56 protein-coding genes (2 of these 56 only partly in view) are annotated in these 55,767 nt (G+C 63.1%); 31 read left to right on the plus strand and 25 right to left on the minus strand.

What is annotated here, in order from left to right; translation table 11 throughout:
- A protein-coding gene (locus tag RHP72_RS08030) for an NAD(P)-dependent alcohol dehydrogenase (RefSeq protein WP_311094550.1) crosses the window boundary here: on the plus strand, positions 1–477 show its final stretch. The gene continues 564 nt to the left of window position 1, outside the view; the window shows 477 of its 1,041 coding nt (coding positions 565–1,041); its start codon lies off the left edge, out of view; the stop codon is at positions 475–477.
- A gap of 37 nt (positions 478–514) precedes the next feature.
- Here RHP72_RS08030 and RHP72_RS08035 read toward each other — a convergent pair whose 3' ends face one another.
- Positions 515–1,309 carry an RNA polymerase sigma factor SigF gene (locus RHP72_RS08035; protein ID WP_003941515.1) on the minus strand — a complete coding sequence of 265 codons (795 nt, stop codon included), beginning with the start codon at positions 1,307–1,309 and terminating at the stop codon, positions 515–517.
- A complete protein-coding gene (locus RHP72_RS08040; protein ID WP_003941553.1) occupies positions 1,306–1,737 on the minus strand; it encodes an ATP-binding protein in 432 nt (143 codons plus the stop codon). The genes RHP72_RS08035 and RHP72_RS08040 overlap by 4 nt, the downstream gene beginning before the upstream one ends.
- A gap of 391 nt (positions 1,738–2,128) precedes the next feature.
- Here RHP72_RS08040 and RHP72_RS08045 point away from each other — a divergent pair, with 391 nt between their 5' ends.
- On the plus strand, positions 2,129–2,572 hold the full coding sequence (locus RHP72_RS08045; RefSeq protein ID WP_007735372.1) for an STAS domain-containing protein: 444 nt from the start codon (positions 2,129–2,131) through the stop codon (positions 2,570–2,572).
- Positions 2,573–2,640: 68 nt separating this feature from the next.
- Here the strand turns inward: RHP72_RS08045 and RHP72_RS08050 are convergent, their stop codons facing one another.
- Positions 2,641–3,909: a glycosyltransferase gene (locus tag RHP72_RS08050; RefSeq protein WP_003941555.1), complete on the minus strand. Its 1,269-nt coding sequence runs from the start codon at positions 3,907–3,909 to the stop codon at positions 2,641–2,643.
- A 120-nt stretch (positions 3,910–4,029) separates the two neighbouring features.
- On the opposite strand from RHP72_RS08050, the gene RHP72_RS08055 reads away from it, so the two are divergent.
- Positions 4,030–4,443 carry a DUF6292 family protein gene (locus tag RHP72_RS08055; RefSeq protein ID WP_003941464.1) on the plus strand — a complete coding sequence of 138 codons (414 nt, stop codon included), beginning with the start codon at positions 4,030–4,032 and terminating at the stop codon, positions 4,441–4,443.
- Positions 4,444–4,465: 22 nt separating this feature from the next.
- Here the strand turns inward: RHP72_RS08055 and RHP72_RS08060 are convergent, their stop codons facing one another.
- Positions 4,466–5,035 (minus strand): DUF2231 domain-containing protein, encoded by a 570-nt coding sequence (locus tag RHP72_RS08060; RefSeq protein ID WP_003941554.1) that lies wholly within the window; start codon positions 5,033–5,035, stop codon positions 4,466–4,468.
- Positions 5,036–5,149: 114 nt separating this feature from the next.
- Between RHP72_RS08060 and RHP72_RS08065 the strand changes: the two genes are divergently transcribed.
- Complete coding sequence (locus RHP72_RS08065; protein WP_039973486.1) at positions 5,150–5,371, plus strand: hypothetical protein; 222 nt, start codon at positions 5,150–5,152, stop codon at positions 5,369–5,371.
- 16 nt (positions 5,372–5,387) lie between these two features.
- Here the strand turns inward: RHP72_RS08065 and RHP72_RS08070 are convergent, their stop codons facing one another.
- Complete coding sequence (locus tag RHP72_RS08070; RefSeq protein WP_054827968.1) at positions 5,388–6,242, minus strand: polyphosphate kinase 2 family protein; 855 nt, start codon at positions 6,240–6,242, stop codon at positions 5,388–5,390.
- Positions 6,243–6,299: 57 nt separating this feature from the next.
- On the minus strand, positions 6,300–7,034 hold the full coding sequence (locus tag RHP72_RS08075) for a TetR/AcrR family transcriptional regulator (RefSeq protein WP_003941527.1): 735 nt from the start codon (positions 7,032–7,034) through the stop codon (positions 6,300–6,302).
- A 170-nt stretch (positions 7,035–7,204) separates the two neighbouring features.
- Between RHP72_RS08075 and RHP72_RS08080 the strand changes: the two genes are divergently transcribed.
- The 5 genes from RHP72_RS08080 to RHP72_RS08100 all read left to right on the plus strand — a co-directional run bounded on the left by RHP72_RS08080 (position 7,205) and on the right by RHP72_RS08100 (position 11,501).
- Complete coding sequence (locus RHP72_RS08080) at positions 7,205–8,485, plus strand: DUF445 domain-containing protein (RefSeq protein WP_020968906.1); 1,281 nt, start codon at positions 7,205–7,207, stop codon at positions 8,483–8,485.
- A gap of 103 nt (positions 8,486–8,588) precedes the next feature.
- The gene (locus RHP72_RS08085) at positions 8,589–9,095 is read left to right on the plus strand and encodes a helix-turn-helix domain-containing protein (protein ID WP_003941483.1); all 507 of its coding nucleotides are present in this window, start codon (positions 8,589–8,591) and stop codon (positions 9,093–9,095) included.
- On the plus strand, positions 9,088–9,909 hold the full coding sequence (locus tag RHP72_RS08090) for a heparin-binding hemagglutinin (protein WP_311094551.1): 822 nt from the start codon (positions 9,088–9,090) through the stop codon (positions 9,907–9,909). The genes RHP72_RS08085 and RHP72_RS08090 overlap by 8 nt, the downstream gene beginning before the upstream one ends.
- 95 nt (positions 9,910–10,004) lie before the next feature.
- Positions 10,005–10,301 (plus strand): DUF2516 family protein, encoded by a 297-nt coding sequence (locus RHP72_RS08095; protein ID WP_003941505.1) that lies wholly within the window; start codon positions 10,005–10,007, stop codon positions 10,299–10,301.
- A 168-nt stretch (positions 10,302–10,469) separates the two neighbouring features.
- Positions 10,470–11,501 (plus strand): alpha/beta fold hydrolase, encoded by a 1,032-nt coding sequence (locus RHP72_RS08100; protein ID WP_021333908.1) that lies wholly within the window; start codon positions 10,470–10,472, stop codon positions 11,499–11,501.
- Here the strand turns inward: RHP72_RS08100 and RHP72_RS08105 are convergent.
- From RHP72_RS08105 to RHP72_RS08115, 3 genes are read right to left on the minus strand one after another with little or no spacing between them, the layout of a single operon-like run.
- Positions 11,498–12,295: a carbon-nitrogen hydrolase family protein gene (locus RHP72_RS08105; RefSeq protein WP_270009182.1), complete on the minus strand. Its 798-nt coding sequence runs from the start codon at positions 12,293–12,295 to the stop codon at positions 11,498–11,500. The two genes, RHP72_RS08100 and RHP72_RS08105, sit on opposite strands and share 4 nt — an antisense overlap.
- The gene (locus RHP72_RS08110; protein WP_162114625.1) at positions 12,283–13,647 is read right to left on the minus strand and encodes an MFS transporter; all 1,365 of its coding nucleotides are present in this window, start codon (positions 13,645–13,647) and stop codon (positions 12,283–12,285) included. Before RHP72_RS08110 ends, RHP72_RS08105 begins: the two co-directional genes overlap by 13 nt.
- On the minus strand, positions 13,644–14,396 hold the full coding sequence (locus RHP72_RS08115; protein ID WP_162114626.1) for an HpcH/HpaI aldolase/citrate lyase family protein: 753 nt from the start codon (positions 14,394–14,396) through the stop codon (positions 13,644–13,646). Before RHP72_RS08115 ends, RHP72_RS08110 begins: the two co-directional genes overlap by 4 nt.
- Before the next feature lie 173 nt (positions 14,397–14,569).
- Here RHP72_RS08115 and RHP72_RS08120 point away from each other — a divergent pair, with 173 nt between their 5' ends.
- A complete protein-coding gene (locus RHP72_RS08120) occupies positions 14,570–15,247 on the plus strand; it encodes a GntR family transcriptional regulator (RefSeq protein ID WP_050793986.1) in 678 nt (225 codons plus the stop codon).
- Here RHP72_RS08120 and purU read toward each other — a convergent pair.
- A complete protein-coding gene (purU, locus tag RHP72_RS08125) occupies positions 15,244–16,131 on the minus strand; it encodes a formyltetrahydrofolate deformylase (RefSeq protein ID WP_003941509.1) in 888 nt (295 codons plus the stop codon). The genes RHP72_RS08120 and purU overlap by 4 nt on opposite strands.
- Positions 16,132–16,195: 64 nt before the next feature.
- On the opposite strand from purU, the gene deoC reads away from it, so the two are divergent.
- The gene (deoC, locus tag RHP72_RS08130; RefSeq protein WP_047268935.1) at positions 16,196–16,861 is read left to right on the plus strand and encodes a deoxyribose-phosphate aldolase; all 666 of its coding nucleotides are present in this window, start codon (positions 16,196–16,198) and stop codon (positions 16,859–16,861) included.
- Here the strand turns inward: deoC and RHP72_RS08135 are convergent.
- A complete protein-coding gene (locus RHP72_RS08135; protein WP_007735358.1) occupies positions 16,858–17,628 on the minus strand; it encodes a DUF2993 domain-containing protein in 771 nt (256 codons plus the stop codon). The genes deoC and RHP72_RS08135 overlap by 4 nt on opposite strands.
- Before the next feature lie 127 nt (positions 17,629–17,755).
- On the opposite strand from RHP72_RS08135, the gene RHP72_RS08140 reads away from it, so the two are divergent.
- The 3 genes from RHP72_RS08140 to RHP72_RS08150 all read left to right on the plus strand — a co-directional run bounded on the left by RHP72_RS08140 (position 17,756) and on the right by RHP72_RS08150 (position 22,205).
- Entirely contained in the window at positions 17,756–18,334 is a 579-nt protein-coding gene (locus RHP72_RS08140; RefSeq protein WP_003941523.1) for a hypothetical protein, read from the plus strand.
- A 310-nt stretch (positions 18,335–18,644) separates the two neighbouring features.
- Positions 18,645–20,081 (plus strand): Ig-like domain-containing protein, encoded by a 1,437-nt coding sequence (locus tag RHP72_RS08145; RefSeq protein WP_042923274.1) that lies wholly within the window; start codon positions 18,645–18,647, stop codon positions 20,079–20,081.
- Positions 20,082–20,162: 81 nt separating this feature from the next.
- On the plus strand, positions 20,163–22,205 hold the full coding sequence (locus tag RHP72_RS08150) for an Ig-like domain-containing protein (RefSeq protein WP_311094552.1): 2,043 nt from the start codon (positions 20,163–20,165) through the stop codon (positions 22,203–22,205).
- 69 nt (positions 22,206–22,274) lie between these two features.
- Here the strand turns inward: RHP72_RS08150 and RHP72_RS08155 are convergent, their stop codons facing one another.
- The 3 genes from RHP72_RS08155 to RHP72_RS08165 form a co-directional block, all read right to left on the minus strand.
- On the minus strand, positions 22,275–23,063 hold the full coding sequence (locus tag RHP72_RS08155) for a class I SAM-dependent methyltransferase (protein WP_311094553.1): 789 nt from the start codon (positions 23,061–23,063) through the stop codon (positions 22,275–22,277).
- 7 nt (positions 23,064–23,070) lie between these two features.
- Positions 23,071–23,571 carry a DUF2505 domain-containing protein gene (locus RHP72_RS08160; protein WP_007735352.1) on the minus strand — a complete coding sequence of 167 codons (501 nt, stop codon included), beginning with the start codon at positions 23,569–23,571 and terminating at the stop codon, positions 23,071–23,073.
- A 76-nt stretch (positions 23,572–23,647) separates the two neighbouring features.
- Entirely contained in the window at positions 23,648–24,145 is a 498-nt protein-coding gene (locus RHP72_RS08165) for a DUF2505 domain-containing protein (RefSeq protein ID WP_003942023.1), read from the minus strand.
- Positions 24,146–24,219: 74 nt separating this feature from the next.
- On the opposite strand from RHP72_RS08165, the gene RHP72_RS08170 reads away from it, so the two are divergent.
- The 4 genes from RHP72_RS08170 to RHP72_RS08185 all read left to right on the plus strand — a co-directional run bounded on the left by RHP72_RS08170 (position 24,220) and on the right by RHP72_RS08185 (position 28,906).
- Positions 24,220–25,263: a UDP-N-acetylmuramate dehydrogenase gene (locus tag RHP72_RS08170; RefSeq protein ID WP_047268936.1), complete on the plus strand. Its 1,044-nt coding sequence runs from the start codon at positions 24,220–24,222 to the stop codon at positions 25,261–25,263.
- 32 nt (positions 25,264–25,295) lie between these two features.
- On the plus strand, positions 25,296–26,492 hold the full coding sequence (locus RHP72_RS08175; protein ID WP_042452959.1) for an Ig-like domain-containing protein: 1,197 nt from the start codon (positions 25,296–25,298) through the stop codon (positions 26,490–26,492).
- A gap of 120 nt (positions 26,493–26,612) precedes the next feature.
- Entirely contained in the window at positions 26,613–28,151 is a 1,539-nt protein-coding gene (locus tag RHP72_RS08180) for a hypothetical protein (RefSeq protein WP_311094554.1), read from the plus strand.
- Positions 28,148–28,906 (plus strand): ESX secretion-associated protein EspG, encoded by a 759-nt coding sequence (locus tag RHP72_RS08185; RefSeq protein ID WP_054187843.1) that lies wholly within the window; start codon positions 28,148–28,150, stop codon positions 28,904–28,906. The genes RHP72_RS08180 and RHP72_RS08185 overlap by 4 nt, the downstream gene beginning before the upstream one ends.
- 15 nt (positions 28,907–28,921) lie before the next feature.
- On the opposite strand, the gene RHP72_RS08190 is transcribed toward RHP72_RS08185, so the two are convergent.
- The 3 genes from RHP72_RS08190 to RHP72_RS08200 are packed head-to-tail and all read right to left on the minus strand — an operon-like array spanning position 28,922 to position 32,982.
- On the minus strand, positions 28,922–29,671 hold the full coding sequence (locus RHP72_RS08190; protein ID WP_003942076.1) for an SDR family NAD(P)-dependent oxidoreductase: 750 nt from the start codon (positions 29,669–29,671) through the stop codon (positions 28,922–28,924).
- Between the two features lie 15 nt (positions 29,672–29,686).
- Positions 29,687–32,008 carry an arylsulfatase gene (locus RHP72_RS08195; RefSeq protein ID WP_054187842.1) on the minus strand — a complete coding sequence of 774 codons (2,322 nt, stop codon included), beginning with the start codon at positions 32,006–32,008 and terminating at the stop codon, positions 29,687–29,689.
- On the minus strand, positions 32,005–32,982 hold the full coding sequence (locus RHP72_RS08200) for a TauD/TfdA family dioxygenase (RefSeq protein WP_042452972.1): 978 nt from the start codon (positions 32,980–32,982) through the stop codon (positions 32,005–32,007). Before RHP72_RS08200 ends, RHP72_RS08195 begins: the two co-directional genes overlap by 4 nt.
- 342 nt (positions 32,983–33,324) lie before the next feature.
- Between RHP72_RS08200 and RHP72_RS08205 the strand changes: the two genes are divergently transcribed.
- Complete coding sequence (locus tag RHP72_RS08205) at positions 33,325–34,596, plus strand: ROK family transcriptional regulator (protein WP_074447122.1); 1,272 nt, start codon at positions 33,325–33,327, stop codon at positions 34,594–34,596.
- A 15-nt stretch (positions 34,597–34,611) separates the two neighbouring features.
- Here the strand turns inward: RHP72_RS08205 and RHP72_RS08210 are convergent, their stop codons facing one another.
- Complete coding sequence (locus RHP72_RS08210; protein ID WP_054187841.1) at positions 34,612–34,971, minus strand: nuclear transport factor 2 family protein; 360 nt, start codon at positions 34,969–34,971, stop codon at positions 34,612–34,614.
- Between the two features lie 70 nt (positions 34,972–35,041).
- Between RHP72_RS08210 and RHP72_RS08215 the strand changes: the two genes are divergently transcribed.
- Positions 35,042–35,911 (plus strand): LysR family transcriptional regulator, encoded by an 870-nt coding sequence (locus tag RHP72_RS08215; protein ID WP_063314780.1) that lies wholly within the window; start codon positions 35,042–35,044, stop codon positions 35,909–35,911.
- Here RHP72_RS08215 and RHP72_RS08220 read toward each other — a convergent pair.
- The 3 genes from RHP72_RS08220 to RHP72_RS08230 form a co-directional block, all read right to left on the minus strand.
- Positions 35,877–36,881 carry a tocopherol cyclase family protein gene (locus tag RHP72_RS08220; RefSeq protein ID WP_007735336.1) on the minus strand — a complete coding sequence of 335 codons (1,005 nt, stop codon included), beginning with the start codon at positions 36,879–36,881 and terminating at the stop codon, positions 35,877–35,879. The genes RHP72_RS08215 and RHP72_RS08220 overlap by 35 nt on opposite strands.
- Entirely contained in the window at positions 36,878–37,270 is a 393-nt protein-coding gene (locus RHP72_RS08225) for a PaaI family thioesterase (protein ID WP_058227471.1), read from the minus strand. The genes RHP72_RS08220 and RHP72_RS08225 overlap by 4 nt, the downstream gene beginning before the upstream one ends.
- 64 nt (positions 37,271–37,334) lie before the next feature.
- On the minus strand, positions 37,335–38,108 hold the full coding sequence (locus tag RHP72_RS08230; protein WP_003942001.1) for a PIG-L family deacetylase: 774 nt from the start codon (positions 38,106–38,108) through the stop codon (positions 37,335–37,337).
- Between the two features lie 111 nt (positions 38,109–38,219).
- On the opposite strand from RHP72_RS08230, the gene RHP72_RS08235 reads away from it, so the two are divergent.
- The 8 genes from RHP72_RS08235 to RHP72_RS08270 all read left to right on the plus strand — a co-directional run bounded on the left by RHP72_RS08235 (position 38,220) and on the right by RHP72_RS08270 (position 46,711).
- Complete coding sequence (locus RHP72_RS08235; RefSeq protein WP_003942019.1) at positions 38,220–39,446, plus strand: MFS transporter; 1,227 nt, start codon at positions 38,220–38,222, stop codon at positions 39,444–39,446.
- Positions 39,392–40,219, plus strand: a complete 828-nt coding sequence (locus tag RHP72_RS08240; protein ID WP_256931865.1) for an alpha/beta fold hydrolase — start codon at positions 39,392–39,394, stop codon at positions 40,217–40,219. Before RHP72_RS08235 ends, RHP72_RS08240 begins: the two co-directional genes overlap by 55 nt.
- Before the next feature lie 42 nt (positions 40,220–40,261).
- On the plus strand, positions 40,262–41,590 hold the full coding sequence (gene mshA, locus RHP72_RS08245) for a D-inositol-3-phosphate glycosyltransferase (protein ID WP_003941843.1): 1,329 nt from the start codon (positions 40,262–40,264) through the stop codon (positions 41,588–41,590).
- Positions 41,587–42,084 carry a YbjN domain-containing protein gene (locus RHP72_RS08250; RefSeq protein ID WP_047268888.1) on the plus strand — a complete coding sequence of 166 codons (498 nt, stop codon included), beginning with the start codon at positions 41,587–41,589 and terminating at the stop codon, positions 42,082–42,084. The genes mshA and RHP72_RS08250 overlap by 4 nt, the downstream gene beginning before the upstream one ends.
- A gap of 139 nt (positions 42,085–42,223) precedes the next feature.
- Entirely contained in the window at positions 42,224–43,825 is a 1,602-nt protein-coding gene (locus tag RHP72_RS08255; RefSeq protein ID WP_311094555.1) for an AMP-binding protein, read from the plus strand.
- A 46-nt stretch (positions 43,826–43,871) separates the two neighbouring features.
- Positions 43,872–44,627, plus strand: a complete 756-nt coding sequence (locus RHP72_RS08260; RefSeq protein ID WP_003941992.1) for a phosphoglyceromutase — start codon at positions 43,872–43,874, stop codon at positions 44,625–44,627.
- Positions 44,628–44,789: 162 nt separating this feature from the next.
- Complete coding sequence (locus tag RHP72_RS08265; protein ID WP_003941938.1) at positions 44,790–46,025, plus strand: cell wall metabolism sensor histidine kinase WalK; 1,236 nt, start codon at positions 44,790–44,792, stop codon at positions 46,023–46,025.
- Positions 46,022–46,711, plus strand: coding sequence for a response regulator transcription factor (locus tag RHP72_RS08270; RefSeq protein ID WP_003942020.1), 690 nt, complete (start codon positions 46,022–46,024; stop codon positions 46,709–46,711). Before RHP72_RS08265 ends, RHP72_RS08270 begins: the two co-directional genes overlap by 4 nt.
- Positions 46,712–46,798: 87 nt before the next feature.
- Here RHP72_RS08270 and RHP72_RS08275 read toward each other — a convergent pair whose 3' ends face one another.
- Positions 46,799–47,584 (minus strand): hypothetical protein, encoded by a 786-nt coding sequence (locus RHP72_RS08275; RefSeq protein ID WP_003941928.1) that lies wholly within the window; start codon positions 47,582–47,584, stop codon positions 46,799–46,801.
- A 66-nt stretch (positions 47,585–47,650) separates the two neighbouring features.
- Here RHP72_RS08275 and RHP72_RS08280 point away from each other — a divergent pair, with 66 nt between their 5' ends.
- From RHP72_RS08280 to RHP72_RS08290, 3 genes are read left to right on the plus strand one after another with little or no spacing between them, the layout of a single operon-like run.
- Positions 47,651–48,601 (plus strand): Ppx/GppA phosphatase family protein, encoded by a 951-nt coding sequence (locus RHP72_RS08280; protein WP_003941975.1) that lies wholly within the window; start codon positions 47,651–47,653, stop codon positions 48,599–48,601.
- A complete protein-coding gene (locus RHP72_RS08285) occupies positions 48,601–49,719 on the plus strand; it encodes a hypothetical protein (RefSeq protein ID WP_064688318.1) in 1,119 nt (372 codons plus the stop codon). Before RHP72_RS08280 ends, RHP72_RS08285 begins: the two co-directional genes overlap by 1 nt.
- Before the next feature lie 7 nt (positions 49,720–49,726).
- Complete coding sequence (locus RHP72_RS08290; RefSeq protein ID WP_042923251.1) at positions 49,727–50,611, plus strand: sugar phosphate isomerase/epimerase; 885 nt, start codon at positions 49,727–49,729, stop codon at positions 50,609–50,611.
- Here the strand turns inward: RHP72_RS08290 and RHP72_RS08295 are convergent.
- The 3 genes in view from RHP72_RS08295 to RHP72_RS08305 are tightly spaced (at most 3 nt apart) and all read right to left on the minus strand, a layout consistent with a single transcriptional unit that may run on beyond the window.
- On the minus strand, positions 50,591–52,024 hold the full coding sequence (locus tag RHP72_RS08295) for an HAD-IB family hydrolase (RefSeq protein WP_003941905.1): 1,434 nt from the start codon (positions 52,022–52,024) through the stop codon (positions 50,591–50,593). The genes RHP72_RS08290 and RHP72_RS08295 overlap by 21 nt on opposite strands.
- Positions 52,021–54,357: a glycerol-3-phosphate 1-O-acyltransferase gene (locus tag RHP72_RS08300; RefSeq protein WP_075832635.1), complete on the minus strand. Its 2,337-nt coding sequence runs from the start codon at positions 54,355–54,357 to the stop codon at positions 52,021–52,023. Before RHP72_RS08300 ends, RHP72_RS08295 begins: the two co-directional genes overlap by 4 nt.
- Positions 54,358–54,360: 3 nt before the next feature.
- Positions 54,361–55,767: the 3' portion of a wax ester/triacylglycerol synthase domain-containing protein gene (locus RHP72_RS08305; protein WP_007735322.1), read on the minus strand. Its footprint extends 60 nt past the window's final position; only the last 1,407 of its 1,467 coding nucleotides appear in the window; the start codon falls outside the window, past its right edge; its stop codon occupies positions 54,361–54,363.

Here is a 55,767-nt window from a genome sequence, read left to right on the forward strand (position 1 = left end):
GTCGGTGTGAAGATCGCCAAGGCGCTCGGCGCGGAAGTCACCGTCCTGAGCCAGACGCTCGGCAAGAAGGAAGACGGCCTTCGTCTCGGTGCCGATCACTACTACGCGACCAACGACCGTGAGACGTTCAAGGCTCTTCGTGGCGAGTTCGACCTGATCCTCAACACGGTCTCGGTCAACCTCGACATCGACGCCTACATGTCCTTGCTCACCATCAACGGCACTCTCGTCGAACTCGGCCTGCCCGAGAAGCCGATCGAAGTTCGAGCATTCTCGCTCGCCGCAAACCGTCGTAGCCTCGCCGGCTCCATGGTCGGCGGTATCCCGCAGACACAGGAGATGCTCGACTTCTGCGCCGAGCACGGCATCGGCGCAGAAATCGAACTGATCCCGGCGAGCGACATCAACGACGCTTACGAGCGCGTGATCAAGAGCGACGTCCGATACCGATTCGTGATCGACACCGCAACGATCTGACCCGCTCGGTCCTGCTCAGTCGAATTGTTCGCGGAGCTCAGTCGAGTTGCTCGCGAAGATTACTCAATGTCTTCGCGAGCAACCTCGACACGTGCATCTGGGACACACCGACTTTCTCGGCGATCTGTGTCTGCGTCAGATTTCCGAAGAATCTGAGCATCAACACCGTCCGCTCTCGCTCGGGCAGCTTGTCGAGAAGCGGACGCAACGCCTCGTGATTCTCGACGTTCTCGAGTGCTGCGTCGTAGTCACCGAGTGTTTCCACGAGCGGGAGATCGTCGGTGTGATTGGACGCGGCACCGTCGACCGAGACCGTCTGATACGCGTTGCCGGCGATCAAGGCCTGGGCAACTTCTTCGCGTTCGATCCCCAACGTCTCGGCCAACTCGTCGACGGTCGGCGCGTGCCCGAGCTGTTGTGACAGCTCGCTGATGGCCTGCCCGAGTTGGAAGTGCAACTCCTTCATCCGGCGGGGAACCCGCAATGCCCAACCGGTGTCGCGGAAGTGTCGTCGAACCTCGCCCATGACGGTGGGAACTGCGAACGAGACGAAATCGGATCCGCGCGTGGAATCGAAACGGTCGACGGCGTTGACCAGACCGAGACGCGCCACCTGAACCAGATCGTCGTGTGCCTCGCCACGACCGTCGAATCGTCTGGCGATGTGCTCGGCCAACGGTAGGCATCTGGTGATGAGTGCAGTGCGCACTCGTTCGTACTCCGGGCTGTGGGGCTCGAGGGTCCGCAGTTCCTCGAAAACTGGTATTACGTCCCGATATTCGTCGGTGGACCGCCGACGCGGGCGTGACGGGCCGTCTGCGGAAGCGGTCACAGGCGCCCGCTGAGGGCCTTGGTGAACTTCATGGTGGTGATGTAGCCGACGCCGCCGAGGTTCTCTTCCTGGTCGAGCGAAATCGAATCGGTGAGTTCGGTGAGGATGTGCCACCCGAACGAACGCTGACTGCTGTCCTCGTACTCCGTGGTCGTCGTGGACACGGACACGTGCAATTGCGGGGGCGTGAAGACGAACCGACACACCAGAACCGAATCAGGCGCAGCGCGAACGATCAGATGCGTACAAATTTCGTCCATGGCCAGTTTGATGTCGGCGATGGCGTCGAGGTCGAAGTTTTCCTGAATGGCAACGGTGGCGGCCAGTGCACGCAAAATCGACAGCTGATCGAGAGTCGCTTGAATCCTCAACTCCACAACTGGCTGAGTCTGATCCTGATCGGGCTCGAGTGCGCTGAGGTGTGCCATAAGTTCTCCGGATCGTCGTACCAGGGGTCGCGGTGAAGTCTGGTGCCGAGAACGATACCCATCCCGACCTTCACAGTGACCCCCGAACACGAAATTTGGTCGATGGTGGTGCCGGGGTAAACGACACGATTCTGCTCACGACCGTTGGCGATCGCAACATCGGATTACCTCGCGGAACCGCAGACCAAACCACATTTTTGTTCGGAACACCGAAACGAATGGTCGCAACGCACTTGTGACGTCCGTCATGCTGGCGTACTGTTTCAAACCGAGGTTGAGCACACAGCCGATGAGGGATTTATCCGTATTTCTGGAGACCCGTTCATCGTGCGTCTCCTTCGGAGGTCCCTTCTCTTTTGCAGAGTGTAAACCGTTGCGGGATGGGAGAACCATGACTGTTGTTCCAGGATCATCTATTTCAGGCTTTACGAACGCGGCGAAGGGATCGGTAGACTACGGACCTCCCGCGACCGGGACAGCGACCGCATCGTTTCACGCGCACCGCATCAGTGCACACACCGCTGTGATCAAAGTTCGTGGTGAGATCGATCTGATGAGCGCCAATGCTTTTCGTGACTTCTTGACGTACCACGTGGCCGCGGACCGGACGCTGGTCGTCGATCTATCCGAACTCGAATTCATGGGGACGTGCGGCTTGTCCGTACTGTCGGTCCTGTCGACGCGATCACGCGACGTGGGCGGCACACTCGCGCTCGTCTGCGCCCGCCCGGTGCAAAGGTTGCTCAAAGCAGCTGGTCAGGAGTCGATGTTTGCCTGCTACGAGTCGCTCGATCATGCAATCGGACTCGAAGAGACCCGACGTTTCCCCGCTTGATCACGCAGTTTCAGTCCAAGCTACGTGAAATCACCTTCGTGAATTCAGTTTCGTAGAGCCCGTCAGCGTCAGTGCACTTCACTTCGGTGAGTGCCCTTGTGTTGGCGGGCTCTCGGCGGTGCTGTGACGCAGCGGCCGTAGGTGCGGACCACTTCGGTGGCGACGTGATCCCACGAATACGATTCGCACGCTCGGGCCCGGCTCTGCCGTGCAAACGCCGCGCCTTCGTCCTCGTCGTCGAGAAGATGGCGGACTGCGCGCGCGGTTTCCACCGGGTTGTTGACCGGGACCCGACGCCCGGTGAGTCCGTCGATCACCGTATCCCGCAGTCCGCCAACAGGAGTCGCGACTACGGGAACTCCGCACGCCATTGCTTCCAGTGCCGCGATTCCGAACGGTTCGTATCGAGGGGTGCACACGAGGGCGTCGGCCGATCGCATCAGTTTCGGTAGTTGGCGGTGCGGAACCCGTCCCAACAATTGGACGCGATCTGCGACGCCGAGGCGCTCGGCGAGCTTGACCAAGCGGATCGCCACTTCGTCGGTGCTCAGTTGCGCGACGGGTGGCCCGCCGATCACCACCAACTCCGTATCCGGCAGCGAAGCCAGCGCGGCGACGGCAACATCGAAGCCCTTCTGCTCCACCAGTCTTCCGACGCAGATCAATCGATGCGGTGCGGTTTTCTTCGCGGCGGGTCCCTCCGGGGTGAATGCTTCGGTGTCCACGCCCGAGGGCACCATCGTGGTCCGTGATCGTGGTGATCCCTGCCGGACCAGATCGAAGATTTCGTCCGAACTGGTCGCGATGACATGGGTTGCGCCCCTGGCGATCAACGGTTCCAGATGAGTCCGCTCCGAGGGGCTGTCGTCGGCTGCTCCGAGGTGGCGGTGCGCCGCAGATCCCAGGGAATGGAATGTCTGAAGTACGGGGATGCCGAGCGATCGGGTCGCGAGTTCCGTTGCCACACCGGACATCCAGAAGTGCGAGTGCACCACATCGGGTCGGTCGGTACTCCACTGAGCGCGCAGAATGCTGGCAAAGGTTCCCAGGTGAGGGAGGATGTCGGCATCCGGAAGAGCCTGCGTCGGGCCGGCCTCGAGATAGTCGACGGAGTACCCGGCGCGGGCGCGAACGCGGTCCGGCCCACCGACGTGGGCACGCCTGGTGAAGACGGTGACGTCGTGTCCGGCACGAACCAAGGCGGCAGACAGTTCGTCGACGTGCAGGTTCTGTGCACCGGCTGCCGAGCAGCCCACCGGTGCGAGTGGATCGGCGTTCACCGACACCATGGAGATCTTCAGCATTCGTCCGGGAGCCATAGCGGGCGAGTACTTCATCGGGTCCCCTCTCCACTTGATCGGTTCGTCTGGGGATACCCGGAGTCCGTGATCTGAACCGGGTTTCGACGCGGTCAGCGCTGGGCACATTCCAAACACGATGGCGAGGAGTGAGGTTCGATGACAGAACAAATGCTGGTCGACGCAACCGTCGGACTCGGGTTCGAGCGGTACGTACAACGGGTGGCGGTCGGTGTGGGGGCCGGCATCGAGCAGTGGTGTTGCAGGCGCGAGCACCCTCTGGAGGCTTACATCGCATTGGACCGAACTGTGCCGCGTTTCCCCGGGCGCGAGGTGGCTTTGCTGTGGGAGGAGACGTGCGGTTGGGCCCTGGCCGTGGAGACCAGATCAGGGGAGGACCTCATCGTTCTCGGATATCTGGGCGAACACGCAGTGCCGACCCCGGACGCCGTCGCCGATTTTGCCGCGACACTGGGTACGCGCAGCCCACACTGGGTCATGAACAGACCATTGGCGGATTCGGACGAGACCGCGCGAGAACTGCGGAGCTACTCCGGAAGTGCTTACGCCTGAACAGTATCGAGGTCCGATCGGCTCAGTTGACTACATCCAGGATGGGATCGAGAACCGGAGTCGCTGCAGCCTCGACGGCCGGATCGTCCATGAGCTTGAAAACGATGTGACCACCGAGCGCGCCACCGACACCGACCGCGGTGAGCCCCAGCACCGACAGCACTCGCGCCAGTGCGAGTGAGTCCTTTCCGCGTAGCCTGTACGACGCCGCAAAAGACCAGATCCCCACTGCATTCGACGCCGCGTGCACCAGCCCCACTCGGCGTGCGACGTCGCCACGTTCGGACCAGTCCAGCCATCCCGTCAGCAAAGCCGGCGGAGTCGAAACCAATCCGAGCCCGATCAGCCGTCGTGCAGTCTGCGGATCGCCTAGAACATCGAAGACCAACGAAGCCGTCCACGCGCCCGCGGGAATGGTCACGAGGGCAGGATGGATGGGATGCCCGACGGCGGCGCCGCGGAGAAGTGCGGCGACAGTGCGCGATCGGTCGGATCGCTCCGTGATCTCGAGGATTCTGCGCCTGAGGCCAGTGGACGGACCGTCCAGTCCGCGAGCGGATTCGATTCCGCGATAAAGAGTTCCGATGTCCATGTAATTCGGCTACCCGGCGTAGACGTCGGGAAACCTCGCGACGGCGGTGTCTTGTCGACCGTCATGCTCCGGCGTACGGTCGAAACGAAAGAGATCCGACCGGAGGAGCGAACGATGAAGCTCAATCTCTTTGCAGCGTGGGCGTCGTATTTCCTGGTGCTGGCCACAGTGGTCTGCCTCGGCAGTTTTCTGGTGGCGGCAGGTTCAGGCCAGGGTGGTTGGGCATTGATCGCCGGCCTCGCCGGCGTCGCGTGCATCGGCCTCGCGGTAGCCCTGTACGCCAGTACTGTGCGTCACGACCACAAAGTGCACCGCGAATCCCCACACCTGTTCTGATCGGGCCTGCTTCTGATCAAGACTGTGCGAGTCGTGCCTTCTCCGCCTCGATGTCGAAGTCGGCAGGGGGCCAGTCGAGATCGAGCTTTTCCAGAGCGTCGATCAGTAGCTCCGTGACCGCAATGCGGCTGTACCACTTCCGATCACACGGCACGACGTACCACGGCGCGTGCTCGGTCGACGTCTTGTCGAGCATTGCCTGATACGCCTGTTGATATGCAGGCCACAAACCGCGTTCGGTCACGTCGCCGGGGTTGTACTTCCAATACTTGTCCGGGCGGTCGAGACGTTCTTCGAGTCGCTTCTTCTGCTCGTCGAGCGAGACGAACATCGCGACTTTCACGATAGTGGTTCCGGCGTCGACGAGTTCCTTTTCGAACTGGTTGATCTCGTCGTAGCGCTTGCTCCAGACATCCTCCGGGACAAGATCGTGGACGCGCACTACCAGGACGTCCTCGTAGTGGGAGCGATCGAACACACCGAGATAGCCGCCGCGGGGGAGTTCCTTCTTGATCCGCCAAAGGTAGTGATGTTGCTTTTCCTCTTCGGTCGGGACGCCGAAGGCCGCGTGCTGAACTCCCGAAGGATCCACGTGACCGATCACGTGTCGGACCATGCCGCCCTTGCCTGCGGTGTCCATTCCTTGCAGAACCAGCAGGACTGAACGACTGTCCCCTGACCGGCCGTTGGCGTACAGCAACTCCTGCAGGTCGGACAGAACCGCGCCGCGCTCCTCGAGCAGACGTTCGCCGTCAGCTTTGTTTCCGGTGAATCCCGGAGTGCTGTTGCGATCGAGTTGATCGAGTTCGAACCCGGGCTCCGCCCGCAGGGTCTTGGCGGCCGGTGTTTCCCACAGCGAGTCTTGTGCCATGCCGAAAGAGTGCCACAGGATCGCGCCCGGCGGCTCGAAAGTTCGGTCTCGGGCGAGTCAGTCCTCGGCAGGCTTGACGAGGGGATGCGGAACCGACTTGAACTTGGCCGGTGATCCGTTGACCGCCGCTATGCCGGTGATGCCGCCCCACGTCATCATCGTGAGGTAGTCGATCAGCGATTCCGCGGACATCGACTTGTTGGAGATCCACCAGTGCGTCGCGAGCTGAATTCCGCCGACGATCCCGAACGCCCACGGCAGCGAACCGCCGGAATCCATCTCCATCTCGCGAAGACGATTGCCCAACACCGTGGAGAGCAATTCGGCGATCATGCGCTCGGAATCGGCAACGACGTCGCGGTTGGCGCCGGCGCCGTTTGCCATGACGTAGAGGTAGATGTCGGGGTCGGATGCCACCGTCTCGACGTATGCGGTGATGCTCGCCTGGGTGAGTTCGAAATCGTCGAGATCGCCACTGATCGCTTCGTAGATACGCGGCGACAGGATGGTCTCGACGTACCGCATCATCGTGGCGGTCGTGAGGTCGCTCTTGTCGGCGAAGTATCGGTAGAGCACGGTCTTGGAGACACCGATCTCGGACGCGATCTCGTCCATGCCGATCTCACGGCCGCGCGCGCGGATGGCGGCGATGGTGCCGTCGACGAGTTCCTCGCGGCGAGCGATCTTGTGCTCACGCCAACGACGCTTACGACCGTCGGATTTCTCGGGCTTCGCATCAGCAACGACTGGGCCGTCTACCTGCTCGTTGTCCTGCACGGCATTCTTGGCCACGAGTCATCTCATATCTGTGGTGCGAGCCACGTCCGATCGGTCTACTTTCCGGTCCAGCTTAATGTCCGCGCCTTTATCTCGGGCACTCACATCCGCAGTTCGGGGGATTAGGTCCTGCAGAATCGGACTTCGTGTCGCTCGCGCTACGCCGCGTCACACCTTTCGGCACAATGGCGAGGGTGCAGCAACTGAGCCTCTCCGCCTTCGACGACGCCGCCAAGCGTCGGGACCTTCGCAAGATGAAGGTCTTCGCTACTGGCCTTCTGGGCTTCGCGACGGTGGTCTACATCTTCTGCCGGTGGCAGGAATCCCGCGGCGCCGGAGAGTGGGTCGGGTACGTCCGGGCCGCGTCCGAGGCAGGCATGGTCGGCGCGCTTGCCGACTGGTTTGCCGTCACCGCGCTCTTCCGTCATCCGATGGGCCTTCCCATCCCGCACACTGCGATCATCAAGCGTAAGAAAGACCAGCTCGGAGCCAGCCTGAGCTCATTCGTCGGTCAAAACTTCCTGGCTCCCGAGGTTGTGTCGGCCAAGGTGCAGCAGGCGCAGATTCCGCTGCGGCTCGGCACGTGGATGGCCGAACCTGCCAACGCCGCTCGCGTCGCCGCCGAGACGTCGACGGTCTTGCGCGGCATGGTCGAGGTTCTTCGCGACGAGGACATCGCCCAGATCATCGACAACACGATCGTGAAGCGTCTGGCCGAGCCCATGTGGGGACCGCCGATCGGCCGAGTGCTCGGTGAACTTCTCAAGGACAACAAGCAACTGCCGATCATCGAATTGCTTGCCGAGCGGGCACATCAGTGGGCTCTCGGCAGCCAGGAGACGATCGATCGTGTGATCGTTCGCGATTCGCCCGCGTGGTCGCCGAAGTTCGTCGACGCCATGCTGGGGGAGAAGATATACAAGGAACTCGTCGAGTTCACCTGGAAGGTCCGTTCCAACCCCGAACACGAGGTACGCCTCGCCGCCAACCGCTTCCTGATCGACTTCGCCGATGATCTGCAGAACGACCCGGAGACCATCAAGAAGGCCGAGGGGATCAAGGCCGAGATCATGGGTCGCGAGGAAGTGACGGGTCTGGCGTCGTCGACATGGCAGGTTGCCAAGCGGCTCATCATGGAGTCCGTCGACGATCCGAACAGCACCCTGCGGACCAAGGTCGCCGAGAACGTCGCCGGCTTCGGAGTCAGGCTGCGTGACGACGAGTCCATGCGTGAGAAGGTCGACGGCTGGCTGGTGCAGGGCACCAAGTACATCGCGGAGAACTACACCGACGAGATCACTGGAGTCATCAGTGACACCGTCGAGCGGTGGGACGCCGACGAAGCGAGCCAGAAGATCGAGTTGCAGGTCGGTCGAGATCTTCAGTTCATCCGTATCAACGGCACCGTTGTGGGCTCGATCGCCGGACTGCTGATCTACACGATTTCGACGCTCATCTTCGGCTGAGCTGTCCAGTATGTGACGTCCACCACGAGTGCTAGCAGTAGTGCTTGCAATAGTTAGCACCCTCTCCTATCCTGGGAAATGTCCACTGGAAAGGGAGGACGCAATGCCAGCGAAGTCGACGAACTCCGATGACGGAGATCGTGAATCATCCGGTGCCGCAGCCGGAGCAAGCGACTTGGCAGCTCGCGTCGTCAGCTCTGCGGCACACGACATCGGGGGGTTCATTCGTGCACAGCGGGAAGCCGCCCAAGTTTCGATGCGCCAACTCGCTCAACTCGCCGGCGTCAGCAATCCGTATCTGAGTCAGATCGAACGCGGATTGCGCAAACCGTCGGCGGACGTACTGGCGCAAATCGCCAAGGGCCTTCGAGTCTCATCAGAAGTGCTGTACGTCCAAGCGGGATATCTCGAGCAACGCCCGCACAGTCCCATCAGGGACGCGGTGTTGGCCGAGACGGCCATCAACGAACGGCAGAAGCAAGTACTGCTCGAAATCTACGACTCGTTCTGTCGCGAGAACGAGTCGTCAAGACCAGCCGCAGCGCCCGATTTCGCTGAATCGGCCGCAATTCCAGACACCGAGACTTCACTAGGAGAACAAGATGACTGACAAGAACGCCATCGACAGCGTCAAGACCTCGCTCTACGCCGCCGTCGGCGCAGGCGACCTGGTTGTCCAGGCCGTGGCCGATGTAGTTGCTCAGGTTCGTGAGCGCGCCGAGAACACCCAGGGCGATGTCAACGGCCGTGTCGACGGTGCTCGCGAGAAGCTCGCTTCCGTCCAGGGTGACGTTGCCGAGAGCGTCGATGCGCTGCGCGAGCGTCTCGCCGGCCTGCCGTCCGAGCTGCCCGAAGAGCTTGCCGAGCTGCGCGAGAAGTTCTCACCCGAGGAACTCCGCAAGGTCGCCGAGGCATACCTCAAGGTTGCCGGAGATCTGTACAACTCCCTCGCAGAACGTGGCGAAGACGCAGTCGAGCGCATCCGCAAGCAGCCCGCAGTCGAAGAAGGCATCGCTGCTGCAGAGTCGGCACTCGGCGACGCCGTCGAGCTGACCGAAGACGCACTCGGAACCGTTGCTCGTCAGACGCGCGCCGTGGGCGAGCAGGCTGCCAAGCTGGCCGGCCGCGCTGCCGGACGCATCTCCGACACCGCAGAAGAGGTCGGCGAGAAGATCTCTGACGCCGGTGAGAAGATCGCCGACGCAGGCGACGAGGCTGCACTGAAGGTCCTCGACCTCGGTGACCAGGCTGACGAGGCTTCCAAGGAAGCTGCCGCTCGCGTGACCGCTGCTGCTTCCGACGTCCAGGAGCGCGCGACCACCGCCGCGAAGAAGGCCGCTCCGGCCAAGGCTGCACCCGCCAAGGCTGCTCCGGCCACCGCACCGGCTCCGGCCAAGAAGGCTGCTCCGGCCAAGAAGGCCTGATTTGCCCAGCTCCACCTGACGAAGGCTCCCGCGCTCAGCCGAGTGTGGGAGCCTTCGTGTTCGTCGGGAACCGGATGAGAACTTAGGATGTAGTTGTGACTCAAGTCGATGGGCTAGTCGGTCTGATCTTTCTCGCACTCAAAGTGCTCGCATTGGTGGGTGCTGTCTACGCGATCGTTCATGCCGTCAGGCAGCGTCCTGACGCTTTCACCGCGGTCAACAAATTGACCAAGCCGATCTGGCTGGGAATTCTGATCGTCGCGGCGTTGATCCTCTTGGCGACGTCCCCTGTCGGGCTCCTGGGCATCATCGCGGTCGTTGCAGTGTGCGTGTATCTCGTCGACGTTCGCCCGCGGGTGGACGACATTCAGCACGGCGGTTCTCGCTGGTAGTTTGCCGCACTCCCGCTCATTCCGAGCCGTGGTTCCCGGCTCATGGTGTGCTGCCCCACTCTTCTCTCCAACGCTGACAACGGGCGTTGTTCGAGTGATAGTGTCGGTTAACGGCAGTCACACATAGATTGCATCCGTCTGTCGTCAGCAGCAGTCAGGGGTAAATGCATGTCCAGTCGTTCGCGCACCACAGAGCTTCGAGTACTGGCAGGCGCCGTCGGAGTGGGAGCACTCGTCGCGGCCGTCGCTGGGATCCGTCATCGGCGATCCACGCGTGGGTTGACTCTTTCGAGCGACGTCGAGCCCAATGCACTCCTGAAGACTCCGACTCTCAAAGCTGACATCAGCGAACTGACCACCGACGACGGTGCGATCATCAATGTCCGGGCTTACGGTCCCGTCGACGGCGATCCGATCGTTCTCAGTCACGGCTGGACGTGCTCCACCGAATTCTGGTACCCGCAGGTCAATGCGCTTGCCGGCGAATATCGCGTCATCACCTACGATCAGCGCGGTCATGGCCGCAGCACCGTCGGCAATCTTCCGCTCGGCCCGGACGTCCTTGCCGACGATCTCTCTGCAGTGCTGGCGGCCACGGTTCGCGAGGACAAGAAGGCCGTCATCGTCGGTCACAGCATGGGCGGGATGAGCATCATCGCCTGGGCGGGTCGTCACCCCGACGAGGTCAAGAAGTACGCGTCGGCGGTCATGCTCGCGAGCACCGCGAGCGAAAGGTTGATCGCCGAGACCACGGTCATCCCACTGCCCAATCGTTTCCCTCGCGTGCCGGTCCCCGTGGGCCGCGCCATCCTCAGTTCGCCCGTTCCGTTCGTCTCCTCGGGCGCCATGACGAAGGCGATCCAGTACGTCTCGATGTCACCGAACGCGACCAAGGCCGAGATTCAGTTCTGCGAGAACATCGTTCGTGAGTGCAAGCCCCGCATCCGTGGAGGTTGGGGAGCAGCGCTGAGCACCCTCGACATTCACGAGGGACTCGACAATCTCGAAGTGCCGACCACCGTGCTCGTCGGTTCGCTCGATCGGCTCACTCCGCCGGTCCATGCGCGCAAGCTTGCGCAAGTCCTCGACGACGCCGGCAACCTCGAACGGTTGATCGTGTTGCCGGGCGTCGGTCACATGTCGTCGATCGAGAACATCGACGAGTTCGACAAGGAAATCGTGCGACTGCGCAATCTCTAGCGCGCGGTGACTCCGAATCTGCGTAGTTCGAGAGCCGGATTCTTCATCCGAACCTCCGCGATTCGTTCGAGGGAGACGGTTGCAGTCGCCATACCCACGCGTTCTCCCAGAGATGCGACGATGACGCCCATCGGATCCACAATCATGCTCGCGCCTGATCCCGCCGGTGCGCATTGGTCGGCCGCCGCGACGTAGATCGTGTTCTCGATCGCGCGGGCGCGGACGAGAGTTGTCCAGTGATCTTCCTTCAACGGGCCGGGCACCCACTCTGCCGGGAGGAGGAGAACGTCGGCGCCTACATCGACGATCCGTCGTGTCGTTTCCGGGAAGCGAAGGTCGTAGCAAGTCTGAAGACCGAACCGGACGTCTTCCACGACAAAGGTTTCGGGGTCGTAAATCTCACCGGCACGGACGACGTCCGATTCCTTGTAACCGAAAGCGTCGTACAGGTGCAGTTTTCGGTAGATCGCAACGACACCGAGTTTCGGGGCCAGGGCGACCAAGGTGTTCGAGATCTTGTCGGAGCCCGTAACTGCCTCGTTGATCCCGGCGACTATGTGAATACCGAGAGTTGTTGCGAGGTCTGCCAGCGCTGAGACGAATTCGCCGTCGAGCGACTCGGCGGTCAAGACGAAACGTGAGTCCATGCTCGGAGCCGTGAACATCGCGTACTCGGGAGCGACCACGATGCGAGCACCGGATTCCGCCGCTTCGCTTGCCAGTTTCGTGAGTTGCTCGAGATTCGACTGCTTGTCGAGTCCTGGGGCGTACTGTGCGATTGCTACGTCGACCATGTGGTTGTGCCTTTCTGGGCTTGGGGCGCCGGCATTCTCTCGATCTTGCCGAGCACCACGGTGTAACAGAAGATTCCGCCGATGAGTACCGCACCGGTCGCGATGAACGCGCCGGCGAACGAACCGGTGGCGTCGACCACCATGCCGGTCACGATGGGCGCCGCGATTCCGAGCAGATTCGCCACGAAATTGACGATGCCGCCGAGCGACCCGGTGTATCCCTCCGGCGCGATAAGCGCCACGATGGACGAACCTGCGGGGACCGACACTGCCAGTCCTGCGGCTCCGATCGAGAGGAAGATCAGGGCGACTGCGATCGATCCCGCGTATGCCGCTCCCGTGACAGCAAGTGATGCCAGGAGGCTGACCACGAGGACCGTACGGCGGACCTTGGTGACGTCACCCGTTTTGGCCAACCACCTGTCCATCAGGATGCCGGCGATGAGGAACTGTGCGATCACGGCGACGAGCCACGGGATCATCGTGTAGATGCCGCCCTTGAGGAGGTTGACCCCGAAACTCTTCTCCAAGTAGGCGGGGAGCCAGGTCAAGAGCACGTAGTAGGCGTACGTATAGGACGCGTACCCGAGGGCGAGTCCCCAAGTCTTGCGTCGCCGCAGGAGGTAGCCCAAACCATTGAGCGAACCGCTGGTTTCTGCGTCCTCGTCTTCGGCGCCGCCCTCGCGGATGTAGTCGAACTCCGCTTGGCTCAGCCGACCTTTCGCCAGTGCCTCTTTGGGCGTCAGATACAGCAGCCACCAAATCGCGAGGTAGGCCACGGAGAGGATGCCGGTGAAGATGAAGGCCGCGTGCCAGCTGAACGTCGTGACCAAGAACGCCATGATCGGGATGCCGATCACGTTCGAGATCTTGGCGCACCCGTCGAAGATGGAAGTCGCGGTCCCGCGCTCCTGCTTCGGGAACCATTGGCCGATTGCTTTCCAGCCGGCTGGGACAGTAGGCGCTTCGCCGACACCGAGGACGAGTCGGGCGACCAGGAGCATTCCCAGTCCACCTGCCGCAGCGGAGGCGAACGACGCCACGGCCCAGAGAAACGCGGCAGCTCGATTGACCCACCGCACGCCGATGCGGTCGATGAACGAACCGATCGGCATCTGGAGCATGGCGTACGTCCACAGGAACGCGGACGAGACCATTCCCATCTGCGAAGCGCTGATGTCGAAGTCGCGCATGATCTCCGGTGCGGCGATGGAGAGGTTCACGCGGTCGATGTAGTTGACGAACATGCCGACACCGAGTACTCCGGCGATACCCCAACGAGCACGGCCGATCTTCTGCGGGACGGCCGTCTCCGTCGGTGACGAGCCGGGCTCCGAGGTTTGTGTTGTCATCGAGACTCCCGAATCCGAGTGATCTGATCAAGCGGTCCGGCGAAGCCGGCGGCGAGGGCACCGTGCTGCATAATCAACGCCATCTGATCAGCGCCGTGTCGGACGGCGAATTCCTTCTCTTCCACACTCCACGCCGGCAGCACCCATGGCTTGCCTGCTTCGGCTGCCGCTGCGGCAACGATAGCGAGGTCGGCGAAATCGCCGTCGGTGCGTGTGTACGCACCGCGTTCTCGGCGCAGCGATAGATCAGACGGGCCCACGAACACGCCGTCGACGGTCTCCAGTGCCAGAATGTCCGCGATGTTCTCGATTGCTCCCGCGTCTTCGATCATCGGGTAGCAGCGAGTGGACGTGTCCTGGCGACGGACCCAGTCGTCGGTGAAGCCGCCGTAGTTGGTCGTGCGTCCGCCCGCGAAACTGCGATCACCGAGCGGTGGGAACTTGGCGAACGCAGTGACTTCCTTTGCATGAGAAGCATTTTCGATGTGTGGAATGACAACGGCAGTAGCGCCGAAGTCCAGAGCCTGCTGAATGGGTCCGCGCTCGGGTCCGAGGACTTTCGCGAGAACCTCCATTTCCAGGGCGCGAAGGAAGGGGATGAATCGCTCGAGGTCGGCAAGGTCGAACGACCCGTGTTCGATGTCGAGGATCACCGCGCCGTAGCCGAGTCCGCGCGCGATTTCTGCTGCGGCAAAGCTCGGATCGGACAGCCAGATCGCGTGACGGCGGTCGGCGGGAGTGCTGAACATGCTGGTGGGCTCCTTGGCAGTTGGGATTCTACGACTGATCGGATCGTGTGACGGCCCGCACAACTGTCGTATACGTCATGTATACACAGTGAATACTTGGTGTGTCCAGAGTCGGTATGATGAATTTGTTACAAGTTCGTCAACCCGGCGGACGCCAGTGCGAAGGGATTGTGATGTCGACACCGGCAACTGCCGACCCGTCAGCCGCCCAGGGGCCGGCACGCGACCGTGTCTACGTCTGGTTGCGGGACGAGATCATTCGTGGATCGATCGAGGGCGGCCGATTCCTGGACGAGCTGTGGGTGTCCGGAACCATGGGAGTGTCCCGAACACCGGTCAGAGAGGCATTCCATCGGCTCGCCGCCGAAAAGTTCATCACCCTCCTGCCGCGCAAGGGTGCGCAGGTACGAACGGTGACGGCCCGAGAGCTCGAAGAGGTCTACCAGAGCCGGCAACTGATCGAGGGTCACGCGGTGACTGTGCTGTGCGCCCGAGGCTTCGGCGCACCGACGTCGATGATCGAGCTGATCGAACCGATGGAAGCAGCAGGGCGCGAGCGTGATTGGTTCGAGGTTTCCGGTCTCGACCGGCAGTTCCATCTTGCGATGGTCAGAGCTGCTCAGAACTCGGTACTGACCGAACTCTACGAGTCGCTGCGGTCACGGCAGCAGAGAGTTGCGGTGCGCGCACTCAACGTGGGACCGCACCGCCTCGACACGATCAATGCCCAGCACCGCGCCTTGGTTGCGGCGCTGGACGAATCCGATGCAGACAAGGCTCTCGAAATTCTGGCCGCACATCTCCGGCCGGTACCGGAGGTCCTTGCCCTCTTGCCTGCTGATCAGCCTTAGCTGAAGACGACCGTCTTGCGCCCGTGGACCAGCACACGATCCTCGAGGTGCCAGCGCAGTCCGCGGGAGAGTACGAGCTTTTCGATGTCTCGACCCTGACGGACCATGTCGGCGACATCGTCGGCGTGGTCCACACGGATCACGTCCTGCTCGATGATCGGACCGGCATCGAGTTCGGCGGTCACGTAGTGGCAGGTGGCGCCGATCAACTTCACGCCGCGGGCGAACGCCTGGTGATAGGGGCGGGCACCGATGAACGACGGCAAGAAGCTGTGGTGGATGTTGATCGCGCGCCCGGCCCAGTGCTCGCACAGTGATTCGGGCAGCACCTGCATGAATCGGGCAAGAACCACGGCGTCGGGATTGTGAGCGTCGACCAGGGCGCGAACCTTCTCGAAGGACGGTCCCCGTTCTGCCGGGTCCTTGGCGAACGGAACATGGTGGAAGTCGATCCCGTGGCGCTCGGTGACACTGCGCAGATCTTCGTGGTTTCCGATGACGGCGCTGATTTCTGCGGGGAGTTCCCCGCCCGCGGCGCGGCCAAGGAGGTCATGCAAGCAGTGACCTTCCTTGCTCACGAGCAACACGATCTTCTTGGGTGCGCCGGAGTCGTGAAGAGTCCACTCGGTTTCCGGACCGATCTCGGCCGCAACAGCTTTGAACCGTTCACGAAGCTCGTCGATGCTCATGCTCACCGACGATGCACGGACCGCCTGACGCGTGAAGAACCATCCGGTGTCGGCATCGGCGTGGTATGCAGCCTCCACGATCCATCCACCGACGTCGGTGAGAAAGGTCGAGATGCGTGCGACGATGCCCGTGGTGTCGGGGCAGCCGAGGGACAGAACATAGCGACGATCATCGATCGATGGTGCAGCGGTCATGCGGCCTAGTCTCTCAGGTGCGGCTGCAGCGACGGTCGTGTGGTGGTGTGCCAAGCTTTCCAACATGTCTGAAGCTGCACTCACTCGTTCCCAGGTTGCCGCGATGGTGGACCACACTCTCCTCAAACCCGAAGCCACCGCGGCCGATGTGACCGCCCTGATCGACGAAGCACGCAGCCTCGGTGTGCTGGCTGTCTGTGTCTCGCCGTCGATGTTGCCGATTCGCGCCGAGGGACTTGTGACGGCGGCCGTCGTCGGATTCCCGTCGGGGAAGCATCATTCGCTGGTCAAGGGTGCTGAAGCGCGACTGGCCGTCGATCAAGGCGCAGCCGAGATCGACATGGTCATCGACGTAGGAGCGGCGGTCGCCGGCGACTACAGCGCGGTGTTGGCCGATATCCTCACCGTCCGCGAGGCGATGGGGGAGAGTGCGATCCTCAAAGTGATCCTCGAAACCGCAGCGCTGTCCGACGAGGCCATCGTCGAATGTTGCCGCGCAGCTGTGCGTGCCGGAGCGAACTTCGTCAAGACCTCCACCGGCTTCCACCCCGCGGGTGGAGCGACGGTCGAGGCCGTCGCACTGATGGCGCAGACGGTCGGCCCGGGCGTGGGAGTCAAGGCCAGTGGCGGAATACGTACGACGCAGGCAGCGCTCGACATGATCGCGGCCGGCGCCACCCGCCTCGGACTATCCGGAAGTCGAGCAGTATTGGACGGTCTGGCCGACTAGGTCAGCAGGCCGCAGCTGTCCGGAACCGCCGAGGTGTTCTGGTTGTTCGCGTCGGCGACGGGCATGGCGTAAGCGCCGCCCTCCAACGAGATCTGGATAGCGTCGTCGGTGACGGTCAGCTTCGTGGGCTTCATGTCCAGCGGGTAGGTCTGCAGGCTGTCGGTGAGTGTCTGGACGATGCCGTCGACCAGATCGGTCGGCAGACCCAATCCGAGAATCTCGGCGCCGACGGTCTGGACGTCGACCACACCGTTGGTGACGGTGGGCTTGACCGTGAGCTTCGCGAGCCCGACCGGACCGACGTCGAACGCGAGTGTTCCGGCGCTCGAGTCGGCGGTGACGCCGGAGACGAGCCCGCCGAAGGTCTGTTCCTGCAAGGTGGCGAGAATGCCTGCGGTAGACCAGGTGACGTCGGCGCTGGAGCTGCCGATGGTGCCGCTGTTGCCCGCCGAGGGCTGCAAGTTGATGTCGTTCACCTTCGCGTGAACCTGCATTCCCGTTGCGGGGCCGAACGAAGAGTCGTCACTGTCGATGCTGATGTACGGCACCTTCTTGTCGACTGCCTGCAGGAGTACGGGCTTCCAGCTCAACCCGACGTCGACCTGGGATCCCAGTTCGCTCTGGAACTGATCGGCCATGCAGGTCTTCACCTGGTTGCGTACGTACAGTTCTCCACCGACGAGCGCCGCGACGAGTACGGCGATCACCACGAGAAGGATGATGAGCACTCGGTTGCGCGGACGAGGGTTGTTCGCTGCGACAGTCATTCGCCAGATTCTTCCCGACGAGTCTGAACGAACTCTGTGAATACGCACTTCCTCATTCCTGTGATGCGCGACACACTCGCCCGTAGTCTGTTCGAAACGGCGTTTTCGACGGTCACCGGAGGTGGTCATGGCTTCGGACTACGAATCACTCGAGCTGCTGGCGCTGCGACAGTGCGGATTTGTCACGGCTCTCCAGGCATCCGAACTGGGTTTCGGTCTGGCGTTGATGGAAGAAATGACGGAATCCGGAACATGGACATGTGAGTGCCGCGGGCTTTTTCGCCTCGAACGCGTCAGACATACCGCCTTGGACGAGTTCGCGAAGTGGTGCACGTGGTTCGCCGGTAGCGCCACCGTCTCGCACTACAGTGCCGCAGATCTGCATGGCCTCGGGCACCTCCAACCTCGCTTCATTCACCTCTCCGTTGCGCACCCTCTCGCGGCGCCGACCCGCCAGGTAGCACTGCACCGACTGCCGCTCGCGGACGACGAGTGTGAACAGATCGGGCCCATCCGCATCACCACGCCTTTGCGTACCGTGCACGACCTCGCTTCCGGTGGAATTTCTCAAGTCCTGCTCAACGAAGTAGTCGCCGATGCGGTCGCGATAGGTCGACTGGACGCGCACGAGCTGTATCTCTCGTGTGAGAACGCGAGCGTCGACGTTGCTGTTCGGGTCGAGTTGGCTCTGGCCGCAAGCCTGTAGCCGAGAGAGATCTTCGAGGCTCCTGCGACCTTCTGGCATCACGCCCGAAATCGAATATGACGCCGATATCAGAGATTTGTAAATCGCTATTTTCGGGCGACTGGTTTGTCTTTAGCGCAGGTAAGAACGCATCCAGATGTGCGGTTCGGGACGTTCAGCCCACTGTTACTGCAGTTCGGCGATGTCGCCGATGAACTAAATCTGCGAAAAGCGTAGTTACTTTACAGTCAATGGGATAACGTCACGGCATCGAAAGCAGACGGACGCTTGTCCTGGACGCCTGTCTGCCCCGTTGTCGAGAGGGATCTGGATGTCCGTGAGTGGTGTTCGTCGTGTTGTCGGTGGGTTGAGTGTTTTTGCTGTTTCTGCGGGCTTCGCGGTGGTTGCGGGCGTCGGGGTTGCTGGTGCGGCTCCGGTGACGGCGGAGTTCAATTCGAGTGGTTACAAGATCACACGAACGATCAGTAACGCGACGCCGTCGGAAGGTGATGTGATCACCTCTACGACAGTGTTCAAGCGGACCGACTTTGTGGTCAATTACCTCTACGCGGTTCGGGATTTTCATCCGTCGTGCATGACGTATGTCGAGGGCTCGGCGAAGGTGAACGGGAAGGCCTATTCCCCGGAAACGCCGGTGAGCGCTGATTCTGTGCGTGTGAGCGCGAGCATCACGGATTGGCCGTTGTATCAGAACAATACGAAGTCGTTCGAGTTTCAGTATCGGGTCGGCGCAGGATGTGAGCGCGGGACCGATCTGGCAAGCACAGTGCATTTCGACGGTTCGGCTTGGGTGAATGACACGACAAATGGTCGTGGTCCTTCGGTCAACATTCAGAAGAACGTCTCGACGACAGCACTTGCGCCCGTCGGTGGCGCTCAGGTGGGGCAACCGGTGACGCTGAGCGCGACGGTGACCGGTGGTGCCGACGGTGATTCGGTGGAGTTCTTCGACGCCGCCACCAAGATTGGTGCGGGTACCCTCGCCAATGGTGTTGCAACACTTGCCTGGACACCGACCACCCGTGGAGACCACTCGATCACAGCGAAGTTCGCCGACACGGCGCGTGCCGTCGGCTCCGCTTCGGCAGCGCTGATCGTGAACGTTTCGCAGGCCGATGCTCAGTCCAGCACGACTCTGGCGCCGATCTCGGGCGCGCAGGTCGGCAAGTCGACCAATCTCAAAGCGACTGTGTCCGCGTCGGGCACCGGTGGAACGGTCACGTTCAAGGTCGGCGGAACGGTGCTCGCTTCGGTGCCGGTGGCAGGCAACGGTGAAGCGACCTATGCCTGGGTTCCGACGGTCGCCGGTGCACAGACGGTGGAAGCCGTATTCGCCGGTCGATCCGGTGTCACCGGGTCGAGTACCACCGCGAATGTGACAGTCGCCGAACAGCCCGCCGGAACAACAAGCTCCACAACAGATCTCAGCGTAGTAGCGGGCCAGGTCGGCGTTGCCCAGACGATCTCCGCTCAAATCAGCCCCGCCAATGCGGGTGGCACAGTCACCTTCAAGGACGGCGAGACCGTCATCGGCACGGCCACGGTCGATTCATCCGGAAAGGCCAGCCTTTCGTGGAAGCCCGCAACTCAAGGGCAGCGAGTTGTCGCGGCGGAGTACTCGGGCGCCGGCACGGTGACGGCATCGTCCGATCAGGTCTCCGTCCAGATCGCCGCACCCGTCGACGGTGAAGAACCAGGCAACGGCACCGGTTCGCTCGGCAGCCTCGGCAACATCTTCGGCTCCTAGCAATCGATACCCGGTGATGCCCCGCCCGCTTCAGGTGGTGGGGCATCACCCATATCCCTCACTTCTCGAGAAGGAAAATCTATGTCTGTAGGTTCTGCACGTCGTGCAGTTGCAGGTCTGAGTGTGTTTGCTGTTGCTGCGGGTTTCGCGGTGGTTGCGGGTGTCGGGGTTGCGGGAGCTGCGCCGGAGACACCGGGTTCGTTGACGTGGAATGCGAACAACTACGAATACACGCGGACGATCAGCAATGTGACTCCGTCCGAGGGCGAGACGATCACCGTGAAGACTGTGTTCAAGCGGAAGAACATCGTCGTGGATTACCTGTATGCGATCAAGGATGTTCATCCGACATGTCTGACGTACGTCGAGGGTTCAGCGAAGGTGAATGGTTCGACGCGGAGTGTCGAGTCCAAGGGTGCTGATTTTGTTCGTGTGAAGGGGTCACTGACAGAGTGGCCGCTGTACAACAACGACTCGAAGACTTTCGAGTTCAAGTACACGGTGGGCGCGGATTGTGCGCGTGAGGTGCCGTTGGATACTTCGGTGCATTACAACGCGTCAGTGACGAGTTCCGATTTCCAGAACAAGGGCCCGGCGGTGACGGTGTCGAAGAACATTTCGACGACGACGCTGTCACCGACCAGTGGCGTGAAGTTGGGACAACCTGTTCCGTTGAGCGCGACGGTGACCGGTGGTGCCGACGGTGATTCGGTGGAGTTCTTCGACGGTGCCACCAAGGTCGGTGCGGGCGCGCTCGCCAATGGTGTTGCAACGCTTGCCTGGACACCGGCTGACGTCCGAACCCACAGCGTGACGGCCAAGTATCTCGGTAATGCAAAGGTGGCGACCTCCACGTCGTCGGCTGTCGACGTCGTAGTGTCCGAAGCGGACAAGAGCACTGCAACCGCGATCACCGGTCCCGCAAGTGCAGTTGCAGGTGAGTCCGTGACCGTCGAGGCTACGGTGTCGCCCACTCCGGCGGGTGGCACGGTGCAGTTCAAGGACGGTGCAACCGACCTCGGCGGCGCCGTTCCCGTCGATGCCAACGGCAAGGCTTCGCTGACGAATTCCTATGCAGTCGGAGCGCATTCGATCGTGGCGGTGTACTCCGGTTCCGGTGTCTACCAGACTTCGACGTCGGCGCCACATGCGTTGACAGTCGCTCCGGTGGTGGTCGAGGAGAACACAACGACTACCCTCGTCGGCCCGTCGACAGGTTCGACAGGGGAGGCCTTGTCGTTCACTGCCTCCGTCTCGACCGGTGCTGCAGGCGGAACCGTGCAGTTCAAGGAAGGTGGCAGGGATCTGGGATCCCCGGTTCCCGTGGACGCCTCAGGTAAGGCAACAACCACGCCGACCTTCAACGTGGCGGGTGAGTACAGCATCACCGCAGTGTTCTCGGGTTCGGGTAACTACCTGGGCTCGACATCGAACGCCCAGACCGTGAACGTCAAGGCGCCGGCTCCCACCGACCAGCAGACCCAGACGGTCTTGACCGTTCCGGCGGATGCAAAAACCGGTACGGCAGTTGGTCTGTCGGTAACCGTCACGCCGACGCCGGTGGGCGGCACAGTGCAGTTCAAGGACGGCTCGGGCAATCTCGGCTCGCCGGTGCCGGTCGTCGAGGGCAAGGCGTCGATCATGCACGAGTTCGCGAGCGTCGGCACGCACGACATCACGGCCGTCTACTCGGGTGCAACAGGATTCCTCACCTCTACCTCGGCCGCTCAGTCGGTTTCGGTCACGGCTCCGGCCGCGGAGGATCAGGAAACGTCCATCACCGTGAGCGCTCCGGCGTCAGCGGTCAAGGGCGCGAAGGTTGATCTCGTTGCGGCAGTGGTACCTACGCTCAGCGCAGGAACGGTTCAGTTCATGGACGGAACCACCCCGATCGGTGGACCAGTTGCGGTGGTGAACGGTAAGGCCACGCTCTCGCACACCTTCACCGAACTCGGAGATCGCCGAATCACCGCGGTGTTCAGCGGAACTGACGGCTATCTCGGTTCCGAGACCCAGGCCCCAGTCACCGTCAAGGTAACGGCAGCGTCCGACGGCGGCGATCCCGGCAACGGCGGCAGTTCGACCGGTTCACTGGGAAGCCTGGAAAACATCTTCGGGTCCTAGCCCGACGCCTGCACACAGACGCCCCGCCGCGGAGAACACCTCCGCGGCGGGGCGTTTCCGTCTGTGAGTTCAGGGATTCGGCGCTACGACGTGCCAGGGCACGGTCAGGATGCAGTCACGAAGACGTCGCCGCGCGGGTTGCACGGGAATTCCTTGCGCCCGAAGAATTTCCAATGCGGCGGCCCAACGATGGCGAGGTCCGAACGAGGCGTGCGGCGCGGCGGTGGCCCAGGCTCGATCGGCCGCGCTGAGCAACGCGTGGATCGGCTCACCGGGAACGTTGCGGTGGATGAGAGCCTTCGGGAGACGTTCCGCGATGTCGGAAGGACGCTCGATGTCGAAGGGGTCCCAGGCCAGTGTCAGGGTCAATGGACGATCAGCGTCGAGAAGCACCCAAGCGCAACGTCTCCCGAGTTCGTCGCAGGTTCCGTCGAGTAGCAGCCCGCCCGGTGCGAGACCGGACTGAATGTGTGACCACGCAGAGTCCACAGCCTCCTCCGGGTACTGCCGGAGCACGTTGAAGGCGCGTACGAAGACGGGTGTGAGACCGGCAAGTTCGAATCCACCACGGGCGAAGCTGACACCGTCACGACTCTCGACCACGCGGGCGGGGTCGATCTCGAGCCCGATGACGCGTCGATCCCGCCGGACAGCGGTGAGGCGGCTTGCCATCTCGAAGGTGGTGTCCGGCCTCGCCCCGTACCCGAGGTCGACGATCAACGGATCGGTCGCGTTGTTCAGGGCGTGCGCGATAGTGCGGTTGTGCACGATCCACCGGTCACTACGTCGCAGTCTGTTGATTCCCGTCGTGCCACGGGTGATGATCCCCTCGATCTTCGGGGGTGGAGCTTTCTTCACGCCGGGTTCAGCGTGCGGCGAGCCAGGTCGCGGTGACCTGGGCTTCGGTGCGGAACAGATCTACGAGGTTGATGAGCATCAGTTGCTCCAACTTCGCGCCGATGAACGGTATGAAGACCTTGGCCTCGGACGTGGTTCGCAGCGTGGACCCGGTATCGGTCGCGAACAACTCCATGGTGCCGGACAAACTCCCCGGCCCGGCCGGGATGGACGCTTCGTACGTTCCGGTCACGGTGTCACCGAAGGCGCCGTACGACTCCTTACGAGTGATGACAAGATCCTTCTTCATCACTGTCTGAGCGATGTCGGGCAAATCCGTGCGCGGAAGAATGTGGTGGAGCACGAGATCGATTCCGGAATCGGTGACCTCGAAATGTTCCACATGGTTCTCGGAATGCTTGCGCATCTCCTCGACACGGGCCTCCCAGTACGAGCGGTCCGCCAGCGCCGCATAGACCTGCTCGGGGGAGTGCTGATAGCGGGCGGAGTAGTCGATGCGGCGAGCCATGATCGAAAAGAATACCGGTTACACGCTGTGACAAGCCAAATCGGCTGTATCCACAACTGCCGCCGCCCGCAGGGTTTTACTTCGCGATCCACTCCCGGGTGAAGTCCTGTTCGGCTTGGATGAGCCGGACAACCTCGTCGACAATCGCACTTTCGATCTTTCCGCCGAGGAACGGGATCTTGACCTCGACCTCACCGTCGATCTCGAGAGTGGCGGAGTTCTCGTCACCTGTCAGCACCTGCGTGCCCTCGACACGGGCGGGAACGCCGTCGACGTGGGCGGAGAAGGTGCCGGTGGCCTTGCCGTCCTTGAAAGGCGCCATCGTTTCACTGCGCTTGATGACGATGTCGCCGTTGACGACTTTCGACACCATGCTGGGGAGATGCTCTGCGGCAATGATCTGCGACATCGTGACCGCGACGGTCTCGTCGCGAACGGTCAGCTCTTCGATCGTTGCGCCGGGACCACCGACAGCGACGATTCGGTCGCGCCAGTACTGCTCGGAGGTCACCGCCTCATGGACCTTCTCGGCGGGGACTGTGTACTTCGACGAATGCTCGATGCGACGGCTCACGATTGTGGAGGCTACCGTTTATCGATGTGTGGGACGTAACCATTGGCAGACGCGTCGTGGAATCAGGCGCTTTCGTGTCCGAGAACGTTGACTTGTCGGGATTGACGACGCTCCGAATCGGGGGACCGGCGCGGCTGCTCGCCGAATGTCCGACGACGCAGTCGTTGATCGACGTCGTGACGCTGCTCGATCGCGAGCAGATCCCGACGCTGATTCTCGCCGGCGGATCCAATCTCGTGATCTCCGACTCGGGATTCGACGGAGTTGTCGTTCGTGTGGCCAACACCACCGTGAGCCTCGACACGGACCGCGTCGTCGCCGAAGCGGGCGCGGTGTGGGACGAAGTAGTCGGTCAATCGGTCGCCGCGGAACTGGGTGGCCTCGAGTGCCTGTCCGGGATTCCGGGCTCGACCGGTGCGACGCCGGTGCAGAATGTCGGCGCGTACGGCGTCGAGGTGGGCTCGCGGCTCCGGCAGGTTCAATTGCTCGACCGACGCAGTGGCGAAGTGTCGTGGGTCGAACCGTCGAAACTCGAATTGGGTTACCGGTCGAGCGTTCTCAAGCATTCCGATGCAGCAGTGGTTCTCGCCGTCGAATTCGATGCGTCGACCGACGGACTGAGTGCCCCGCTCGCGTACCGCGAACTGTTCACCGCACTCGGGGCCGAAGAAGGCGAGCGGTTACCTGCGTCGCAGGTCCGCGAGGCAGTTCTGGGTCTTCGGACGGGTAAGGCGATGGTGCTCGATCCGTACGACCACGACACTTGGAGCGCGGGTTCCTTCTTCACCAACCCCGTGGTGCCGGACGACAAGCTGCCCGCTGTGCTCGGAGCAATAACCGAACAGCTCGGAGACGTCACCGTGCCGCAGTTCCCGGGCAGTGGTGGAACCAAGCTCTCGGCCGGATGGTTGATCGAACGGGCCGGATTCTCGAAGGGTTATCCCGGTGAAGATGCACCGGCCAGGCTGTCGACGAAACACACCTTGGCGTTGACCAACAGAGGGTCGGCAACGAGCGCGGATGTGGTCTCGCTCGCGCGGACAGTGCGCGACGGCGTCGAAGCCGCGTTCGGTGTCCACCTGGAACCGGAACCGGTAACTGTGGGCTGCACCATCTGATTCCTGACGGAGCCCGCAGGTAGCCTGTTGAAGTGCATGAGCTGGGTGGTAGGAGAAGTCGTTCGCGTCTTGTTGCGTTGGTAGCTGTATTGCTCGCTGTGATGGTGGCCGTCGTCGGCTGCACGATCGGTGGCAAGGACGGACAGGGCGGCGCGGCGGCCGCCGAGCCAGCACCGGTGGCGACCGTGGTGTCGACGCCGGCGCCCGGCACCAAAGATGTCAGCCCGGTCGCTCCCGTCTCGGTGGCGGTGACCCAGGGAACGCTGTCCGACGTCAGCCTCAGCAACGCAGCCGGTAAAGCCGTTGCAGGACAATTGTCGCCTGACAAGACATCGTTCACCGTCAGTGAGGCACTCGGCTACGGCACCACGTATTCGTGGTCGGGCTCGGCAACCGGGACCGACGGTAAATCCGTGCCAGTCCAAGGGAGCTTTACGACGGTTGCCCCGGAGTCGACCACCGGCGCCACCCTCAACATCGCCGACGGCCAAGAAGTTGGTATCGCGGCACCGATCACGTTGCAGTTCGACAACTCCGTCGTCGACAAGGCGGCCGTCGAGAAGGCGCTTGTCGTGACCACCGTGCCGCCCACCGCCGGATCGTGGGCTTGGCTGGCCGACGACAACGGCGGATCGCGGGCCCATTGGCGTCCGGCCGATTACTGGGTGCCGGGCACGACTGTCCATCTGGACGCCAAGCTCTACGGCTTGAACTACGGCGGTGGCGCCTTCGGCGACCAGGATCTCACGCTCGACTTCACGATCGGTCGTAGCCAGATCGTGAAGGCGAATGCGCCCAGCCACCGCATGCAGGTGGTGCGCGACGGTCAGACGATCATGGACATTCCCGTCAGCTACGGCGAGGGAAACGAACCTCGCAACGTCACGCGCAGCGGCATTCACATGGTGACGGAGAAGTACGAAGACTTCATGATGTCCAATCCGCCGTTCTACGAGAACGTGCGCGAGCGTTGGGCTGTGCGCATCTCCAACAACGGCGAATTCATCCACGCCAATCCTGAGACCACCGGGGTGCAGGGCTCGTCGAACGTCACGAACGGTTGCATCAACCTGTCGACATCCGACGCGCAGGAATACTTCGGAACCGCCCTCTACGGTGACCCCGTAGAGGTGACCGGCACGTCGATCGACCTGTCTCCTGCGGACGGCGACATCTACGACTGGGCAATCGATCTGCCGACCTGGAAGTCGATGTCGGCACTGCCGTAACTCTGTACTGCGGTAAATCCGTGGATGAGGGAACCGTCCGGGCTCTGCTTGCGTCTGTACAGGTAAGTGCTGTCGGCTCGGGGGAGTCCGACGGGGGTTTTCGACTTCAGGGGGACAGCGGTGGGCATTCCATTTCTGGAAGACGTGCTGGGAAGAATCTCCGAAGCGACGCAGGCCGTGCCTCCTGGCGTGGCGGCATTGCCAGTTGTCGGCACTCCCATCGCGAGCGCAATCGCTACATCTGCTCTGGTGCAATCCATAACCGACGACCGCGGCGCGTTCGACGACGAGATGGCTGCTGCGACCGTCGACGCCGATGTGGAGCGCGCACGAGCCTGGGGTGAGCGCGATGCCCTCACCGCCCAGACGTCGTCGCTCGAGTACAGCGAACACGCAATCGTGGACGACGATCCGTTCGATGCGATGTCGCACTCCGAAATCTTCGACCACGTCAACGAGATGAATCCGGCAACCCTGAGTGCGATCGGTGAGGCTTGGAAGGCCATTGCAGGCCGGGTCGAAGCCGGCATCGGGAAGTTCCAGAACGACGTGAACGGTGCGATCACCGAAGGCTGGCAGGGGCGCGGCGGCTCGGCTGCGCTGGAAGCAGTGCTGGTCTACTCGGCTGATGCGGGTGAGCTGAAGGTGCGGGTCGATCTGATCTCGAACAAGATCGAGGAGGCGAAGATCGCACTCGACGAGGCCAAACGCTCGATTCCGGCCCCCGACGGCGCCTCGACGGTCGAGAGGTTTCTCAGCATGGTTCCCGGGGCTACATGGAAGCAGGCCCAATACGAAGCGGAAGAAGCCGAACGTCAAGCGCGCCAGGTGATGAAGGACGTGTATCTGCCGTCCATGAAGCGTGCGGACGATCAGGTGCCGATCCTCCCGGCCGCATTCAATCCGGTCACCGGCGGTGGAGGGGCTGGAAGTGGCGGGGCTGGAAGTGGCGGCGCATTCGGTGGTGGTGGTGCCGACGGTGGGAACTTTTCGGGTCCAGGAAACGGGCTCGGCACGCCATCTACATCGGGTGGCGGAATTGGCGGGGGAGCGGACGGTGGAAACTCCGGCGGGGCAAACCCGCCCGGACACGGTTCCGGTCAGAATCCATCCGGCACCGATTCCGGAAATGGTGACAACCGTAGCGGCGTTGATGCCCAAGGGAATCCGAACGTCGATGCAGTTCGATCCGGAACCGATTCCGACCCGGTCGGGACCACGGCGGCACATGCCGGTCCACTGTCCGCCGGTGCAGCGCCAGATGGCCTAGCTCGTGCAACTCCGAATGGTGCTCAGCTCGGTTCCGGAGTGCCTTCAGGCCTCATGGGTAGCGGTTCGGGTGGTGGTTCCGCAGGTGGAATCGGTACCGGAGGCTTCGGGCCAGGTGGAACCGGAGGTGGCGCTCTCGGCCCTGGCGGCGTGGGCGGCCTCGCCAATGGCGGGCGTGGGGGCGTCAACGGAACTGGCGGTACCTCGGCGACGGGCGCGCAGAGCGGTCGGGGCGCGATGGGTGGCGTCGGCGGCATGGCACCGGGACGAGGGCAAGGGCAAGACGAAGACAACGTTCACGACACCCCCGGCTACCTCGTCACAGTCGAGAACGGCAATGCCCTGGTCGGCGACCTACCGATGGTCTCCCCGGCGGTGCTGGGCGAATGACCACCATGCAGTGGCAGTTCACCGGCCTCGAATTCCAGATTCTCTGGGAAGCGGTCGGACGTGACCGACTCCCGTACCCGCTGCGGTTTCGTCCGACGGCCGAAACCATGAACGAGCTGACAGAAGAGCGACGTCGAGCGGGAGCACACCTGGCTTGGTTGCTCGACGATCGGCTGCATCACGTTCTCGGTGCTCTTGCGAATCCTGATGCTCGCGTTGAGGTTTCCGGTTTTCACGGGCAGAACATGAGTACGGTGACGCGATTGCACGGCGTTGTTGCCGGCGACCTGGGGGTGCTCCTGACTCAACTGCCCGGCAGGACTGTCGACTGTGGCTCCGACGTGGTTTTCACCGTGGTACGCCCATCGGCAATTCCACGGATGCTCGTCGATCACCTGCCGACCTGCCCCGCTGGATCGGAGCGTGGTGTGAGCATCGAAAGGCCGAAAACTTCCGGTAGAGCGAGCTTCCTGAGCAGTGCCGCCGGTGCGCGCGGGAGCGAGGAAGTGAGCAGATTCTTCGGCCGAGAGCGGACCTCGATCGGTGAAGTCACCACATACCCGGGAGGAGCAGTGGACAGCAGACCGACAGACGACGGCATAACGTTCCACTGGTACGACTATGCCGGAGATGGTCGGTACATCGTCACCGCTGATGAAACCGTAAGTGCCCGTAGCGCTTCCACGGAAATGACGGAGGCCGAGATTGCACGCAATCTCGGCCTCGTCCTGCACCGGGTGATTCGCACTGGTTAGTCAGAACGATTCGAACTAGCTGGTGGTGCGGTGGAACCGACCGGGGCTTGCCTGATCCCTCGGCTTGACGATGATCTGATCGAGGTTCACATGTGACGGCCGCGACGCGACAAAACCGATGATCTCGGCGATGTCCTGCGCCACCAACGGTGTGATTCCCTCGTACACCTTGTCGGCCTTGTCCTGATCGCCCTCGAACCGGACGAGTGAGAACTCCGTCTCGACGGCTCCCGGCGCGATTTCGGTCAGTCGAACGGGCTTGCCCAACAGTTCACCACGCAATGTCCGATGAAGGACGGCTTGAGCGTGCTTGGCGGTGGTGTAGCCCGAGCCGTTGTCGTATGCCTCCAGCGCGGCCACCGAGGTGATGGTCACGACCAGACCGTCACCCGAATCGATCAGCTTGGGCAGCAGTGCCTTCGTCACACGCAACGTGCCCAGAACATTGGTCTCCCACATCCACCGCCAGTCGTCCAGATCGGCGTCCAGGACTGTTGCCAGACCCTTTGCACCACCCGCGTTGTTGACCAACACGTCGACACGTGGGACCACGGCCGCGAACGCGTCGACGGAATCCTCGTCGGTGACGTCGAGTTCGAGAGCGGTACCACCGATTTCCTCGGCGATCTTCTCGAGACGATCGACGCGGCGAGCACCGATCACGACGTGGAATCCCTGAGCTGCCAGGGTGCGGGCGGTGGCCTCACCGATTCCGGAGCTGGCTCCGGTGACTACGGCGATGCGGGCATCGGAAGAAATGGTCATGATGCAATCGTAGGGCTAGTCGGCGGCATACTCTGCTTCCCGTTCGATGGATTCGATGTGACGACGCGGTACTTGTATCCGACCGGGTGTGTAGGTGACGGCGCGCAGCGCGCCGCTGTACCGGAAGGGACCATGGCGTCGTCGTACCTCCCACGACACAGGTCCCCTGGCGTCGACACCGACCGAGATACCGGTCCACGGCGCCATTCCCACCAGTTGTACTTGCCCGAGCAGCTGGCCCGCGTGAATGCCGTCGACGCTGACGTGGAGATCCCAACGCAACCGCGGTACCACCGTCACCGACAGCTCGATGCGTTCGGTGCCGAGCGCCAGCGGTCCGGCGTCGACAACGGAGTAGGAACCGAACGCGTTGTACCCGAGATGCAGGTGCCCGTCCTCGACGTAGAGAAGGTACCCACCCTGCGGATCGCCATGGGCGACAAGGACACCGGCGTCACCTTCGCGGTAACCGTCGAGTTCGACCGTGATGTCGAAGTCGCGGAACCCGATCAGCTTGGATGAGCGGTAGCGCTCCAGCGGGGGCGTTCCGGCAAGTAGTCGCACCGGGCGTGAGAGTGCTCCTTCCTCCGGACGGCGAACCGCGCCGACGGTATTGCCGAGTAGAGGAAACACGGTGTTCGCCCACGCCGAGTGGTCCCAGGCCTCGGCGAGTTCGCGAACCTTGTCGGGAAACCGTGATGCCAGGTCGTCGAGCTCGGTCGGGTCGGTGCGGACGTCGAACAACTGCCAGTGCGGTTTGTCGATGTCCGCCGGGGTGAGAGCCAGCAGTTTCCAGCCGTCCTTGTAGTAGCCACGGTTGCCGGTCATCTCGGTGTACTGCTCGGTGTGAGTGCTCGGAGCGGCAGACGAACGCAGAACGGACGCGGAAGACACCCCGTCGAACTCTTTCACCGGGAGCCCGTTTCGCACACTGGGTGCGTCGATTCCGGCCAGTTCGAGCAGCGTAGGGGTCAGGTCGGTGACGTACGCGAACTGGTCGCGAATCCCGTTGTCGTCTGCTCCGGGTTTCAATCCAGCGGGCCAGGACAGGAGAAAAGGAACACGGATCCCGCCGGCAAAGGATTGCCCTTTGTAGAACCGGAACGGGGTGTTGGACGTCTGTCCCCATCCACGTGGATAGTGGACGCCCAATTCAGGTCCGCCGATGAGGGATTCGTCGTGGGGGACATCGCCCACCCAGTCCGGATCCTGAATATGCGCGAACTGTGCGAAGTAGCTTCGGGTCCCGTCCGAACCGCCCTCGGCGGTGCCGCCGTTGTCGGAGGTGAAGACGATGATCGTGTTGTCGAGCTCGCCGAGTTCGTCCAGGGTGTCGACGATGCGTCCGACGCTCTGATCGATCGAGTCGACCATCGCCGCGTACACCTCCATGTAGCGGGCGAACCTGGACTGCACTTCCGGCGTGAGTGATTCCCATTCGGGGACGTCGAAGCCGGGTTCGGAGTTTCGCGGTGCTTGTTGCGTACCTTCCGGAAAGAGGCCTTGCACGAGCTGAGAGGCGAACCGCGACTCGCGGATTCGATCCCACCCTTCGTCGTAGCGGCCGCGGTACTTTTCCTGGTCGGCAGGCTTGGCCTGCAACGGTCCGTGCATGGCGACGTGTGCGAAGTAGAGGAAGAACGGCTTGTCCTGATCGTGGGCGCGGAGGTCCTTGATGTACCCGACCGCTTTGTCGGTCAGATCGTCGGTGAGGTAGTACCCCTCGGGGTACTCGTCCACGTCGACCACAGAATTGTCGGAGATCAGTTGATTGGGATAGTAGAAGGAGTTGAGGCCTTCGAGTGAGCCGTAGTAGCGATCGAAACCGCGCTGCGTCGGCCAGGAGTCACGACTTCGTCCCGGGGCCAGGTTGGCGTCGCGTACGAGGTGCCACTTGCCGACGGCATAGGTCGCATAGCCCGCGCCGCGGAGGATTTCGGGGAGTGTCTGGACGTCGTCGGCCAATTCCAGACGCAGTCCGGGGTAGCCCGGATCGGCGTTGGCGACAAAACCGTACCCGGCGCGGTGCGGATTCAGGCCGGTGAGAAGAGCTGCGCGCGACGGCGAGCAGAGGGGCGTCGTGTGGTAGTTGGTCATCCGAATGCCCTGCGCGGCAAGGCGGTCGAGGGTGGGAGTCTCGATCTCGGAGCCGAACGGCCCGATGTCGCTGTACCCCATGTCGTCGATCAGAACCACGACGATGTTGGGTGATCCGGGAATCGGGGTCGTGGAGGTGGGCCACGACGGGGTCGAATCGGCTGCGGTGCGGCCGATTCGACCCTCGAAGCCTTCGTATCCGCGGGCGTGCGGAGGAGGGGCGGAATCCGGTGAAGTCATGGGAGAGTCGAGGCGCCTTCGATGATCGAGTATTCGGAAGCGTCGCCGGCGATGCTGCGGCTTCGTTCCCCGTGGATGTTGACCGGGATGTCGCCGGCAAGGGTGATGCGCTCCAGACGCCGGTACTGATCGTCGTAGTCGGCGATCGCGTAGTGCTGGGTGGCGCGGTTGTCCCAGATCGCGACGTCACCCGCTTCCCAGTTCCACCGCGTCGTGTACTCGAGCTTGATGGCGTGATCCTGCAAGAGCTTGAATACACCGTTCGACTGTTCGGTGCTCAACCCGACGAAGTTCTTGACAAAATGTCCGAGGACGAGCGTGCGTTCTCCGGTTTCGGGGTGGACCCGCACCACCGGGTGTTCCGTCTCGAAGTACGTGGACTGGAACTCCTCGCGGTAGGCGGCCGTGCGATCTTCGGTGAGCCGCTCGGCGCTGGTTGCCGCATAGTCGTAGACGTTCGTGTGGCGAGCCCAGAGGTTCTCCGCGAGCGCCTTGAGCGGATCCGGCAGTCCGTTGTAGGCGGCTACCCCCGACGCCCACGTCGTGGAACCGCCGTATTCGGGTAGCTGCACCGCGCGCAGGATCGAAGCCTTGGGGATGCGGTCGACGAAGGTGACGTCGGTGTGCCAGCTGTTGGCCTTGCCCAGGTCCGAGTCGATGGGCAGAACTTTTGCGCCGTGCGACTTCACGGTGGGGTGGGCAGTGGTCGGGGTACCCAGCAGCTGGGCGAACTCGTACTGCGAATCGTTGTCGAGGTGGTCTTGCCCGCGAAAGAAGATCACCTTGTGTTCGAGAAGTGCTTGCCGGATGAGGGAAATCGTCGCCGGGTCGAGATGCCCGCCGAGAGTGATTCCGTCGATTCGGGCGCCGATATGCGCGCCGAGGGTGGTGACAGTGCCGCGAGCGGCGTCAACGGCCGCTCCGTTCGTTGATGCCGAATTCGTGAGGGTCGGCTTGGCGAAAGCTGTAGACATGGTGCACCTTTCGTGGGGAGTGTGCCCACCCAAACACGCGAGATTTCGCCCCGACAGGGTTGCGTTCAGTGTGATCGTTACCGCACCTGATTTGTGAATGTCGGTGAAGCTGCTACTTTTGGAGCCATGTCGACCGACCAGCCTGCCGCTTTGCGAGTCACCTATGTGACCGCTGCGCTTGGTTCGCGTCTGCCTCTGGCGCGAGAGCTGTGTTGTCGCCGCCGTTCTTTCTGCAGCTAATTTCTGCGCCTTTTCTGTCTATTTCTTCGTGTGACCAGTGGAAACGCTGATTTCTCGGTCGACAGAGATATGCGCCTTCTCCTCCTTCTGCAAGGGACAGCCATGTCGACACCCACAATCTCCGCCATTCCGAACATCCGATCGCGAACCGCGCTCTCGGGAACCCGGACCCGTACCCAGATAGTTGCGCCCGAACTACGCATCGCCGACGGTCCGTCCGCGACTGTGTTGCGCATTGCTCGATCCCGTGGGCCGCTCTCACGTGACACTGCGGCAAAGGCATCAGGGCTGAGCATCGCCACCGTGAACCGGCAGGTCACGAGCCTGCTGGACCTCGGGATCCTGCGCGAACGCGCGGACCTGACGGCCTCCGGAGCAATCGGGCGTCCGCGAGTTCCGTTCGAGGTCAACCACGAGCCTTATCTGACAGTCGGCATCCACATCGGTGCCGTCGTCACCAGCATCATCGCCAGCGACATTCGTGGAAAGGTGCTCGGCGCCGTCGAGATTCCGACGCCTGCCACCAATTCTGCTGTCGCGCTTGCCACCATTGCGCGCTCGGCCAAATCCTTTGCCTCGCGGTGGCACAAGCGTCGTCCGCTCGCCGTCGGCGTGGCCATCGGCGGTCGCGTCGATTCAGCGACCGGAGTCGTCGATCACCCGCGTCTGGGATGGAAGGGCGCCAAGGTCGGGTCCATCATCGGAGCCGGCTTGGATCTCCCTGTATCGGTAGCCGCCCACGTCGAGGCGATGGCCGCGTCGGAACTACTGCTCAGCACCGACCGTGCCGAAGCCCCGACGCCGGGCACTACCGGCCTGTACTTCTACGCTCGTGAAACTGCCGGCATCGCAATCACTTTCGAAGGGCGAGTGCACACGCCGTCCAGCGGACCCGGTTCGATCGCGCACCTCCCCACCGGTTCGTCCGCACGGTGCACCTGCGGAGCCGTGGGTTGCCTTGAAGCGACGATCAGTGACCGCGCCGTAGTCGCGCAGGCTTTGTCTTCGGGCGCCGTGATCCAGGGCAGCGAGCGTGTCACGATCGCGGACGTCTACCGGGCCGCGTCGTCGGGTTCCATTCCGGCACACGAGCTTCTGGTTGATCGAGCACGCGTCCTCGGCCGGACAGTGGCGATGCTGCGTGACCTGTTCAACCCGGATCGTGTGATTCTGGGTGGTCAGGCATTCACCGACTATCCGGCCGGGGTGCCCCATGTCGCCGAGGCTTTCTCGACGGCATCCTCCTTGGAGCGTAAGGACATTCGAATTACCGGTTTCGGCAATCGGGTTCAGGAATACGCTTCCACGGTCGTGTCACTGAGCTCACTATTTGCTGATCCCGCTGCGGCTATGCGCCGCGCGTCGGCCGTCTGACTGCGAAGAGGGCAGTCAGAGTTCCGGTCGATCCAAGACTCGCAACCATGATCCGTCGGGCTGGCGGCGCGCGACCTGCGTGCGCCCGCCGGTTCCGTCGGAAGGTTTGGTCGAGGTCATGGCCAGGTCGCCGCTGATCACCGTCGGTAGAGATTCCTCGACGGTGAATCTCGGTGCAGCTGCCAGCATCTGAGAGATCACCTCGCGGATGGCTTGGCGGCCCACGGTGAGGGATCCGGGAGGGAAGGCCATCACCGCATCCTCCTCGTAAAGTGCGGCGACGGCGTCTGCGTCACCAGCGTTGGCAAACTGCACGAAAAGCTTCGCGATGTCTTCCGGGGTTCCGGCCTTCTGAACGTCATCTGTTGTTGTCATGCTTCCATCGTTCTACCGCACCGGCGATAAGTCCAAGATCTAGTTTGTCTCGCAGCTAGAATTAGCAGTTATGGAACTTCGGCAACTCGAGTACTTTGTCGCTGTCGTTGAGGAAGCTAATTTCACTCGCGCCGCCGAGCGGCTTCACGTAGCCCAGCCGGGTGTGAGTGCGCAGGTCAAAAGGCTGGAACGTGAGCTGGGGCAGGAATTGCTCGACCGTAGTGGTCGAACCGTTCGTCTGACCGACGCCGGGCGAGCTGTCCTCCCACACGCCTACGCTGCACTTGCTTCCGTTCAGAGCACCCGCGACGCTGTCGATGCCCTGAACGGACTTGTTCGCGGCTCCGTTTCGGTCGGGATGGTCACCGCCTGTGCCTCCGCCGATCTGACCGATCTGCTCAGTCGGTTGCACACCAGACACCCCGGCCTGGACATCTCGCTGGCCGAGGACGATTCGCGCAGTCTGCTTGCCGGAGTGTCGGACGGAACCTTCGACATAGCCGTCATCGGGGTGGCGGGAGAGCTGCCGGAAGGGCTCGAATCGAGGGTGATCACCGACGAACGACTGGTGGCCGGAGTGGCAACGGATCATCCGCTGGCCGAGGTGTCGTCTCTACCGTTTGCCGAGCTCGCCACGCGATCGGTCATCTGTCTGCCGGAGGGAACCGGTATCAGGACGTGTCTGAACTTCGCGTGCGCCGCGGCCGGCACCACGCCGACGGTTGCGCTTGAGGCAAGCAACCTCGGCATCATCGTTTCATTGGCCGCGCAGGGGCTGGGAATGGCCGTGCTTCCCGAGTCGGCAGTGGGGGAGTTGCATCGGATCGATCTCGAACCGGAGGCGCGATCTCGGCTGGAATTGGTCTGGCGTTCGTCGGGCGGCAAGAATCCTGCGGCCTCCGCTCTCATCGATCTTGCGAGAGCTGTTCCCGCCGAGTGAGTTCGGCCTGCGCCCGATCCAATCCGCCGTGCTCGAGAGCAGCCAACCTCGACCTGTCCTTCCAGACGATGGTGCCGCGTCGCCGGACGATGACCGACATCGTTCCACCGAGATGCTCGAGCGCTCCTGGCACGTTTCGACGCTCGGCAGGTATCGGAACAGGAAGTATGTGTGCGTCGGCGATGGGTGCGGTCCCGTCGATGTCGACGCTCCACTTCCGGCTGTAACCCCGAAGCGTCCAGCGATCGTCGGACACCGTCGTCTCCACCTGTGACGTCAGAGGATTACCCAGCCGCAACACCGTTCCGTCCGGTAGCGCGGCAACGACGGCGGTGACTTCGGTGCGCAGAGGTCCGGCGCTGACCTGTCCGCCGGCAAACGCCACGCAGGCTCGAGGATCGGTGAACCCCTGTGCCTGTCCCCACCACCAGGATTCCGGGAATCCTCCCTTTCCCCAGTTCTTCTCGCCGTACACCTGCGCTCCGGTGAGATCCCAGCTCTGTCCGTCGATGACGGCGCTTCCCTCGACCCGGCCGCCGAGCAGCCACGGATGCCAGTACTGATTGAGTGCGGGAACTGATTGGAAGTAACTCGACCCCCCGAAGCGGCGGTGCGGCCAGAATCGCTGATTACTGATGCGTACGTCGAGATGACTGTCGCCGAAATCGACCTGGAGTCGATCGGCATTGCCGCGGAAAGCGTTGTCGGCGTAGGCCCCCAGGATACGGGGATCGGCCGATCCGTTCGGATGCTCAGCAGTGCGGAGGAATCCGCCTGGGTGTGCCGCGAGACCGAGCGTCGACCAGCTGCCGCCGTCGGCCTTGTTGATTCCGGCGAGCGCGATCACCACCCGTCCGCTGTCTGGCATCGTGAATCGCCAGAAGTAACCCTCCATCGCAACGTCATGGGAGGCAAGCAGATTGCCGTACGGCAGGGTGGCACCCGAGGCGCGGTACGCGGGAAGCTTCACGATCCCAGTACTGCCTGTGATGCGGTGACCTGAGCGACGAGGCGGCCCTCGTCGTCGCGGATCTCGGTCACCACCGCGACGGTGCTGCGCCCCGCGTGCAGTGGCCGGGCGGTGGCGGTGACCGTGCCCTTGCGCACGCCGCGAGTGAAGACGGTCGACGAACTGGTGGTGGACGTACTTGCGCCGGGCGGCAGATTGAGGAATGCACAGACGGCGCCGACGCTGTCTGCCAGCGTCATCAAGGCGCCGCCGTGCATTCCGTTGCCGGCGGTGGTGCGGTGGCTGTCCCAATCCAGATGGCCGACAACCTGTTCGGGTGCCGCGCTGTCCAACTGAATTCCGGTGTGAACTGCAAAAGGCATGCTCGCGACAAGTTGTTCGAGGTCCATGCCTACCGATGTTAACGAGCCGCCGAAACCTCCGTCGGGACTTCGGTTTATCGAGGGCGGTGACTCACAGGGGCAGGGCGGTTTCCGACAGCCCTTCCGGCGCGTTGCGACGACGGAACCACTCGGTGCCGAATGCCGCGGCGAGCTGCTCCGTCGGCATTTCGAGGAACGGGCCGAAATCGCCGACCTGCGTTGCGTGCGCGTACATGGCCGCGCGCTTGGACGAGATCACCGAACTGACGTCGACCGCGGTGGTGAGTTGGTCAGCCGGAAGCCCGAACGATTCGATGTCCGGCGGCTGCGCCTCCTCGGTCCACTCGGGGTTGGCCTGCATCAGCATCTTCATGTGATCGCGGTTGGTGGACGCCTCGTAGACGAATGGCGTGCCCGCGAGTTCTGCAGCACGAACGCCGACGTGGTGGACCTGGATGTGATCCGGGTGGCCGTATCCGCCGTTGGGGTCGTAGATGGTCAGGACATCGGCGTTCTCTTCACGAAGAACCTCGGCCAGACGCTCGGCGGCCTTCTCGACGTCGACGTTGCAGAACGCTTCCGGATTCTCGTTCTCGGGCGTACCCACCATCCCCGAATCCGGGTAGTGCAGGGACACGACGCGACTGGCACCCAACGCGTCGGTGGACGCCTCGAGCTCACGGCTGCGGCGCTGAGCCAACGTCTCGTATTCGTCCAACAGTCCGTCGGGGAATTCACCGAGAGCACCGTCGGTAGCGGTGACGACTACGACGCGGTGACCTGCGTCGGCGGCCATTCTCATCACGCCGCCCGTAGTGAAAACTTCGTCATCGGGATGGGCGTGGAAACACACCAGGACACTCATTCGCGCAATCGTAAGGCAAGTTACCGACAGGTCAACCCGAGCGCACAGTGAAAACGATTTGTCGAGTCGGCCTCGGCTCTGTGAACCTTGTTCAGTGCACGAGAAGCTGACATGAGCGAATCCACCAACAAAGGCCTGCTGAGCGCCTACCGCGAGATCTTTGCCGCCCCCGGATCGGTCGCCTTCTCGGCCGCCGGATTTGTCGCAAGGCTGCCGATCGCCATGATCGGTATCGGAATCGTGACGATGATCTCGCAACTTCGTGGTGACTACGCGCTCGCCGGCGCGCTCGCCGCGGTTTTTGCGCTCTCGTCGGCGATCATCGCGCCCGCGGTCTCGCGTGCGGTCGACCGCTTCGGACAGCGAGCGGTCCTGCCGATTGCCGCAGCCGTGAGCGTCACCGCGATCGGGGCGCTCCTGCTCGCAGTCCGGATGGAAGCTCCCGACTGGCTGCTGTTCGTTCTGGTCGTCCCCGGCGGCGCCACTCCGACGATCGGCGCGATGATTCGCGCCAGGTGGGTGGCGATCTATGTCGGAAAACCTCAGCTGCGCACCGCCTTCGCCTTCGAATCGGTGGTGGACGAGCTCTGCTTCGTGGCGGGCCCGGTCATATCGGTAGGTCTGAGCATCGGGCTCTTCCCCGAGGCTGGACCACTGGCAGGGTTGATCCTGCTGGTCACCGGAACCCTGCTGCTGGTCATACAGCGCGGAACCGAACCGAAGGTGCATCCGCGTCGACCCGGCCGCGGACGATCGGTTCTCGGTAACCACGTGATGTGGATCGTCATCGTGATCATGGTGATGCTCGGAACGATCTTCGGCGTCATCGACGTCGGCGCCATCGCGTTCACCAAGGAACAGAATTCGCCGGGGTCGGCGACGCTGGTCCTCGCGCTGTTCGCCGGCGGTTCGGGAATCGCGGGACTGATCTTCGGGTCGATGCACCCGGCGCGATCGCTGCGCGGGCAGTTGATGATCGCGTCCTCGGCGGTCGCCGTTCTCAGCGTCCCGCTTCTGTTGGTCGGAAACGTGGCCGCACTTGCGGGTGCCTACGTGCTGGCGGGCGCGACCATCGCACCGACGCTCATCATCGCGACAGCCCTGGTCGAACAGATCGTCCCACCGGAAAAGCTCACCGAGGGAATGACCCTGACGGTTACCGGCCTCGGCGTCGGCGTGGCGCTCGGGTCTGCGCTGGCCGGACAGCTGATCGATCGCTACGGCGTCCCGTCGGCCTACATGCTCGCCGTCGGCGCCGCAGTCGCAGCCTCTATCGTGACGGCATGTCTATTCGTGAAGCCGTCAGCGTCGACGGCACGTCCATCGTCTATCGAGTAACCGGAAATTCGGCGGGGACCCCGCTGGTGTTGCTGCACGGCTGGGCTCAGTCCTCGCAGTGCTGGGGCGAGCAGGTCCTCGCGGACCTGGCCGCGGACTATCGGCTGATCGCCGTCGATCTGCGCGGCCACGGTTACTCCGATGCGCCCGAATCCGGATACGACGATTCCGCGAACTGGGCCGCCGACGTCGCGGCTGTTCTTGCGGCCGAAGGCGTCACCGAGAACGCGATCCTGCTCGGCTGGTCGTACGGCGGTCTGGTGATCTGCGATTACCTGGCAGCGCACGGCACCGGTGCGGTGGCGGGCGCGGTTCTGGTCGGGGCGATCACCAGCATCGGGCGCGGCGAAAAAGGTGGCAAGGTCGGCTCGGCGATGCGTAGCGCAGTTCCCGGCGCGATGTCCGAAGATCCCCGCGAGGCGATCCGTGCACTCGGCGCTTTCGGCAATGCTCTCACCGGCCCACCCGAGGGCAAGGGTGCAGCGTCGCAGGCCTTGTTCGGGTACAGCCTCTCGACGCGTCCGCGGGTGCGCGCAGCACTGTTCAACCGTGCTGTCGGTCACGACGAGTTGCTTCGCAACCTGGACATCCCGGTCCTCGTTCTGCACGGAACCGACGACTCCGTCGTCGACGTGAGCGCAGGTAAGCACGCCGAGGAACTGATTCCCAAGTCCCAGGCGTCGTACTGGGAAGGCTGCAATCACGGCCCGTTCGTGGAGGATCCGACACGATTCGTGTCCGAAGTGCGAACCTTCATCTCGAGCCTCGGTTAGAGTTCGCGCCCGGTGAGGGGGCAGTATGGAGTCGTGACGCCCATGCACATTTCGCGCCCTCGCCGGGTGGCCGTTCTCTCGGTCCACACCTCGCCATTGGCGCAACCCGGCACCGGTGACGCGGGTGGGATGAACGTCTACGTTCTGCAATCCGCCATTCAGCTCGCCAAACGTGGCGTCGAGGTGGAGATATTCACCCGCGCGACGTCCTCGGCCGACGCACCCGTGGTGGACGCCGCTCCCGGAGTGCGGGTTCGGAACATTGCTGCTGGTCCCTTCGAAGGGCTGGACAAGGCGGATCTGCCGACTCAACTGTGTGCCTTCGTCGCAGGAGTTCTGCGGGAGGAAGCGCGCCACGAGCCCGGGTACTACAGCCTGATTCACTCGCACTACTGGTTGTCCGGTCAGGTCGGCTGGCTGGCCCGCGACCGCTGGGGCGTGCCCCTCGTACACACCGCCCACACCCTCGCGGCGGTGAAGAATCTTTCGCTTGCCGAGGGAGACACCCCGGAGCCGGCAGCACGTCAGATCGGCGAGCAGCAAGTAGTCGCCGAGTCCGATCGCCTGGTCGCCAACACCACCGACGAAGCCAAGGCGCTGCACGAGTTGTACGGCGCAGATCCCACGCGTATCGACGTCGTGGCTCCCGGCGCCGATCTCACCCGCTACCGACCGGGCGATCGCGATTCCGCCCGCGCGTCGTTGGGGTTGGACCCGGGCGAGGTCGTCGTGACTTTCGTCGGCCGGATCCAACCTCTGAAAGCGCCGGACGTTCTGCTGCGTGCTGCCGCCGAAGTGATCAGCCGTCGCCCCGAGTTGCCGTTGCGCATCCTCGTCGTCGGCGGGCCGTCCGGAACTGGCCTCGCGCGGCCGGACGTGCTGATCGAACTGGCACGCTCACTCGGCATCACAGCGCAGGTGACGTTCTTGCCGCCGCAGGCTCCTGAGCGTCTCGCCGATGTCTACCGTGCCTCGGATCTGGTTGCGGTGCCGAGCTATTCGGAGTCCTTCGGATTGGTCGCCATCGAAGCTCAAGCCTGCGGAACTCCCGTGATCGCCGCCGACGTCGGCGGACTGGGAGTAGCCGTACGCAACGGGGAGACAGGCCTGCTGGTTCAAGGACACCGCACCGAAGACTGGGCCGGCGCCCTCGAATCTTTGGTGACAGCACCGACGCGCTTGGCCGAACTCGCCGCGCAGGCACCGCGTCACGCCGAAAATTTCTCGTGGGAACACACCGCGGACGGTTTGCTCGAGAGCTATCGCAAAGCCGCAGTCAACTACAACAACGGAACCGGTCCCAGCGACTTCTCGCCCCGCCGTGCGCGGGGTCTGTGGCGTCTGCGCCGGACCGGGGGAGTGCGTACATGAGCAGCATTTCGGACACCATCGAGCAGGCCCTCACCGAGCGTGAACTCGACTTCACCAGAAAAGACGACGCGCATTTCATCGTCGAACTTCCCGGTGAACACAAACTCAAGACGTCGACTCTGCTCACCGTTGGCAATCACGGTGTGCGGGTCGAGGCCTTCGTGTGCCGCAAGGTGGACGAGAACTTCGAAGGCGTCTACAAGTTCCTGCTCAAGCGCAACCGCCGTCTGTACGGGGTGGCGTACACACTCGACAAGGTCGGGGACATCTACCTGGTCGGCAAGATCGCGGAGCATGCCGTGACCGGCGATGAACTCGACCGAGTGCTCGGTCAGGTTCTCGAAGCCGCCGACGGCGATTTCAACGTCATCCTCGAACTCGGCTTCTCCTCGTCCATCAAGCGTGAGTGGGCGTGGCGGGTGTCGCGAGGCGAGTCGCTGGCGAATCTCGAACCGTTCAAGCACCTCATCGAGGAGGAGCCCGCGCAGAGCTGATCGAGCGGGGTGAGACACATCGCGGATGTGTCACGTAAAGTGACCTTTACTTGTGACTGTCGTCACGGAATAATACTGTTCCCGTGAGTCACAGTAAGTTGGTCACACCACCCCGCCGCGCAACTTTTCGAGGAGCACAGTGAGCTTCAAGAGTCCGTTCCCCGACGTTGAAATCCCCAACCTCAGCGTCTACGACTTCCTGTTCGGAAACACCGACCCCGCAGACCTCGACAAGACGGCATTCGTCGAGGGCAGTTCGGGCGCAGTCACCACATACGCTTCGCTGATCGCACAGATCAACGGCGTTGCAGGCGCTCTCGCAGCGCGCGGACTCAGCGTCGGCGACGTGGTCGGGCTGCATTCGCCCAACGTCCCGGCCTTCGGTTCCGTCTTCCACGGCATCCTTCGTGCCGGTGGCGTCGCGACCACGATCAACGCGCTCTACACCGCCGAGGACATCGCCAAGCAGCTCACCGATTCCAAGGCCAAGTTCCTCTTCACCGTCTCGCCGCTCCTGCCGCAGGCAAAGGCCGCTGCTGACCTGGTCGGTATCCCGGCCGAGAACGTGTTCGTACTCGACGGGGCCGAAGGCCACCTCTCGCTGCGTGATCTGCTCGGCGAGGGTGCAGCGGCGCCCGAGGTCTCCTTCGATCCGGCCACCCAACTCGCGGTGCTGCCGTACTCCTCGGGCACCACCGGCCGACCCAAGGGGGTCATGCTCACCCATCGGAACCTCGTGGCCAACGTCTGCCAGATCATTCCGCGGATGGGCATCGAGACCGACGACAAGATCCTCGCGGTCCTACCGTTCTTCCACATCTACGGCATGACGGTCCTGCTCAACGCTGCGCTCTACCGCCGCGCGAGCCTCATCACGATGCCGAAGTTCGATCTCGTCGAGTTCCTGCGGATCGTCGCCGAGCAGAAGTCGACGTACATCTTCGTCGCACCGCCCGTTGCCGTCGCGCTGGCAAAGCACCCGCTCGTCGATCAGTACGACCTCTCGAGCGTGCACACCATCTTCTCCGGTGCGGCCCCGCTCGACGCGGCGCTCGGCAAGGCCGTCGCCGACCGGTTGAACTGCCACGTCCGCCAGGGCTACGGCATGTCCGAGATGAGCCCGGTCTCGCACGCGATCCCGTTCGATCGTGACGACATCGCCCTCGACACGTGTGGTCCGACCATCGCCAACATGGAATGCAAGCTCGTCGACCCCGGAACGGGCGAAGAGGTCGCGTACCCGGCTCTCGGCTCGGACGGCGTCAGCGAGCCCGGCGAACTGTGGTGCAAGGGCCCGAACATCATGCTCGGCTACCTCGGCAACGACCAGGCCACCAAGGACACCCTCGACGACGACGGTTACCTGCACACCGGTGACATCGCGACCGTCGACGGCGACGGCGTCGTCAAGATCGTCGACCGCCTCAAGGAACTGATCAAGTACAAGGGCTACCAGGTTCCCCCGGCGGAACTCGAGGCCTTGCTGCTGACCCATCCGCAGATCGCCGACGCCGCAGTGATCGGCGTGCTCGACGCCGAGGGCGAAGAGGTTCCGAAGGCATTCGTGGTGCTCCAGGACGGCGCCGAGTTGACCGAAGCCGACGTGATCTCGTTCGTCGCCGAGCGCGTCTCGCCGCACAAGAAGGTTCGCCAGGTTTCGTTCATCAGCACCGTGCCGAAATCCGCGGCCGGAAAGATCCTCCGCAAGGATCTGCGAACTGCGGAAGTAGCCCCGAGCTGATTTCCGGACAGGGTTGATCAAGAAGGGTTCCGGTACTCGTGCCAGGATGAACGCCATGAGTATCGGAACCCTGGTCCTGCTCCGCCACGGCGAGAGCGAATGGAATGCACTCAATCTGTTCACCGGCTGGGTGGACGTACACCTGACAGACAAGGGCATGGCCGAGGGCAAGCGCGCCGGCGAACTGCTCGCCGAGCACAACTTGTTGCCCGACGTTCTCTACACGTCTCTGCTGCGCCGCGCGATCAGCACAGCCAACCTCGCGCTCGACGCCGCCGATCGCCACTGGATCCCGGTAGTGCGCGACTGGCGTCTCAACGAGCGCCACTACGGCGCTCTGCAGGGCAAGAACAAGGCGCAGACCAAGGAAGAGTACGGAAACGAGCAGTTCATGCTCTGGCGTCGTAGCTACGACACCCCGCCGCCCGCCATCGAAGCCGGCAGCGAGTACAGCCAGGACACCGATCCCCGGTACGCGAACCTCGACGAGGTTCCCTTGACCGAGTGCCTGCTCGACGTCGTCAAGCGTCTGATCCCGTACTGGGAGGACACCATCTCCCAGGAGCTGCTCGCCGGCCGGAACGTGCTGGTCACCGCGCACGGCAACTCGCTGCGTGCGTTGGTCAAGCACCTCGACGGCATCTCGGACGAGGACATCGCGGGCCTGAACATCCCGACCGGAATCCCGCTGCGTTACGACCTCGACGAGAACCTGAAGCCGCTCAATCCCGGCGGCACCTACCTGGATCCGGAGGCCGCAGCTGCCGGCGCCGCCGCGGTGGCGAATCAGGGCGGAAAGTAGCAACCCGATGATGTGCGTCGAGGCCCCCCGAACAGTGATTTCGGGGGGCCTCGGCCAACAGCAGATGAACGACGAACCAACGCCGTCCACCTGGCGGATTACACGGGTGGGAACGTCCGAACCCGCCGTAACCGACTCTTCGCGCGAACGTACGATTGCGCCGTGAGTGTCGTGATTGCAGTGCTGCTGGTCGTGGTCGCCGGCTTGGTCGGCTACCTCGTCGGCGGGGTGCTGGTACCCAGGCTGTCGTCGCGCCAGAGTCAGCGCTCGGACGAACAGACCGGGCTCACGATGTCCCAGGTTCTCGACCTCATCGTGTTGGCTTCGGAAAGCGGTATCGCCGTCGTCGACGGTTTTCACGACGTCGTGCTCTTCAATCCTCGCGCCGAGGAACTCGGTCTCGTCAAGAATCGTCTGGTCGACGAGCGAGCTTGGCGGGCTGCTCAGGAAGTTCTGCGGACCGGTCAACCTGTCGAGGTCGATCTGACGGCGCAGACCGCTCAGCGGGGCCGCGACAAGATCGCGGTACGTGGCACGGCCCGGTTGCTCAGCAAGGACGATCGCAACTTCGTGGTCCTGTTCGCCGACGACGATTCCGAGCAGGTCCGCATGGAGGCGACCCGACGCGATTTCGTCGCGAACGTCAGCCACGAACTGAAGACGCCGGTCGGTGCGATGAGCCTGCTCGCGGAGGCACTGCTCGAGTCCGCTGACGACCCGGAATCGGTGCGGCACTTCGGCGAACGGGTGCTCGGTGAGTCGATTCGTCTGGGCAAGATGGTCACCGAGTTGATCGCACTCTCGCGTCTGCAAGGTGCCGAGAAGCTGCCGGATCTCGACGTGGTCGACGTCGACACCGTGGTGTCCGAAGCACTGTCGAGGTCGAATCTGTCGGCCGAGGCCGCCGGGATCACGGTCACCACCGACCATCCGAGTGGGCTGGAAGTACTCGGGGATCAGACTCTCCTCGTCACGGCATTGTCCAACCTCATCGAGAACGCTATTGCGTACTCGCCCAAGGGTTCTCCGGTTTCCGTCAGTCGGTCGGTACGCGGCGACAATGTCGCGATCGCAGTCACCGACCGAGGAGAAGGCATCGCGAAAGCGGACCAGGAGCGAGTGTTCGAGAGATTCTTCCGCGTGGACAAGGCGCGGTCACGGCAGACCGGTGGAACCGGTCTGGGGCTGGCGATCGTCAAACACGTCGCGGCCAATCACAACGGCTCCATCGAACTGTGGAGCAAACCGGGTACAGGGTCTACCTTCACGTTGCAGATACCGGCACACGTGGAGTCGGACGACGACATCGACTCTGACGACGCGGGAACCGCCGGTTCCACGCGGATCGGCAGACGAGAACAAGGCAGTAGAGAAAACGGCATGGAGGCCAAACGATGACGAGTGTGCTGATCGTGGAGGACGAGGAGTCCTTGGCGGACCCGCTGGCGTTCCTGCTCCGCAAGGAAGGCTTCGAGACCACCATCGTCAACGACGGACCGTCGGCGTTGGCGGAATTCGATCGCTCCGGAGCGGACATCGTCCTGCTCGACCTCATGCTGCCCGGCATGAGTGGCACGGACGTCTGCAAGGCGCTGCGGTCGCGCTCCGGCGTCCCCGTCATCATGGTGACGGCGCGTGACAGTGAGATCGACAAGGTCGTCGGACTGGAACTCGGTGCGGACGACTATGTGACCAAACCGTATTCGGCGCGTGAGCTGATCGCTCGCATCCGTGCGGTGCTGCGCCGCGGGGTGGAGAACGAGGCGGACCTCGCCTCCGACAACGGGGTGCTCGAGGCCGGACCGGTACGGATGGACGTCGAGCGCCACGTCGTGCAGGTCGCGGGTAACCCGGTGACGTTGCCGCTCAAGGAGTTCGATCTCCTCGAGTACCTGCTCCGCAACTCCGGTCGGGTGCTGACCCGCGGACAGTTGATCGACCGCGTCTGGGGCGCCGACTACGTCGGTGACACCAAAACCCTTGACGTACACGTGAAGCGGTTGCGTTCGAAGATCGAATCGGATCCGGCCAAGCCGGAACATCTGGTCACGGTCCGTGGATTGGGTTACAAGCTCGAAGCGTGATCGAACCTCGTCGAGAAGAAATGTCGAGAAGAATTCAGCCGCTCACACGATCGTGTGAGCGGCTGAATTCTTTTTGTTCAGGCGGAGTCAGCCCTGAGCTTTGTTCTGAGCGATCGTGGTCGCCGGATGGACTGCGATGAGGCCGAGGCCCGCGCGACGCCTGCAGAGGCGAGCCAGCTCGTCGTACGCGCGCTTTCCGAGAAGTTCCGTCAACTCGGGCCCGTAGGACTGCCAGACCTGCCGCTCCCCGACATGAGCGTCGGGGGAGCCGGAGCAGTACCAGGCGAGGTCGTCGCCGCCCTCACCCCAGCCGCGGCGGTCGTACTCGGTGATCGTGGTCTTGAGGATCTGGACGCCGTCCGGCCGGTCGACCCAGTCCTGGGTGCGGCGGATCGGTAGCTGCCAGCACACGTCCGGTTTCACCTCGAGCGGCTCGATGCCCTTCTTGAGCGCCATGGAATGCAGAGCGCAGCCCTCGCCCCCGGCAAAACCCGGCCGGTTGAGGAAGATGCACGCTCCTTTGTAGCGGCGGGTGCGCAGCGCGGGCTCGTCCTCGAGGTCGTCTTCTTCGACGTAGCCCTTCTTGCCGAGACCCTTTTCCATGAACTGCCAGTCTTCGGCTGTGAGCATTTTCACTGACGCATCGAGCTTGTCCTGATCTTCCTGATCGGAGAGGAAAGCGCCGTGCGAGCAGCAACCGTCGTCCGGGCGGTCTCCGATGATGCCCTGACACGCCGGCGTGCCGAACACGCAGGTCCAATGCGAGAGCAACCACGTCATATCAGCGGAAATGAGGTGTTCGGAGTTATCCGGATCGACAAATTCGACCCATTCGCGCGGGAAATCGAGATCGACCTCGGGGCTCGGAGTCATCTTGTGGGACCGGTCTGGGTTACCTGCTGTCACAAGGGCCGACCGTAGACCCAGTAACGTGGCGATGTGCGACTAGGGGTACTCGACGTCGGAAGCAATACCGTCCATCTATTGGTTGTGGACGCCCATCGGGGCGGCCACCCAACACCCATGAGCTCGACCAAGTCCACGTTGAGGCTGGCAGAAAACACTGACGACCGTGGCGATATCACCACGTCAGGAGCCGATCGGTTGGTGTCGACGGTTTCCGAATTCGCCGGTATCGCCAAGACGTCCGGGTGCGAGGAAATGATGGCTTTTGCCACTTCCGCGGTCCGTGACGCCAACAATTCCGAAGCCGTACTCGCCCGCGTCCGCGCCGAGACCGGAGTCAACCTCGAGGTTCTGTCCGGGGTCGACGAAGCCCGCTTGACCTTTCTGGCCGTGCGCCGCTGGTACGGCTGGAGCGCCGGACGCATCCTGAACCTGGACATCGGCGGCGGCTCGCTCGAACTCACAGCAGGTGGTGACGAGGATCCGGACGTCGCCTTCTCACTGCAACTCGGTGCCGGACGGTTGACGCGCGACTGGCTACAGGCCGATCCGCCGGGCAAGCGCCGGGTCGCTGTATTGCGTGACTGGCTGGACGCGGAGTTGGTCGGACCAGCCAAGGAACTGCGCGCCGCCGGCGACTGGGACCGCACGGTCGGGACTTCGAAGACCTTCCGATCGTTGGCTCGGCTCACCGGCGCGGCCCCTTCTGCCGCAGGCCCCCGGGCAAAACGGACCCTGACTTCCAGCGGACTCAGGCAACTCATAGCCTTCATATCCAGGATGACGGCGGCGGACCGTGCAGAATTGGAAGGAGTGAGCTCGGATCGGTCACAGCAGATTGTGGCCGGCGCGCTCATCGCAGAGGCAACCATGCGGGCGCTCGGAGTGGACGAACTGGAAATTTGTCCCTGGGCACTGCGTGAGGGTCTGATTCTGCGAAAGCTCGACACAGAAATGGGCGGTGAATTGGTGGTGAGTGCTTGATGACCGAGGACAGTCAGCAGATTTCCGTAGCGGAACTGCTCAAGCGGAACGGTCAGAGCGTCGAATCCCGAGGTGGACGACGCCGGCGCGGCGTAGCCGGTGGCATCTCCGTCGCCGAACTGACGGGTGAGATCCCGATCGTTCGCCAGTCGGGATCGCGCGCGGCCGCCGAGCCCGAGTCCGACGAACCAGCAGCCCAGCCCGAAGCCGCTGCGCCGGAAAACTCTGCACCTTCAGCGCCGGCCGAGGCTGTCGCGGAAACCGCCAAGTCAGCCGAACCGGCACCGAAGGTTCCCGCCGATCGCACCGCAGCCTTCGCCGTCTCGTTCGACGACGACGATGACGATGACGAGCCGCAGGCACCCAAGGGCGAGTCGAAGCCGGTTGCTGCGCCGCCGGTCACCACTCCGAAGCCGACTTCCACACCTTCGCCGGGACAGACCTCGAAGTCCTCGCCCGGGCAGTGGGTGAGCCGGGCACCGCTCAACTCCTCGTCACCGACGCAGGTAACGCAGGAACCAGCCCTGCTGTCGGGTCAGACCCTGGCGGGCGACCTGATGCGTCAGGAGCGCGCCGCAACGCAGTCGCCGTCGTTGCGTCCGCCGATCCTGCCGCCGCGTGTCCCCACTCCAGTCGTGAAGGCACCTGCACCGACTGCTCCTGCTCCGGCCGCGCCGGAAGAGAGCACCGAACTGATCGACAAGATCGCAGACGCGGATGCCGGCGAGGCCGAATCCACCGCCGTGGTCGATCTGGTCAAGGCGCCGGCTGTCGATGACGGTGCAAAAAAGACCAGTGCCGCCGCGGAGTCCGATGTCGAAGCCGAATCGGCAGCGGAAGAGGCAGGCGAGCGTAACTCGATCCGTGAATGGGCAGTGCTTGCCGGTCAGGTGGTTGTTGCACTGATCGTCGGCGGCGCGATGTTCAAGGGCTTCGAGAAGCTGTGGGACATGCTGCCATGGGTGGCGTTGGTGCTCGCGCTGATCGTGATCGTCGGCCTGGTTGCTGTCGTGCGGGTTCTGCGGAAGACGGACGACATCACGAGTTTCGTGATCGCGGTGGTCGTCGGCATGATCGTGACGCTCGGTCCACTGGCGTTCTTGTTGACCTCGGGTTGATCGGACGATGATCGGGGGATCGCAGCGCATGGTTCGTCGGCCGATAGCCGTCGGCCTGTCGACGGCTTCGGTGTATCCGGAGAACACGGAAGCGGCATTTCGCTACGCCGCTGATCTCGGATACGACGGCGTCGAACTGATGGTGTGGGCCGAATCCGTGAGTCAGGACATCGGTGCTGTCGCTGCCCTCGTTCGCAAGTATGCGATTCCGGTGCAGGCCGTGCATGCGCCGTGTCTGCTGATTTCGCAGCGCGTGTGGGGTTCCGATCCGGTCGAGAAGCTCGAGCGTTCGGTGCGCACCGCCGAAACCTTGGGAGCGACGACGGTGGTCGTCCACCCGCCGTTCCGGTGGCAGCGCAAGTACGCCGAAGGCTTCGCGGAACAGGTTGTCGAACTCGAATCGAAGAGCAGCGTCGTTGTGGCGGTGGAGAACATGTTCCCCATGCGCGCCGACAGCTTCTTCGGCGGCAAGGACAAGTCCGCGGAGCGTCTGCGTAAACGTGGCGGTCCAGGGGCAGCGTTGTCCGCGTTCAGTCCGTCGTACGACCCGACCGATTCCGATCATGCTCACTACACACTCGACCTGTCGCACACCGCGACGGCGGGCATGGATGCCCTGGAGTTGGCCTCCCGTATGGGCAAGGGGCTCGAGCACCTGCACCTGGCCGACGGTCGCGGGGCGTCGATGGACGAGCACCTGATTCCGGGGCATGGCTCACAGCCGTGCGCGGAGTTGTGTCAGCAATTGGCTGCGAGCGAATTCAGCGGCCAGGCAGTCATCGAGATCAACACGCAGAACGCGCGCACCCGGCGGGAGCGGTCGTCGATGCTGGCGCAGGCGCTCGCGTTTGCACGCGAGCACCTGGCACGCTCAGCGGTGGCCGGCAAGTAGCGCAGCTTCGAACTGCGCGCGCACCTTCTCGACGTGTGCGTCGAGGTCTTTGGTCTCCCAGCCTTCGGTCGAGATGGGATCGAGCACCGAGACATAGACCGGGCCTGGATGGGCGACAAGCGAATTGCGCCACATCCGTTCACCCGCGTTGTGAATCACCACGGGCACGATCGGCACACCGGCTTGGATCGCCAAGTGGAATCCACCCTTCTTGAAAGGGCCCAGACGTGGCGTCGGAGAACGGGTGCCCTCCGGAGCTATGACTATCGAGACACCATTCTTCAGCTTGTCGACTGCCGGTTGCAGTGCAGCCTTCGCCTTCGTGGTGTCGGTGCGGTCGATGTAGGCGACGTCGAGCAGTGCACCGACGGGCATGAACCGCGGATCGCTTGCCGCTTCCTTCTTCGCGACGCCGGTCACGTCACGCTTGATCACGGTGCCCAGGACCAACATGTCCAGGGAACTCTGATGGTTGAACATGAACACCGCCGGGCGGTGATCCCACACGTTGTGCTCGCCGTCGATCTCGACGTCGATGCCCAGCAGTGAGAGCGAGATGTCGGGGCCGTACGTGCCGACCAGGTTCGCACCCAGTTGACGGTTCCCGGTGACAATGCCTGCCGACGCACCGAGGGCGGCGGTGGCAGCAAGCGCGCCCATGGCCGTCGCCGTTCGGATCGTGGAGATCGGTGTTGCGCCTCGTTGCGGTTTACGCAGGCTGACCGAAGGCCAGTGATTGCGCAACGCGATCTTGGCCAGACCACGATCGGGATTCAACGCGACAGGTCGCCCGACGGCCTCGAGCATGAAGACGTCTTCGACACCGTTGGAGTACGCAAACGCGTTCTTCAGATCGGCGCCCATCTTCTCGGCATAGCCTGCAAGGGCATTGGCCTTGGCCGGCCCCCACAGTGCGGGCGAAGACAGTTCGCCGGTGAGCATGCCGTCGACGACTTCGGGTTCGGTGCACAGCACGTCTTCGATGTCGAGATCTTCGGCGACGTACTTGGCCTGGAACGGAGTCGCCGACGTAGCCATCACGATCGTGTGGCCGGCTCGCCGGTGTGCCGCCAGTAGCCCGCGGGCTTCCGGGTAGATCATCGCGGCGATTTCCTGCTTGAACAGCCGTCGGCCCCAGTCGTTCAGTTCCTCGACGGTACGGCCGCCCAAGGCTCGAACGCCGATGTCCATGAGTGCTCCGACGTCAGCACCGCGGAATTGGGTGTCGATCGCGGCGCCGGTGGTGCGCAAGAGTTCGCCGACGCTGATATCCAAGCGTCGCAGGCGGTCTCGGTACACAACGCTGGCCGAGTACCCGCTGATCAAGGTGCCGTCGAGGTCGAAGGCGGCGATCGTTCCGGGCCCGGGCGGGGCGGCTTCGATGGCGGAGTGCAGACGCTCGAGTCCGGTCACAGTCCTACTTCCTCGTTCGCGGCGGGCGCTCGGTTTGCTTCTGGAATGGTCACTACCGCGGCGGCGTCCGGTACCGGCATCGCCACCTGATCGAGTCGTGCATGCGCGAGTGCGCGAAGGTGACGCAGGCGCTCGACCTGAACCTTGATCTCGGCAGCGAATGCCAGGCGCCTGGCCCGGACTCCGTCGTCGTCGACTTCGATCAAGTTACGGTTGCGCGCCAAATTCAGTGCGGTGGAGAATAATTCGCCGGAGACGGATTCGTTGCTGGCGATCTGCTGCCGCAGTCGACGCTGATGTGCGACGTCGATGCAGTTGCTGATGAACGACTTTTCGTCGAACGATGTCGAAATCGGCGCGAGCACAAGCTGATCGGCGACAACCTGGTACGCCTCGAGGAACGGTTGGAGCACGCGGTGCGCGAGGTACGGGCGAACCGTCTCGATCATGTGCTCGGTTCGTTTGTCGTCGGCCATGACGGTTTCCCACTCGGGGTCGATCAGCGTCAGCTCGGTCCGCATCTCCTGCTCGAACGTGTCCCGGTCACTGAAGAAGAACTCGAATTTCAACAAATCTCGGATGCGCTTGGCCTCTGCCCACCCGTCCCCGATGGGGTCCTCGAACCGCTCTTCGACGGCTGCCTGAAGTACGAGTTCGGTGATGGCACGCACGACAAGAAAGTGAATCGTGTTGTTGCGGTAGAAGGCAGCGACAAGATGCTGGTCCTTGCCGAGGTAGAAGACCTGCTCGCCGCCCCGATCGAAGCGCTCGAGCACCCCGGAATCGACGTGTGTCTGCAATGCCTTCTCGATGACACGCGGATCGGACAGTTCGACGTCGCCGGCGATCGGAAGATTTCGCGCGGTGATGTAGCCGAACAGCGGCGTGAGAATCGCGGTGAGTTCACGAACTGTCAACGCCCGGTCTTCGATTCCGAGGAACGCCAACATCGCCAGTGAAGACACGGTCACCGGGGTGACCTCGTTGATGCGGTGACACACCTCGATGCCGGCCTTCTGAATGGCGAGGCGCTGATCGGTTTCCTGGCTGAGTGCGTCCGCGAGTGAGAGCGGCCGGCCGATGGTCACGTGCGCGACACCGTTGCGTTTTCCCTGGGCGCGTACGTAACCCACCATCCAGCGCAGGCCTTCCGGTGTCTTCTCGGCGCCGAGCGCCTCGGCAGCCATGGCCCCGACCTCGTAGAGTTGGTCGTAGCTCAGCGCAACCGGGACGAGGTACACGTCGGACGCTCCGCTGACCTGAAATGCCTTGGTCAGGTAGGTCAGGAGACCGAAGCGCGGCGGGCGTAGTTTCCCGGTACGTCCGCGTCCACCTTCGATGTACCACTCCAGATTGAAGCGCTTGGTCAGCAGATAGCGCATGTACTCGTGCATCGACCACTTGTAGACCTCGTCGTTGCCGATGCTTCGACGAATGAAGACGGTGCCGCTGCGCTTGAGGATCGAGCCCATGGGCCAGAAACTGATGTTGAGGCCGCCCATGACGTGATTGAGCGGCAAGCCGTTCGCGATCAACGCCGGACGCAGGACGAGGGGATCGAGGTACGAACGGTGACTGGGGAGGAAGACCAGTGAGTGTTCCTTGTTCAGCTCACGGAGTTCCTCGAAGCGGCTCGTGTCCACGTCCAGCTTGTAGGCGCGAGCGAAGTAGCGGCCCAGGCGATCCCACACCGCGATGGCTTGGCGACTCTGGGTGGCAACCATTTCTTCGAGAGCTTCACGTGCGCGGCGATCGACTTCGGCGACGGCGATGTTCAACCGGTCGGCCAAAGCCATGACCTCGGTGGCGAATCGGCGGGTGTCGGTGATCTCGTCGACGACGAACCGTGACACCTTGTACTGGCCACCCAGTAGGCCCAATTCGGCGCGTTCGAGTGCCAGAGCGGCCTGCCGTCGGATGAACTCCGGTAGCGAACCGCCACCGCTCTTTTCGAGGCGACGCTCGAGATCGCTCAGTGGTGCGGGTTCACCTTCGATGACCTGGCACCGAGAGGGGTCGGTGCGCAGGGTTCTGCGTTGTGCACCGCGTCCGGGGTGGAGAGGATCGCGTGGTGCCAGCGCATCACGTAGTCGCACCGCGACGTTGTGCTTGGTATGGGTGTCCGGAATCCACACCACGCGAAGCGGTGCGAGCATCGGGTCGTCGGTCCGTGCCGCCAGTTCTGCCAGGGTCTTGTCGGTGATGTTGACGGTGACCGGCCGAGTTTCGGATGAGCTTGCCTTGTCGGCAAGCCACTTTCGCAGCACGCCGGCTTCGGCCTCTGTCATGGTTTCGGTGAGGTACACGCGCGGGTTGGTCGTGTTCTCGCTCATGACTCACGCACCTTCCGTTGTGACTCCGAGAGCGACGATCTCGTCCAGGCTCTCCTGCAAGCACTGCATCAGCAGCGCGGGTTTTGTGATCGCAGCGGTGTCGAGATTGATTCCGATACAGCACACCCCGACGTGGGAGACCAGTGTCGCCATTGCCGCGCAACCGGGCGCCGGGCCGAACGGGAACATCCGCTCGATCTTCGCTCCGGCGAGATAGACCGGTACCGGTACGCCGGCGACGTTGCTGGCCTGCAGGTCCAGACCCGTCGACTGTGACAGATACCAGTTCGCGAGTAGATAATTCGGCAGGCGGGCGAGGATCGGGGCGGCGACGTCGAGAGCGTCCAACGCGGGCTCCTCCCGCAGACCCAGTACGATCTCTCGCACCTGCCTGATGCGTTTGGCCGGATCGGTTTCGGAGACCGGGCCGTTGAAGCGAACGGCTGCAAACCTGTTGCCGCCGTTGGCGTCTGCGCCCGTACGCATGCTGATCGGCATACCCATCGGAATGCTGTCGACGGACTGTCCGAAGGCTTCGTGGTAGCGACGGAAGCCGCCGAGCAAAGCGGCGACGTACGCGTCGTTGAGTGACCCGCCGGCAGCTTTTGCTCCGGCCTTGAGCTCGGGAACACCCACTTCGAGAGTTCCGAACCATCGTCCGAGACCACGATCGTGGAGCAGAGGGGAACCGGAACGAGCTGGGGGAGTGACGATCTTGCGGAGTGAATTGGCGTAACCGAGGACCTCGGAAGCTGTCGTGATCGGACTCGAGATCGCCGTGGTCGCAACATTGGTGGCACCACGGACCAGCTTGGCGATACGCGAGGGCGCACGCCGGATCTCGCTGACCACCTCCTCGCCGAAGGCGCCCACCGACGACAGATGCTCAGGAGCAGGCGGTGTGCGGTCGGGCTTGTTCGGAGTGGGGTCCGGGCGTCTGCTGTGCAGGAGCGTCATCATCTGGATGCCGCCCATGCCGTCGGTGATGGAGTGGTGAGTCTTGACCACGAACACGGCGCGACCGTCGTCGAGACCTTCGATGAGCAGCGCGCTCCACGGCGGTCGAGCCTTGTCGAAAGGTTCCGTCGCAAGGTGACGACACATGCGCAGTGCGTGATCGAAGTCCGCCGGTGCAGGTAAGCGGACGCGTCGTAGGTGGTAGCCGATGTCGAACTCGGGATCGACGGACCACACCGGGTTGCCCAGCTGCATTGCCGGTTCCACTGCTCGCATACGAATACGCGGAACCACGTGCGATGCCCACTCGACTGCGTCGAGAAGTCGATCCCAGTCCGGGGCACGATCGAGTACCTCTACCGCAACGATCGGTGAGCGCAGTTGCGGCTGCGCCTCTTCCATCCGCCACATTCCAGTCTCGAAGTCGGACATCGTGCGGTTCGCCCCCCAGGC

This window comes from Rhodococcus sp. SG20037 (assembly GCF_031763325.1).
GTDB lineage: Bacteria > Actinomycetota > Actinomycetes > Mycobacteriales > Mycobacteriaceae > Rhodococcus_F > Rhodococcus_F qingshengii.

Excerpts from the sequence above, each read along its gene's own strand:
- RHP72_RS08290 (WP_042923251.1), top strand. The coding sequence starts at position 49,727 with ATGATCGGGGGATCGCAGCGCATGGTTCGTCGGCCGATAGCCGTCGGC.
- RHP72_RS08250 (WP_047268888.1), top strand. The coding sequence starts at position 41,587 with ATGAGCAGCATTTCGGACACCATCGAGCAGGCCCTCACCGAGCGTGAA.
- RHP72_RS08090 (WP_311094551.1), top strand. The coding sequence starts at position 9,088 with ATGACTGACAAGAACGCCATCGACAGCGTCAAGACCTCGCTCTACGCC.
- RHP72_RS08050 (WP_003941555.1), bottom strand. The coding sequence starts at position 3,909 with ATGAAGTACTCGCCCGCTATGGCTCCCGGACGAATGCTGAAGATCTCC.
- RHP72_RS08205 (WP_074447122.1), top strand. The coding sequence starts at position 33,325 with ATGTCGACACCCACAATCTCCGCCATTCCGAACATCCGATCGCGAACC.
- RHP72_RS08060 (WP_003941554.1), bottom strand. The coding sequence starts at position 5,035 with ATGGACATCGGAACTCTTTATCGCGGAATCGAATCCGCTCGCGGACTG.
- RHP72_RS08085 (WP_003941483.1), top strand. The coding sequence starts at position 8,589 with ATGCCAGCGAAGTCGACGAACTCCGATGACGGAGATCGTGAATCATCC.
- RHP72_RS08120 (WP_050793986.1), top strand. The coding sequence starts at position 14,570 with ATGTCGACACCGGCAACTGCCGACCCGTCAGCCGCCCAGGGGCCGGCA.
- RHP72_RS08260 (WP_003941992.1), top strand. The coding sequence starts at position 43,872 with ATGAACGCCATGAGTATCGGAACCCTGGTCCTGCTCCGCCACGGCGAG.
- RHP72_RS08040 (WP_003941553.1), bottom strand. The coding sequence starts at position 1,737 with ATGGCACACCTCAGCGCACTCGAGCCCGATCAGGATCAGACTCAGCCA.
- RHP72_RS08230 (WP_003942001.1), bottom strand. The coding sequence starts at position 38,108 with ATGAGTGTCCTGGTGTGTTTCCACGCCCATCCCGATGACGAAGTTTTC.
- RHP72_RS08150 (WP_311094552.1), top strand. The coding sequence starts at position 20,163 with ATGTCTGTAGGTTCTGCACGTCGTGCAGTTGCAGGTCTGAGTGTGTTT.
- RHP72_RS08140 (WP_003941523.1), top strand. The coding sequence starts at position 17,756 with ATGGCTTCGGACTACGAATCACTCGAGCTGCTGGCGCTGCGACAGTGC.
- RHP72_RS08145 (WP_042923274.1), top strand. The coding sequence starts at position 18,645 with ATGTCCGTGAGTGGTGTTCGTCGTGTTGTCGGTGGGTTGAGTGTTTTT.
- RHP72_RS08185 (WP_054187843.1), top strand. The coding sequence starts at position 28,148 with ATGACCACCATGCAGTGGCAGTTCACCGGCCTCGAATTCCAGATTCTC.
- RHP72_RS08275 (WP_003941928.1), bottom strand. The coding sequence starts at position 47,584 with ATGACTCCGAGCCCCGAGGTCGATCTCGATTTCCCGCGCGAATGGGTC.
- RHP72_RS08225 (WP_058227471.1), bottom strand. The coding sequence starts at position 37,270 with ATGGACCTCGAACAACTTGTCGCGAGCATGCCTTTTGCAGTTCACACC.
- RHP72_RS08285 (WP_064688318.1), top strand. The coding sequence starts at position 48,601 with ATGACCGAGGACAGTCAGCAGATTTCCGTAGCGGAACTGCTCAAGCGG.
- purU (WP_003941509.1), bottom strand. The coding sequence starts at position 16,131 with ATGACCGCTGCACCATCGATCGATGATCGTCGCTATGTTCTGTCCCTC.
- RHP72_RS08300 (WP_075832635.1), bottom strand. The coding sequence starts at position 54,357 with ATGAGCGAGAACACGACCAACCCGCGCGTGTACCTCACCGAAACCATG.
- RHP72_RS08195 (WP_054187842.1), bottom strand. The coding sequence starts at position 32,008 with ATGACTTCACCGGATTCCGCCCCTCCTCCGCACGCCCGCGGATACGAA.
- RHP72_RS08105 (WP_270009182.1), bottom strand. The coding sequence starts at position 12,295 with ATGGTCGACGTAGCAATCGCACAGTACGCCCCAGGACTCGACAAGCAG.
- RHP72_RS08055 (WP_003941464.1), top strand. The coding sequence starts at position 4,030 with ATGACAGAACAAATGCTGGTCGACGCAACCGTCGGACTCGGGTTCGAG.
- deoC (WP_047268935.1), top strand. The coding sequence starts at position 16,196 with ATGTCTGAAGCTGCACTCACTCGTTCCCAGGTTGCCGCGATGGTGGAC.
- RHP72_RS08215 (WP_063314780.1), top strand. The coding sequence starts at position 35,042 with ATGGAACTTCGGCAACTCGAGTACTTTGTCGCTGTCGTTGAGGAAGCT.
- RHP72_RS08240 (WP_256931865.1), top strand. The coding sequence starts at position 39,392 with ATGTCTATTCGTGAAGCCGTCAGCGTCGACGGCACGTCCATCGTCTAT.
- mshA (WP_003941843.1), top strand. The coding sequence starts at position 40,262 with ATGCACATTTCGCGCCCTCGCCGGGTGGCCGTTCTCTCGGTCCACACC.
- RHP72_RS08100 (WP_021333908.1), top strand. The coding sequence starts at position 10,470 with ATGTCCAGTCGTTCGCGCACCACAGAGCTTCGAGTACTGGCAGGCGCC.
- RHP72_RS08200 (WP_042452972.1), bottom strand. The coding sequence starts at position 32,982 with ATGTCTACAGCTTTCGCCAAGCCGACCCTCACGAATTCGGCATCAACG.
- RHP72_RS08070 (WP_054827968.1), bottom strand. The coding sequence starts at position 6,242 with ATGGCACAAGACTCGCTGTGGGAAACACCGGCCGCCAAGACCCTGCGG.
- RHP72_RS08115 (WP_162114626.1), bottom strand. The coding sequence starts at position 14,396 with ATGTTCAGCACTCCCGCCGACCGCCGTCACGCGATCTGGCTGTCCGAT.
- RHP72_RS08135 (WP_007735358.1), bottom strand. The coding sequence starts at position 17,628 with ATGACTGTCGCAGCGAACAACCCTCGTCCGCGCAACCGAGTGCTCATC.
- RHP72_RS08235 (WP_003942019.1), top strand. The coding sequence starts at position 38,220 with ATGAGCGAATCCACCAACAAAGGCCTGCTGAGCGCCTACCGCGAGATC.
- RHP72_RS08080 (WP_020968906.1), top strand. The coding sequence starts at position 7,205 with ATGGCGAGGGTGCAGCAACTGAGCCTCTCCGCCTTCGACGACGCCGCC.
- RHP72_RS08160 (WP_007735352.1), bottom strand. The coding sequence starts at position 23,571 with ATGGCTCGCCGCATCGACTACTCCGCCCGCTATCAGCACTCCCCCGAG.
- RHP72_RS08190 (WP_003942076.1), bottom strand. The coding sequence starts at position 29,671 with ATGACCATTTCTTCCGATGCCCGCATCGCCGTAGTCACCGGAGCCAGC.
- RHP72_RS08110 (WP_162114625.1), bottom strand. The coding sequence starts at position 13,647 with ATGACAACACAAACCTCGGAGCCCGGCTCGTCACCGACGGAGACGGCC.
- RHP72_RS08045 (WP_007735372.1), top strand. The coding sequence starts at position 2,129 with ATGACTGTTGTTCCAGGATCATCTATTTCAGGCTTTACGAACGCGGCG.
- RHP72_RS08210 (WP_054187841.1), bottom strand. The coding sequence starts at position 34,971 with ATGACAACAACAGATGACGTTCAGAAGGCCGGAACCCCGGAAGACATC.
- RHP72_RS08270 (WP_003942020.1), top strand. The coding sequence starts at position 46,022 with ATGACGAGTGTGCTGATCGTGGAGGACGAGGAGTCCTTGGCGGACCCG.
- RHP72_RS08065 (WP_039973486.1), top strand. The coding sequence starts at position 5,150 with ATGAAGCTCAATCTCTTTGCAGCGTGGGCGTCGTATTTCCTGGTGCTG.